Origin of the sequence: Stenotrophomonas sp. RS-48 (assembly GCF_030053245.1) — a bacterium.
In the GTDB taxonomy this organism is placed as follows: domain Bacteria; phylum Pseudomonadota; class Gammaproteobacteria; order Xanthomonadales; family Xanthomonadaceae; genus Stenotrophomonas; species Stenotrophomonas maltophilia_P.
In genome coordinates, this window is sequence record NZ_JASGBV010000053.1 from 1 (window position 1) to 54,449 (window position 54,449).

Here is a 54,449-nt window from a genome sequence, read left to right on the forward strand (position 1 = left end):
CTGCCCAGACCGCGCCGGCCGCGGCCGCTGCCGCGCCGCGCGCTCCGGCGCAGCCGCTGGTCACCGGCCTGCCCGATTTCACCAACCTCGTCGAGCAGGTCGGCCCGGGCGTGGTCAACGTCGACACCACCATCGTCCGCAGCAACCGCCAGGCGCGTGGGCCGATGGGGGACGACGACATGCCGGAGTTCTTCCGTCGCTTCTTCGGCCCGGACTTCCCGATGCCGGGGCAGGGGCCGGGCGGCCCCGACGGCGGTCCCAGCATCAAGGGCCGCGGCATGGGGTCGGGCTTCATCATTTCGCCCGACGGCTACGTGCTGACCAACTACCACGTGGTTGCCGACGCCAGCGAGGTGAAGGTCAAGCTGGGCGATCGCCGTGAGTTCACCGCCAAGGTGGTGGGTAGCGACCAGCAGTACGACGTCGCCCTGCTGAAGATCGAAGGCAGGAACCTGCCGACCGTCCGTGTCGGCGATTCCAACAGCCTGAAGCCGGGCCAGTGGGTTGTCGCGATCGGCTCGCCGTTCGGCCTCGACCACTCGGTCACCGCCGGCGTGGTCAGCGCCCTCGGCCGCAGCACCGGCGGCCCGGACCAGCGCTACGTGCCGTTCATCCAGACCGACGTGGCGATCAACCAGGGCAACTCCGGCGGTCCGCTGCTGAACACCCGGGGCGAAGTGGTCGGCATCAACTCGCAGATCTTCTCTGCGTCCGGTGGCTACATGGGCATCAGCTTCGCGATTCCGATCGACCTGGCGATGAGCGCGGTCGAACAGATCAAGAAGACCGGCCGGGTCACCCGCGGCCAGCTGGGCGCGGTGGTGCAGGAGATCGACGGCCTGAAGGCGCAGGCCATGGGCCTGCCGGACAGCCGGGGTGCGCTGGTCAACCAGATCGTGCCGGATTCGGCGGCCGCCCGCGCCGGTGTGAAGGTGGGGGATGTGATCCGCACCGTGAACGGCGCACCGGTCAACAGCTGGTCCGATCTGCCGCCGCTGATCGGCGCCATGGCCCCGGGCAGCCGGGTCACCCTGGGCGTGATCCGTGACGGCAAGCCGCGCGACCTGAGCGCCACCCTGACCGCGCTGGCCGAGGATGACCAGGCCAGCGCCCGCAGCCCCGCCACCGCCAGGGCCGATGCCGCTCCGCAGAGTGGGGCCAATGCCCTGCTGGGCCTGGACGTCAGCGATCTGACCGCGCCGCAGCGCAAGCAGCTGGGCCTGGAATCGGGCGAGGGCGTGCGCATCACCGGCGTCAAGGGGCAGGGCGCCCGGGATGCCGGCCTGTCCCCGGGCATGGTGATCCTGCAGGTGGCCAGCACCCAGGTGAGCGGCGTGGAGTCGCTGAACCGCGCGCTGTCCAGCTACAAGAAGGGCGATGTGGTGATGCTGCTGGTCCGCACCGGCAACGGCAACAGCGCCTTCGTGGCGGTCAAGGCCGGCGAGTAAGGCCGGACCGGGGCTGCTCCGGCAGCCGCTACCCCCCGAAGCCCCGCTCAGGCGGGGCTTCGGTCGTTCCGGCCCTGGCCCGGCGAGGCGCCTTTCGCGGGCGGGCCCCGGGCGTGCGATAATCCACCGTTACCCTGACGACGCCGCGCGCCGCCGCCACCTATGTCATCTGATTCGATGCGGAACATCCGCAACTTCTCCATCATCGCCCACGTCGACCACGGCAAGTCCACGCTGGCCGACCGCATCATCCAGCTTTGTGGTGGCCTGCAGGCCCGCGAGATGGAAGCGCAGGTCCTCGACTCCAACCCGATCGAGCGCGAGCGTGGCATCACCATCAAGGCGCAGTCGGTATCGCTGCCGTACCTGGCCAAGGACGGGCAGACCTATCATCTGAACTTCATCGACACCCCGGGCCACGTCGATTTCTCGTATGAAGTCAGCCGCTCGCTGGCCGCCTGTGAAGGTGCGCTGCTGGTGGTCGATGCTGCCCAGGGCGTGGAAGCGCAGTCGGTGGCGAACTGCTACACCGCGGTGGAGCAGGGTTTGGAAGTGGTGCCGGTGATCAACAAGATCGACCTGCCTACGGCCGACATCGAGCGCGCCAAGGCCGAGATCGAGGCCGTGATCGGCATCGACGCCAGCGACGCCGTGCCGGTCAGCGCCAAGACCGGCCTGAACGTGCAGGACGTGCTGGAGGCCATCGTCCATCGCATTCCGCCGCCGCAGCCACGCGATACCGACAAGCTGCAGGCGCTGATCATCGACTCCTGGTTCGACAACTACCTCGGCGTGGTCTCGCTGGTGCGCGTCATGCAGGGCGAGATCAAGGCCGGCGACAAGCTGCAGGTGATGTCCACCGGCCGCAACCACCAGGTCGACAACGTCGGCGTGTTCACCCCCAAGCGCAAGGTGTTGCCGGCGCTGCGCGCGGGTGAGGTGGGTTGGGTCACGGCCAGCATCAAGGACGTGCATGGTGCGCCGGTGGGCGACACCCTGACCCTGGCCGGTGATCCGGCACCGAAGCCGCTGCCGGGCTTCCAGGAAATGCAGCCGCGCGTGTTCGCCGGCCTGTTCCCGGTCGACGCCGAGGACTATCCGGACCTGCGCGAGGCACTGGACAAGCTGCGCCTGAACGATGCCGCGCTGCGCTTCGAGCCGGAAAGCTCGGAGGCGATGGGCTTCGGTTTCCGCTGCGGCTTCCTCGGCATGCTGCACATGGAGATCGTGCAGGAACGGCTGGAGCGCGAATACAACCTGGACCTGATCAGCACCGCGCCGACGGTGGTGTACGAGGTCCTGAAGACCGATGGCTCGATCATCAACATGGACAACCCGGCCAAGCTGCCGGCGGTGAACCAGGTCCAGGAGATCCGCGAGCCGATCATCCGTGCCAACGTACTCACCCCCGAGGAGTACATCGGCAACATCATCAAGCTGTGCGAGGAAAAGCGCGGCAGCCAGATCGGCATCAACTACCTGGGCAGCCAGGTGCAGATCAGCTACGAGCTGCCGATGGCCGAAGTGGTGCTGGACTTCTTCGACAAGCTGAAGTCGGTCAGCCGCGGCTACGCGTCGCTGGACTATCACTTCGTGCGCTTCGATGCCGGTCCGTTCGTGCGCGTGGACGTGCTGATCAATGGCGACAAGGTCGATGCGCTGTCGCTGATCGTCCACCGCAGCCATGCCGACCGCCGCGGCCGCGAGCTGTGCGAGAAGATGAAGGACCTGATCCCGCGGCAGATGTTCGACGTGGCGATCCAGGCGGCTGTCGGCTCGCAGATCATCGCCCGTACCACGGTCAAGGCCATGCGCAAGAACGTGCTGGCCAAGTGCTATGGTGGCGACGTTTCGCGCAAGAAGAAGCTTCTGGAAAAGCAGAAGGAAGGCAAGAAGCGCATGAAGCAGGTCGGCCGCGTGGAAATCCCGCAGGAAGCGTTCCTGGCCGTGCTGCAGATGGACAACAAGTAAGCGCGCACCGGCCCTCCGGGGCCGGTCGTCCGGTGACGTTGCAAAGGACCCTGAATGAAACTGTTTGAGATCCTCCTGGTCGTGCTGACCCTGGCCTCGGGCCTGATCCTGCTTGCGGACAAGCTGTACTTCGCCAGGCGCCGCGCCCAGCGTGCAGGCCTGCTCGACACCGAGCCGGTGCTGGTGGATTACTCGCGTGCATTCTTCCCGGTGCTGGCGATCGTGCTGGTCGTGCGCAGCTTCATCGCCGAGCCGTACAAGATCCCGTCCAGCTCGATGATGCCGAACCTGCTGATCGGTGATTTCATCCTGGTCAACAAGTTCGCCTATGGCCTGCGCCTGCCGATCACCAATACCCGCTTCGTGCCGGTGGGTGATCCCGCGCGCGGCGATGTGGTGGTGTTCCACTTCCCGGGCCACGGCGACAACGACCCGGCCAAGGGCGAGAACTTCATCAAGCGCGTGATCGGCGTGCCGGGTGACACCGTGGTGTTCGAGGGCGACAGCCTGGTGCTGAACGGCGAGCCGGTGAAGTACGACAACAAGGGCATCTACGCCGGCCACAAAGGCCAGGGCGAGGGCGCCAACCTGCTGGTCGAGCATCTCCCGGGCCGCACCCATACCGTGCTGGAGACCGACTATCCGCGTGGCCAGGGCCAGTGGACCGTGCCGGCCGGCAAGTACCTGGTGATGGGCGACAACCGTGACAACAGCGATGATGGACGCTTCTGGGGGCTGCTGCCGGAAGAGAACCTGCGGGGCAAGGCATTCCTGATCTGGCTGAACTGCCAGGGCTGGTTCTGCAAGGACGGTTTCGAGCCGTCGCGGATCGGCTCGGGCATCAACTGAGTATTTTCACATCCAACGCGTATCTGGGGAGAACGCAATGAAGACGATGAACACGCAGCGCGGCATCACCCTGACCTCGTTTCTGGTGGTCCTGGTCGTGGTTGGCTTCTTCATCTACATCGGCATGAAGCTGTTCCCGATGTACCAGGAGTATTACGCGGTACGCTCGGCGATGAAGAGCCTGGCCAGCCAGCCGGGCGTGGCCAGCATGGAGCCGGCGCGGATCCAGGATCTGTTCTTCAAGCGGCTGTACATCAACTACTCGGACAACGTGAAGCCGGGCAACGTCAAGTTCGATCGCCGCGACAATGGCTGGACCCTCAAGGTCAACTACGAAGTGCGTCGCCCGTTGATCGGCAACCTCGATGTGGTTGGCAAATTCGATTCTTCCCAGGACCTGACCCGAAGCGGTGCCCAGTAAATTCATCCAACGTGGCGACCTGATCGGCCATGCCTTCCGCGACCCGGCGCTGCTCAAGCAGGCGCTGACCCATCGCAGTGCCGGCGTGCCGCATAACGAGCGCCTGGAATTCCTCGGCGACAGCATCGTCAACATGATGGTCGCCGAGGCGCTGTACCAGCGCTGGCCCAAGGCCGACGAGGGCGCACTGACCCGCGCCCGCGCCGAGCTGGTGCGTGAAGGGGCGCTGGCAGTGATCGCCCGTACCCTGCAGCTGGGCGAACGGCTGATCCTGGGCGCGGGCGAGATGAAGTCGGGCGGGCACCGCCGCGACTCGATCCTGGCCGATGCACTGGAGGCGGTGGTGGCCGCGATCTACCTGGACGCCGGTTTTGACGCGTGCCGGGAGACCGTGCTGCCCTGGTTCACGGCCTCGATGGAGGCGCTGCCGGCCACCGGCCGCCCCGAGAAGGACCCCAAGACCCGCCTGCAGGAATGGCTGCAGGCCCGGCAGAAGGCGTTGCCCCAGTACGAACTGGTGTCAGAATCCGGTGACGACCACGCCAAACATTTCCGGGTACGCTGCAACGTGGCCGACCCGGCCGCCAGCACCGAGGGCGAAGGCGCCTCGCGGCGGCTTGCCGAACAACAGGCGGCTGCAGCCGTCCTAGAACAACTGGATTCCAAGTGAGCGAACAAACTTCCCATCATTGCGGCAGCGTGGCCGTCATCGGCCGCCCGAACGTCGGCAAGTCGACCCTGACCAATGCCCTGGTCGGGGCCAAGGTCAGCATCGTCTCCAACCGGCCGCAGACCACCCGCCACCGCCTGCTCGGCATCGCCACCTATCCGGAAGGCCAGCTGGTGCTGGTCGATACCCCGGGCCTGCACAAGGTGCAGAAGCGGGCGATGAACCGGGTGATGAACCGCGCCGCGCGCGGCTCGCTGGAAGGCGTGGATGCAGGCCTGCTGGTGATCGAGGCCGGGCGCTGGGATGACGAAGACAGCCTGGCCTTCAACGTGCTGCGCGATGCCGGCATCCCGGTGGTGCTGGTGGTCAACAAGATCGATCGCCTGAAGGACAAGGGCGCGCTGCTGCCGTTCCTGCAGGAGGTGACCGCCGGCCGTGATTTCGCCGCCGTGCATCCGATCTCGGCGCAGAAGCGCAACGGCCTGGACGCCCTGGTGCGTGACGTGCTGGAGCTGCTGCCGGAAGCCCCGCCGATGTTCGGCGAGGACGAGATCACCGACCGCAGCCAACGTTTCCTTGCCGGTGAACTGGTACGTGAGCAGCTGATGCGCCAGCTTGGCGAGGAGCTGCCCTATGCCACCACCGTGGAGATCGAGCGCTTCACCGAGGATGGCAATCTTCTGCGCATCGGCGCGGTGATCTGGGTCGAGCGGGAAGGCCAGAAGGCCATCGTGATCGGCAAGGGGGGCGCGCGCCTGAAGGAGATCGGGGCCAAGTCGCGCCTGCAGATGGAGCGTCTGTTCGGTGCCAAGGTGTTCCTGGAAACCTGGGTGCGCGTACGTGAAGGCTGGTCCGACGACGAGGCCGCGCTGAAGGCCTTCGGTTACGAGTAAGCCACGGCGATCGCTTCGGTGATCATCGAGGACGACACGGGGTTCGTGCTGCATGCACGGGCCTATCGCGAAACCAGCCTGCTGGTGGAGGTGCTGAGCGCGGAACATGGCCGGATCGGCCTGCTTGCGCGCGGCGTGTCCACGGCCAAGGGCCAGGTGTTGCGCGCGGCCCTGCAGCCGCTGCAGTGGATCCGCTTCAGCGCACAGCAGCGCGGCGAACTGGCGCAGCTGCGTGCCGCCGAAGCGCTGGACGCGGCGCCGCGGCTGGTCGGCCAGGCCATGCTGGCCGGCTTCTACCTGAGTGAACTGACGCTGCGGCTGGCGCCACGCCAGGATCCGTTGCCGGAGGTGTACCTGGCGTACGGCGAGGCACGCGCGCGGCTGGCAGTGGGCGCCGGACTGGCCTGGACGCTGCGCCGCTTCGAGCGCGAGCTGCTTGCCGCACTGGGGCTCGGTTTCGATCTGGAAAGCGCCAGCGATGGTCAGCCGATCGATCCGGCAGCGCGTTATGCGCTGGATCCGCAGGAAGGGCCGCAACGGCTGCTCAGCGAGCGCGGTGGAGAGCGCAGTGCGGCCGCCACCGGTTCGGCGCTGTTGGCGCTGGCGGCCGACGAGGAGCCGGGGCCTGCTGATCTGGCGAGCCTGCGGCTGCCCATGCGGCGGGTGCTGGCGCACCACCTGGGGCCACGGGGGCTGAAGTCCTGGGAGCTGCTGGAGCAGTTGGCCCCCCGGCGGTAGGCGGGCGGGGGGCAGATCCGTCTTCCGCAGGGAAAGGGATCTGACCCCGGATTGATTTCGATATCCGACGGGGCAGGGCGCATCCGTGCCGGGCAACCCTCAGTGCAGCAGTGCCGCTACCGCGGCGCGGAAGCCCGCTTGTGCCAGGTCCGACTCCGGCATGTGGTGCAGCTGGCGCACCGCGCGGCCCAGCCGTGCGGCACCGACGAAGCCGCAGCTTGCCTGCAGCCGGTGCAGCTGGCTGCGCAGCTGGCGTTCATCATGCTGGTCCACGGCCTGCTCGACCGCATCGCGGACGCCCGGCAGTTCCGCAAGGAACAGCTCGCGCAGGGCGATCAAATGATTGCGCTGGCCATTGAGAGCGGCCAGAGCGGCGGTCTCGTCCCAGTCCTGCCCGTTCAGCTCGATCGCAGCGGGGGCCGGAGCGACGGCGATGCCGGCCGGCGAGTTGACCAGGGCGCGGCGGACCGCCTTCAGCAACTGGTCGCGGCCGAGCGGTTTGACCAGGGTGTCGCTGAAACCGGCCTCACGCAGGCGCGCATGGATGGACGTGTCGCCGTCGGCGGTATGCGCCAGGGCAGGCGTGTCCGGATGCGAACGGCGCAGTTCGCGCAGCAGCTGCGCGCCATTGCCGTCGGGCAGGTTGACGTCGATCAGCCACAGGTCGTGAGCCCCGGGCTCGGCGCTTGCCAGGGCACTGGCAAGGGAGTCCGCGGTATCGACGTCCGCCGGCAGGGTTTCCAACGCCGCCTTGAAAAACCCGCGGCTGATGATGTCGTCCTCGACAAGCAGGAAGCGGGGCCGACCGGCCCTCGGGGTCATCTGCATCAGGGGCTGCCTCCATGTCAGCTGGTTGACATCATCAAGCACGGCGGCGGCTGGCGCAAGCGGCGGCAGGCCCCGCCGGTCAGGATCTGCGACAATACGCGCCCATTTTCGCCCGCAGCCTGTTGCCACGTGGCCCGATCCCGCTCCCGCATCGACCGTACCCCGTTCCAGACCGAGATCCTCGACCTCAGCCATGATGGTCGCGGCGTCGCCCGCCGTGAAGGCGAAGGTGGCAAGGTCACCTTCATCAGCGGCGCTCTGCCGGGCGAGGTGGTCATGGCTGAACAGACCGCCCGCAGCCGCCATTTCGACGAAGCACGCACCGTGGAAGTGCTGCAGGCCTCGCCACAGCGGGTGACGCCGAAGTGCCCGCATTTCGGCACCTGCGCCGGCTGCGTGCTGCAGCACCTGGATGAAGACCAGCAGATCGTTGCCAAGCAGCGCGTGCTGATGGACAACCTGGAACGCATCGGTCACGTGAAGCCGGGCCGCGTGCTGCCACCGCTGGTCGGCGACAGCTGGGGTTACCGCCGCAAGGGGCGCTTCTCGGTGCGCCGCGTCGAGAAGAAGGACAAGACCCTGGTCGGCTTCCGTGAACAGGACCCGCGCTTCGTCGCCGATCTCAGCCAGTGCCTGACCGTGATCCCCGAAGTGGGCACCAAGGTGCAGGCGCTGTCGACCTTCATCGAGTCGCTCGACGGCAAGCGCGACATCCCGCAGATCGAGTTCATCGGCGGTGACCAGGCCATCGCGCTGACCGTGCGTCATCTGCAGCCGCTCAGTGATGCCGACCGCGCCGCATGGACCAGCTTCGGCCAGCAGCACGGATTCGCCATCTACCTGCAACCCGGTGGCGTGGACACCGTCCATCCGCTGGACGGGCAGGGCGTGCCGCTGTCGTTCCGGCTGGCGCCGTGGGATGTCGAACTGGCATTCCGGCCACTGGATTTCATCCAGGTCAATGCCAAGCTCAACGAGAAGATGATCGCTCACACCCTGGATCTGCTGGAGCCGGGTGAGGACGAGCGCGTGCTGGACCTGTTCTGCGGGCTGGGCAACTTCACCCTGCCGCTGGCGCGCCGAGTGCGCGAGGTGGTGGGCGTGGAAGGCGACGCGGGCCTCGTTGCCCGCGCACGTGAGAACGCCGAGCGCAACGGGCTGGGCAACGCCCAGTTCTACAGCGCCGACCTGACTCAGGACCAGCGCGCCACGCCGTGGATGCGCCAGGGCTTCGACAAGCTGTTGCTGGACCCGCCGCGCTCGGGCGCGATCGAGGTGCTGCAGCAGCTGCCGTTGAAGCAGTTCAAGCGCATCGTGTACGTCAGCTGCCATCCGGGATCGCTGGCCCGGGACGCGGGCTACCTGGTGAACGAGCAGGGCTTCACCCTGGTCAGTGCCGGCGCCATGGACATGTTCCCGCACACCGCGCACGTGGAAAGCATCGCGGTGTTCGAAAAGCGCTGACCCGCTGTCATGCCCATCGCGCATAATGGCGCGATGGGCATCGAGATCGAACGCAAATTCCTCGTCAGCAGCGACGGCTGGCGTGCGGCCGCACACCGGGTGATTCCGATGGCGCAGGGCTACATCAACGATCTGGGCGCGCTCGACAGCGGTCGCCAGAACGCGTCCGTGCGGGTGCGCATCGAAGGTGAGCACGCCGCGCTGAACCTGAAGTCGCGCACGATCGGCCATACCCGCCAGGAGTTTGATTACCCGATTCCGGTGGAGGATGCGCGCGCGCTGCTGGCGCTGTGCGTGGGGGGCCTGATCGACAAGCGTCGCCACCTGGTCGAGCATGCCGGCCTGACCTGGGAAGTGGATGAGTTCCTGGGTGACAACGCCGGCCTGGTGGTGGCCGAAGTCGAGGTGGAAAGCGCCGGGCAGGCCATCGTCCTGCCGGACTGGGCCGGCGCGGAGGTCACCGACGACCCGCGCTACTACAACGTCGCACTGGCCAGTCATCCCTATTCACGCTGGTGAAAGGGGCGTTCCCCCTTTTTTCGGGGCGCCCGGACCCCATGTCGGTGGGATGAGAATCGACATCTACTCCGACGTGGTCTGTCCCTGGTGCTGGATCGGCAAGCACCGTTTCCAGCAGGGGGTGCAGTTGCTGGGGGCCGATGCCCCAGTACTCGACATCCACTGGCAGCCGTTCCAGCTGGACCCGGATGCGGGCACCACGCCGGTGCCGCTGCGCGAGGCGTATGCGCGCAAGTTCGGCGGTGTCGAGCGCACAGAGCAGATTCTCGGCCAGACCCAGGCCACCGCCCGTGGCGAAGGCCTGCCCATGGACTTCAGCCAGGGCCAGGTGCGGGTGACCACTCTGCCAGCGCACCGGCTGCTGTGGCTGGCCGGCCAGCACGGTGTGCAGGACGCGGTCGGAGAGGCGCTGTTCCGCGCTCATTTCGAGCACGGCCAGAATCTGGCGGACACAGAGGTGCTGACCCGGGCCGGTGTGGCAGGCGGACTGGATGCGGCAGAGATCGCCCAGATGCTGGCCTCCTCACGCGGCCTGGCCGAGGTCGAAGCGGGACTGGACCAGGCCCGTGCGCTGGGTGTTTCCTCGGTGCCGACCTTCGTCATCGACGGCCGCTGGGCGATCTCCGGCGCCCAGCCTCCGGAAGCCTTCGCCCAGGCGCTGCGGCAGATCGCGGCGGAGCAGGGCACGGCAACCGGACGCAGTGGCGACGACGCCTGTGGCGCGGACGGCTGCAGGGTCTGATCCTTCGAGGGGGCGCGCGATGGACGCCCCCACCTGCGTCCAACGGCCGGTTCTGCGACAATGCGGCACTGCGCCATGCGGGCGCCCGTTGTGGAGAACGACCATGCTGCTGATCGGCGTTGCCGGCACTGAACTGACCCCCCAGGAACGCGACTGGCTGCAGCACGATGCCGTTGCCGGGGTGGTGCTGTTCACGCGCAACTTCGCCTCCCGCCAGCAGGTGAGCGAGCTCAGCGCCGCGATCCGCGAGGCTGCGCCGCGCCCGCAGCTGATCTGCGTCGACCAGGAAGGCGGTCGCGTGCAGCGTTTCCGCAAGGGCTACAGCGATCTGCCGCCGCTGCAGGAGATCGGTGCCGGCTATGCGAAGGATCCCGGCGCCGCGTTGGCGCTGGCCGAGCAGCACGCCTGGCTGATGGCCAGCGAAGTGCGCGCCAGTGGCGTGGACCTGAGCTTTGCCCCGGTGGTCGACCTGGGCCGTGGCAACCTTGCGATCGGCAACCGCGCTTTCAGTGAAGACCCGCAGGTCGTGGCTGCGTTCACCGAGGCCTACGTACGCGGCATGCACGCGGCCGGCATGGCGGCCACCCTCAAGCATTTTCCCGGCCATGGCACCGTGCTGGAAGACACCCATGTCGATACCGCGGTCGATCCGCGGACGCTGGACGAACTGCGCGCGCAGGACCTGGTGCCGTTCCGGGCCGGTGTTGCCGCCGGTGCCGACGCCGTGATGATGGCGCACGTGATCTACCCGCAGGTGGCGCCGGAACCGGCCGGCTATTCGCCGCGCTGGATCCAGGAGGTGCTGCGTGGCGAGCTGGGCTTCCGCGGCGTGGTGTTCTCCGACGACATCGGCATGGCCGCTTCGCACCATGCCGGTGGCGTTGCGGCACGCGTGCACGCGCACCTGGATGCGGGCTGCGACGTCGTGCTGGTCTGCCATCCGGAGCTGGTCGATGAAGCCCTGCACGCGGTGCAGGGACGCTCCCTCAATACCGCTGCGCTGCTTGGCCTGCTCGGCCGCGGCGCGCTTGGCTGGGATGGCCTGCTGGCCGATGCCCGCCATGGCGACACTCAATCCCGTCTGCTTGAAACCCTTGGAAGAACCGTCTGATGCCGAACCTCACCATTTCCCAGGCCCTGGTCCAGGCCGACCTGCTGGTTGACCGCCCCACCATCGACAAGGCCATCGCCGGTATCGCCGACGCCATCGCGCGCGATTACAAGGGCGAGGTGCCACTGTTCCTGTCGATCATGCACGGTGCGCTGCCGTTCGCCGGCCAGCTGGCGCTGGAGCTGGGTGCACGCGGCCAGGACGTGCAGTTCGATTACCTGCACGCCACCCGCTATCGCGGTGAAACCACCGGCGGCGACCTGGTGTGGAAGCACAAGCCGGCCACCGCGCTGTTCGGCCGCCGTGTGCTGCTGGTCGATGACATCCTCGATGAGGGCTACACCCTGCAGGGCGTGCGCACCTGGTGCCTGGAACAGGGCGCGACCGACGTGCGCATCGCGGCGATGACGGTGAAGAAGCACGATCGCGGGCTGCCGGATGTGACGGCTGACTACGCCGGCATCGAACTGCCCGACCGCTACGTGTTCGGTTTCGGCATGGACGTCAACGAGACCCTGCGCTGCGTGCCGGCCATCTACGCGATGAAGGAATAACAGGCACGGCCGTCCGCGGCCGTCCTTTGCCGCCGCCGGCATCCTCGGGTGCCGGCGTTCGTCTTTCTCTGGAGTGCTTTCGATGCAACAGATCGCCCTGGCCGTGATCGGCGGTACCGGTGTCTACAACCTGGCCAAGCTCGACGATGTGCAGACCCACGAGGTCGAGACCCGCTTCGGCCGTCCCTCCGGCCCGGTGCGCGTGGGCACGCTGCTGGGCAACCGCGTGGCGTTCCTTGCGCGCCATGGCGAGGGCCACTCGCTGCCGCCGCACAAGATCAACTACCGCGCCAATCTGGCTGCGCTGCAGCAGATCGGCGCCCAGCGCGTGCTGGCGCTGAACACCGTCGGGGGCATCACCGAGCAGGTCGGGCCGCGCGTGCTGGCCTGCCCGGACCAGATCATCGACTACACCTGGGGCCGGATCAGCACGATCTGTGAAGAAGAGGGTACCGAAGTGCTGCATGTGGACTTCGGCCACCCGTACACGCCGATGCTGCGGAGCAAGATTCTGGCCGCGGCCAAAGTGACGGGTGTCACGGTCCATGACGGTGGCTGCTACGGTGCGACGCAGGGGCCGAGGCTGGAAACCATCGCGGAAATCGCCCGCATGCGGCGCGATGGCTGCGATCTGGTGGGCATGACCGGAATGCCCGAAGCCGCGCTGGCGCGGGAGTTGGGACTGGATTACGCGTGCCTGGCGATCGTGGCGAACTGGGCCGCGGGCTGTGGTGATGGCGAGGAGATCACGATGGCCGAAGTGCTGGCCAATGTGCAGGCGGCGAGCAATGGACTTCCGGAACTGATCGGCGAATTGGCACGGGGGTGATTGTCTTCGCCGAGCAAGCTTTGCATACTCAGCCGGTACGCGGGTTCAGCGTACACCACCCATTCATTGCATAAGGTCTCGCATCACCATGCCGAACGGTACCGTCAAGTGGTTCAACGACGCCAAGGGATTTGGCTTCATCTCGCCGGAGGATGGCAGCGCCGACGTGTTCGCGCACTTCTCCGCCATCAACTCCAAGGGCTTCCGCAGCCTGCAGGAAGGCCAGCGTGTCACCTATGACGTGACCCAGGGCCCGAAGGGTGCCCAGGCTTCGAACATCACGCCGGCCGAGTGATCCACTCGACAGTGCGTTGAGAACCCCGCTCCGGCGGGGTTTTTTTTTTGCGCCCATCGCATGGGACCGAACCCAAGCCGCGCGCGGGCGGCCGGCCCGTGCGCGGCTTGGAGAACGATCCGGATCCGGCTGGGGCACAATGTGCGGATGACGGAACGACTTCGCATTGCCGTGATTGGATACGGCACCGCTGGCCAGGCGATGGCCATCCTGCTGACCCGCGACGGGCACGACGTTGAGATCTTCGAGCGCGTGCCGACCCCTGGGCCGGTCGGCGCCGGTTTCCTGTTGCAGCCCAGCGGCCTGCAGGTGCTGTGGCAGATGGGACTGCTGGAGGCCGTGCGCGCGCATGCCGCGCCGGTGCATCGGCTTTATGGCGACACGCCGTGCGGACGTGCGGTGATGGACATGGGCTATGGCGGCCTCGATGTCCGCCTGCACGGTCTGGGCATGCAGCGCGGCGCCCTGTTCTCGCTGCTGGACCAGGCCCGCGATGGCGCCGGCCAACTGCATGCGGGGACCACCATCGACGCGGTCGATACCGCGCGGGGGCAACTGCGCGACAACGAAGGCCGCACCCATGGCCCGTTTGACCTGGTGGTGGCGGCCGACGGCGCAGCGTCGTCCCTGCGCGCGACCATTGCCGGCGGCGCTGGCCTCGACCGCGTCTATCCGTGGGGCGCATTGTGGTGCCTGCTGCCGGCCGGAGAGTGGCCGCACGTGCAGCAGCTGCGCCAACGCTACGTCGCCGCACGCAAGATGATCGGCCTGTTGCCGGTGGGCACGCGTCCGGGTGATGACACCCCGCGCCTGAGTTTTTTCTGGAGCCTGCCACGCGCCGACTTCGCGCGTTGGGAAGATGAAGGCATGCAACCGTGGCTGCAGGAACTGCATGCGCTCTGGCCCGAGGCCAGCGCACGCTTCGATCACCTGCACGATGCCGGACAGCTGTCCCGGGCGGTTTACCGCGATGCGGTGATGACCCGTTGGCATCAGGGGCGCATGGTCCTGGTCGGCGATGCAGCGCACGCGATGAGCCCGCAGCTGGGGCAGGGGGTGAACATGGCGCTGCTCGATGCGCTGGCGCTGCGAGACGCGCTGCGTGTGCATGGCGCTGGTGAGACGGCACTGCAGGCTTACCAGGCGCAGCGACGTGCGCATGTGGCGGTGTACCAGCGCTGGAGCCGCTGGCTGACGCCGCTGTTCCAGTCCGATCGCGATGCGTGGGCCAAGGCGCGCGACGCGCTGCTTGGCCCGATGGGGCGGCTGCCGGGGGGACGCGGGCACATGCTGCGGGTGCTCAGTGGAACCCAGCACGGCTGGTTCGGTTCGCTTGCTCTGGATCCAGCCTTCCTCGAAGCCCTGGCCCGGCCACCCGTTGCGCTTGCCACGCAGGCTGCCACGGCGGCTGCGTGAATCGCATCATCACGTGAATTAACGGTTACCTCACCGCGTCTGTGCGACAAGAGTGAAGCACGCCACAGCTGCGTCGCCCGTTTTCCTCTCCGTGATTCGAACATCGCGTGGCCCGGGTGGCGCCGCCGTCGCGGCCTGCTGCGGCCCGGATGTGCTGCGAGTTCACGAGGAGGACGCCATGTTGTTCGCGGTCGAAGAGCTGGAATCGGAAATCTGCAAGCTGCGGGGATTGCTGCAGATGCTGCACGAGGACCAGCCCGACGTTCTGGAGGATGTGTTCGAGTTCCATGTGGGCAGCCTGATCAGTCATGCGCTGCCGGAACACCACACGCACATCCGCGCCTGCGCGCAGGAAATGCTGTCGGCCGTCCAGGCACTGCCGCGCCGGCAGAGCAACGACACGCCCGATTTCCATCTGATGCCGGCGCTGGCGGGCGTCCGGCCGGCCTGACTGTCGCGCCCGCTGGCCTTACCGGCTAGGCATCGCCACCAGACCCTGTTCGACACAGGCGATGCGCCGTTCACCCTGCGCCGGTGCGATGACCCAGCCGCCGGTGAAGGCGGAGAATGCCGGCAGCACCGTCAATCCTTCGCGGAGCCAGAACGCCGGAAAGCGGCGACGCAGCGCCGGCAGTGCGATCTGTGGATGGATATGCCCGGCAATGACGTGCGCCGCGGGCACGTGCCGTGGTTCATGGCACAGCAGGAACGCGCCCAGCTGCACCTCGTCATGCAGCTCCACCTGCAGCGCCGCGTGCGGCAGGTGCCGATCATGATTGCCGCGTATCACATGCACCGCCAGCGCGGGGTGCTGCTCTCGCCATCCCAGCCATTGCCGGTACCAGGCCGCACGATGCGCCGGCCCATGCAGCACATCGCCCAGTATCCACAGCTCGCGGCAGGCCCTGGCCTGCACCAGCCTCTGCAGGCGTTGCAGGTCGTCGCGGGTACCGCCGGACGGCAGCGCGATGCCGGCGCGGCGGAACAGGTCGGCCTTGCCCAGGTGCAGGTCGGCGATCAGCAAGGCCTGCCGGGCCGGCCACCACAGTGCGCGCGCACCGAGCAGCAGCATGGGTTCACCGCCCAGCGTCACGGCCAGCTCATCGGCCATGGCGTCGCTCCAGTTGCTGTGCGGCACGCAGCACGCGGGTGCGCCAGTCTTCATTGCTGAACTGTCCTCGCAGGCGCTCGGCCCACAGCGGGAAGCCCAGCGGTGTCAGCGAGGCGGGATGCTGCAGTGACAGTGACTGCGTGCCGATGCGTTCGAGCACCTGCTGCAGGCCCGGCAGATCCAGGCTGTCCTGCAGCACTTCATGCTCGGCCAATGCCAGCAGCAGATGCTCGGGGTCGTGCTCGCGCAGCACGTCGTACAGCAGTCCGGCCGAGGCCTGCAGCTGGCGCAGCGAGCGCGGCGCGCCACCGGGCAGGCTGGGTACCAGCAGGCCAGCGACGCGTGCGATTCCGCGGAACTGGCGTCGCGCGAGCTCGCCCAGATTGACGGCGGCACGCAGGTCCTCAAGCAGCTGATCGGCCGCGAACAGTTCCTTCCATTGCTCCGCCTGCAGCTCGATCGGCTGCGTCGGTGCCAGCACCAGCCCGTGGTCATTGACGGCATAGCCGATGCTGTTGCGCTGCCGGCGCGTGCAGCGCAGCGCCAGCAACGCCGCCAGTGCCTCGTGGATGTGGCGTCCGGCAAAGGGATAGACGAACACGAACTGGCCTTCGCGGCGGCGCACGTCTTCCAGCAGCAGGTGCGCAGGCGATGGCCGGGCAGACAGGCGCGACTGCAGTGCCATCAGGGGGGCCAGCCAGCGCGACTCGGCGCTGTCGTCCGCGCCGGACAGCACCGCTTCCAGTTCGCGCCCGAGCGGCATCGACAGGGGCAGCTGGCCACCCTGCCAGCGCGGGACGGTGCCTTCACCGCCCTTGCGGGCCAGGCGCACATAGGCGGTCATGTCGCGCAGCTGCACCAGCTCCAGCATGCGCCCGGCGAACTGGAATCGATCGCCTCTGCGCAGGCGGCTGGCGAACTGTTCTTCCACCGAGCCGAGGCCACCGCCGCGCAGGAACTGCACACGCACGGCGCCATCGCTGCTGATGGTGCCGATCGACAAGCGATGGCGCAGGGCCTGGCGGCGGTCGTGCACGCGATGGTAGCCGTCCGCGTCGAGCACCACCTTGTGGAAGTCCGGGTACTGCGCCAGTGCCCGTCCCCCCTGCACGATGAAGTCCAGGACAGCCTGCCATTGCGCGTCGCCCAGCTGCGCGAATGCGTGCGTGCGCCTCACCTGCGCCAGCAGCGAGCGGCTGGTGAATCCCCCCGCCAACGCGCGGCTGACCGCATGCTGGGCGAGCACGTCCAGCGACAGGGTTGGCGGTCGCCTGGCTTCAACCACGCCGTCGCGCAGCGCGCGGCGGACGGCGGCGTACTCGGCCAGTTCCAGCGCATGGCTGGGCACGCACAGGATTCTGCCGCTGGCGCCGGGGCGATGCCTGGCACGGCCGGCGCGCTGGCGCAGCCGCGCCACGCCCTTCGGACTGCCAAGCTGCAGTACCTGGCCCACTTCGGGAAAATCGACGCCCAGATCCAGGCTGGAGGTGGCAACCACGCAGCGCATCGCACCGGCGCGCAGGCCGTCTTCCACCTGCTGACGCAGTGCGGGGTCCAGCGAACCGTGGTGCAACGCCAGCGTGGCGGCATCCTCCGGCCACACCGCCGCCAGCGCCTGGTGCCACAGTTCGGCCTGCGCCCGCGTGTTGGTGAACAGCAGACTGCTGCGCGCGGCCATCAGCGCTTCCAGCACGCGCGGAAGCTGCGCCAGGCCAAGATGTCCGGCCCAGGGAAAGCGCTCGCCCGGTGCCGGCAGCAGGCTGCTTACGGTGACCGGACGCTGGCGCGCGCCTTCGACGATGGGTGCATCCGGCCTGTCCGGCAGCAGCACGTCGCGCGCCTGCGGCAGATTGCCCAGCGTGGCCGACAATCCCCACAGCTGCAACGCAGGCGTGGTGTCGCGCAGCAGTGCAAGATTCAGCTGCAGCAGCACGCCGCGCTTGTTGCCCAGCAGTTCATGCCATTCGTCGACCACCACGCAGCGCAGCTGATGCATGCGTGGCAGGGTATCGGGGTAGGTGAGCAGCAGTGCCAGTGATTCGGGCGTGGTCACCAGCACGTCGATGCGCCCTTCGCGCGCCAGGCGCCGCTCGCGCTGGCTGGCGTCGCCGCTGCGCAGGCCCACGCGCCACCCCAGGCCGAGGCCATCGACGACCGATTGCAGTGCGCGTGCGGTGTCGCTGGCCAGGGCACGCAGCGGGGTTACCCACAGCACCTGCAATGGGCGCATCGCGCTGGGGCGGGCGGGTGCGGGCGCGGGCGCGATCATCGCCTGCAGCAGCGGTCCGCCGAACATCGCCAGCGTCTTGCCGCTGCCGGTGGGGGTATGCAGCAGGCCCGATTCGCCTGCCAGGTAGTGACGCCACATGGCGCGCTGGAAGGGCAGGGGTTTCCAGCCGCGGCTGGCAAACCAGCCGTTGAGCCGCTGCAGGGCCTCGCTCCGCGTCATCGTGCCAGGGCCTGCAGCGTCGCCAGCTGATCGGCCTCGCTGGCCGGCTTGTCGTGGCGCCAGCGCAGGATGCGCGGAAAACGCACGGCGATTCCTGATTTGTGCCGTGCACTGCGGTTGACCGCCTCGAAGCCGAGTTCGAACACCTGCTCGGCGCGGACGCTGCGTACCGGCCCGAAGCGCTCGCGGGTGTTGGCGCGGATCCAGCGATCGAGGGCGAGGATTTCCTGGTCGTCCAGGCCCGAGTAGGCCTTGGCCACCGGAACCAGCGCATCGCCGTCCCATACGCCGAAGGTGTAATCGGTGTAAAGCGTGCTGCGCCGGCCATGGCCGGCCTGTGCGTACAGCAGCACGGCATCGATGGTGAGTGGATCGACCTTCCACTTCCACCAGTCACCACGGCGCCGGCCGGACTGATACGCCGAGTTGCGGCGCTTCAGCATCAGGCCCTCCACGCCGCGCTCGCGCGCCGCGTCGCGCAGCGCGGCCGCCCGTGCCCAGTCCGCAGCGGGCACCTCCGGCGACAGCTGGATGCGCGCATCGCCGAGCGTGCCGAGCAGTTCCGCCAGCTGCACGCGCCTCTGCTGAAGCGGCAATGCGCGCAGGTCGTTGCCGTCGCGTTCGAGCAGGTCGTAGGCCAGCATCCGCACCGGTGTCGTACGCAGCGTGGTGGCGCCCGGCTTGCGGCGCTGGATGCGGGTCTGCAGGGCGGTGAAGGCTTTCGGAAGATCGGCCGGCTCATCCCAGGCCAGCAGTTCGCCATCCAGCACCGATCCCTCCGGCAGCAGTGCGGCGGCCTGCTCGATCTCGGGGAACCGGCCGTCCAGGCGCTCTTCGCCACGCGACCACAGCGCCACCTCGCCGCGACGACGCAGCAGCTGCAGGCGGATGCCGTCCCATTTCCATTCCAGCAGCCAGTCGTCGATGCTGCCCAGGCGATCACCGGGCTCACCTTCCAGCGGCGAAGCGAGGAAGAACGGATATGGCTGCTGGCGGTCCAGCGGCAGTTCTTCCGGCGACAGCAGCTGTGCGAGCAGGGTGGGCGAGGGCACCCAGGTGCCCAGCATGCGCTGCGCGATGCGCGCGATGTCCAGTCCGGACAGTTCGGCCAGTGCCTGCTGGACCAGCCGCTGCGACACGCCGACGCGCAGTGCCCCGGTCAGCAGCTTGTTGAACACCAGGCGTTCGTTCGCGGGCAGCTGGCGCCAGCCCTCGACCACGGCTGCACGTCGCTCGGGCTCGGGCTGATTGGCCACGGCCAGCAGATGCTGTTCGATCCAGTCGGCCAGAGGGCGGTCCGGCGCCATTGCCGTTGGGTCGTCCAGCAGCAGGGTCAGTGTCTCCGCCAGATCGCCGACCTGCGCATAGCTGTCCTCGACCAGCCACGCAGGCAGTCCGGCTTCCTCGCCGATCCAGCGGCGCAGCTCGCCGCTGGCAGCGATCTTCCGGCGCGCACCCCCGACCTTGCCACCACTGAGCAGGAACAGGGCCCAGGCCGCATCGTGCGGTCGCGCGTGACGGAAGTAATCGACCAGCGCCGCGCGCTTGTCCAGCGTGGCGGTGCTGCGATCGAGGCGTTGGTACAGCGCGGCGAAGGCCTTCATTCCTCGCTCCCGAAATCGGTGCGGAAAGCCTCCGCGGCGACACCGCGTTCGCGCAGGAACGGAATCAGCGCATCGGTGTTGCCATGCGTCGCGATGACGCGGCGTGCGCCGGTCTGCTCGATGGTACGCAGCAACGCGGGCCAGTCGGCGTGGTCGGAAATCACGAAGCCACGATCGACGTTGCGGCGCCGGCGGTTTCCGCGCAGCTGCATCCAACCGGAGGCGAAACCCAGCTGGTGGCGCCCGAAGCGGCGCAGCCAGGGCGTGCCGGCGGCCGAGGGCGGGGCGAGGATCAGTCGTCCGGCCGCATCGGCCTGGCGCCCCTGTTCGGCGACGGCGATCGTGCCCAGCATCGGGATGCCCGCAGCGCGATAGACGGCCACGCCATTGGCGATGGCACCGTGCAGCCATGCCGGCGGTTCGCCCCGTGCCAGCAGCTCGGCCAGCACGCGCTGGGCCTTGCCCAATGCATAGCAGAGCAGGACGGCGGCTTCACCGCGCTGCGCGCATTCCTGGCGCCAGGACGCGATCTCGGCAGCCACGGCTGCGGTGTCCGGCCAGCGGTAGATGGGCAGGGCGAAGGTCGCCTCGGTGATGAAGGTATCGCAGGGCACCACTTCGAACGGCGTACAGGTGGGGTCGGGCTGGCGCTTGTAGTCACCGGAGGCGACCCACACCTGCCGGCCATCATCGATGCGCACCTGCGAGGAGCCGAGCACATGACCGGCCGGATGCAGCGACACCTGCACCCGGCCCAGCGCAAAGGGTGCGCCCTCGGCATGCGCGTGCAGCGGCACGTCGCCCAGCCGCCAGCGCAGGATCGGCGCGCTGCCCGTGCTGCAGTGGTATTCGCCCATGCCCGGGCGCGCGTGGTCACCATGGCCATGGGTGATGACCGCGCGCGGCACCGGCCGCCAGGGATCGATGTGGAAATCGCCAGCAGCGCAGTACAGCCCTTCCGGGCGCAGCACCACAAGATCGTCGTTGCCTGCCATGGCTGCACTGTGGCGCGCGGCTCGTGCACGGGGTGAGAACCGGCCTGAACGCGGGCTTGGCGCAGCATGCGGCACAATCGGATCGCATACCTCTTGCCGCCGGATGGATCGCATGAGTGGACCGGGTTTCAGCAGCACTGCCCCCTTCGAGACCCATGTGGTGCTCAATCAGCCGCCACCGTTCGCCGGGCGCCAGCTGTGGACCGATGACGCAGCGTTGATGGAGGCGGTGCATCGCGAAGGCGCCGCAGCCTTCGTCCCGCGCCTGGCGCAGTACGGTGCGCTGGCCGGTGACGAGCTGTACCGGCTCGGATTCGATGCCAACCGCGACCGCCCGCGCCTGCGCACCCACGACGCGCAGGGGCATCGCATCGATACGGTGGAGTTCCATCCGGCCTACCACCAGCTGATGACCGCCGCGAAGGCGCATGGCGTGGCCGGCCTGTCCTGGCATGAGCCGCAGCCGGGTGCGCATGTTGCACGTGCGGCGCTGAGCTATCTGCACCACCAGGCCGAGGCCGGTACCAGTTGCCCGTTGACGATGACCCATGCGGCGGTAGCGGTGCTGCGGTCGCAGCCGAACCTGGCCGAATGGGCGCGCAAGGCCGCCGCACCGGTGTACGACCCGCGCGACGTACCGGTGGCCGACAAGGCCGGCATCACCCTGGGCATGGGCATGACCGAGAAGCAGGGGGGCTCGGATGTGCGCGCCAACACCACGCGAGCAGAGCCCATCGACGGCGAGCGCTATCGGCTGGTCGGCCACAAGTGGTTCTTCTCGGCCCCCATGTGCGATGGCTTCCTCGTGCTGGCGCAGGCACCGGGCGGACTGACCTGTCTGCTGATGCCGCGCCGGCTTGCCGATGGCGACCGCAATGCATTCCGCCTGGTGCGGCTGAAGGACAAACTGGGCGATTGGGCCAACGCGTCCAGCGAGGTCGAGTTCTGCGGTGCGCAGGCGTGGCGGGTGGGCGAAGAGGGGCGTGGCGTGGCCACCATCATCGGCATGGTGATGATGACCCGCCTGGACTGCATGCTGGGTGCCGCAGCGGAAATGCGCATGGCGCTGGCGCAGGCGCTGCACCATGCCCGCTACCGCCGCACCTTCGGCCGGTTGCTGGTGGAGCATCCGTTGATGGCCAACGTGCTGGCCGACCTCGCACTGGAATCAGAAGCGGCGACGGTGCTGTCGATGCGCATCGCGCGTGCGGTGGAACGTGCGTCCTTCGATGCCGGCGAGGCGGCGCTGGCCAGGCTGGGCACGGCGCTGGGCAAATACTGGGTGTGCAAGCGGGCGGCGGCCTTCGTCAACGAGGCGCAGGAATGTCTGGGCGGCGCGGGCTATGTGGAGGAATCAATGCTGCCGCGCCTGTACCGGCAGGCGCCGCTGAACTCGATCTGGGAAGGCAGCGGCAACATCCAGTGCCTGGATGTGCTGCGGGCACTGGCCCGCGAACCGGAGACGCTGGCCGCACTGCAGGCCGAGCTGTCGGCGGTGGCTGATCGCGATGCGCGCTATGCCGCTGCGCTGCAGCGCTGGGTAACGACCCCGGCTCCGGAAGAGTCGCAGGCGCGGATGTTCTGCGAGCGCACCGCATTGCTGCTGCAGGCGGCGCTGCTGCTGCGTGCACGCAGTCCGGTGGCGGATGCGTTCATCCGCAGCCGGCTCGGCGGTGAACATGGATGGGTGTTGGGCACCCTGCCGGCCGGGTTGGACCTGTCGGAAATCCTGGCGCGCGCGCTGCCGTAGCGTGGAATTCTGTAGAGCGCCGCAGCGTGGCTGCGGCGCTCTGCAGTACCGGACGCGGCTCAGTGCTTGGCTTCTTCCTTGGCCGCGTTCGCCTTCGCGTCATTTGCGACATCACGCGCCTTGTCGGCGACCTTCTGTGCGGCGTCCGCGGTCGCATCGCTGGCGTGTGCAGCGGCGTCGGTGGCGGCGACCTTGGCCTGGTCAGCAGCATTGGCGGTAGCGTCGGCCGCCTTGTCCAGCGCCTGCTGGGTATCGGCCGCCGCCTGCTCGGATGCAGCTGCCGTCTTGTCGGCGGCCTCGCGGGTAGCTGCGGCGGCCTGGTCGACTGCGTCACGGGCGGCGGCGCCTGCGCTGTCGGCAGCCTGCCGCGCATCCTGGCGGGCCTGTTCGGCTTCCGGGCCCTTGCAGGCGGCCAGGCCGATCAGCAGCGAAGCGGCCAGCAGGGACAGGGTCAGCGAGCGGATCTTCATGGCGGTCTCCGGTAGTGCACTGCGGCAATGGATGGGGACGCCAGCCTATTCACGCCCTTGTGAAGGCGGGGTCGCGGAACGCGATGCAAAGAAAAAGCCGCTGGCGAACCAGCGGCTTTTCCAGAACAGCGTGAAGAAAGAAGTTATTACTTCTTGGCTTCTTCAGCAGCGTCCTTGGCCTGCTCGGCGGTGCCTTCGGCAGCCTTGGCAGCGTCCTTGGCCTGTTCAGCAGCAGCGTCGGTAGCGGCGCCAGCAGCCTGGGCAGCGGCGTCAGCCGAAGCGTCAGCAGCGGTGGCGGCGGTGTCGGCGGCCTGCTGGGCAGCGTCGGCGGTCTGGGCGCCAGCAGCGGCGGCCTGATCGGCAGCAGCCTGGGCTTCGGTGGCGGCTTCGTTGGCCGAAGCAGCGGCGTCCTGGGCAGCTTCCTGCTTCGAGCAGGCGGCCAGGGCCAGAGCCAGGGACATCGCGACCAGCAGCTTGTTGATGCTCATTGTGTGAATCCTCGTCGTTAGATTAGGCAACGCGCAACTGCGCGCCGACAACATGATGACAAGCCACGTTTGGCTGTCAAGCGATCCCGCATTCATTTTTGCGAAATCGCAGTTAAACCTTTTTAAATCAATTCGATGGCAATTGCGGTCGCCTCGCCACCACCGATGCACAGGGTGGCAATGCCGCGCTTGCCACCGCGCGTGCGCAGGGCGTTGACCAGGGTCACCACCAGGCGTGCCCCGGATGCGCCGATCGGATGGCCCAATGCGCAGGCCCCACCATTCACGTTGAGCTTGTCGTGGGGAATGCCCAGTTCGCGCATCGGGGCCATCGCCACCACGGCGAAGGCTTCGTTGATTTCGAACAGATCCACCTGGTCCAGCGACCAGCCGGTCTTCTGCAGCAATGCGTGGATGGCGCCGATCGGTGCGGTGGTGAACCACTCCGGCTCCTGCGAATGCGTGGCGTGGCCGACGATGCGTGCCAGCGGGGTGATGCCGCGGGCCTTGGCGTCTTCCTCGGTCAGCAGCACCACGGCGGCGGCGCCGTCGGAAATGCTGGACGAGCTGGCAGCGGTCACGCTGCCGTCCTTCTTGAATGCCGGGCGCAGGGTCGGAATCTTGGCGATGTCCGAGCGGCCGGGCTGTTCATCGGTGTCGACCTCGACCTCACCCTTGCGGGTGGCCACCTTCACCGCGACGATCTCGTCGGCGAACGCACCGTTGGTCTGCGCCGCCTGCGCGCGCTTGACCGATTCGATGGCGTAGGCGTCCTGCTCCTCGCGGCTGAACTGGTACTTGTCCACGGCGCACTCGGCGAATTCACCCATGGCCTTGCCGTCGTAGGCGTTGACCAGGCCATCGTGGGCCATGTGGTCCACCGCCTGGAAGTTGCCGAAGCGGTTGCCGGTGCGCGAGTTGGGCAGCAGGTGCGGCGCATTGGACATCGACTCCATGCCGCCGGCAACCACGACCTTGGCCGAACCGGCTTTGATCAGGTCATGCCCGAGCATGATGGTCTTCATGCCCGAGCCGCACACCTTGTTGAGGGTGCTGGCACCGACGGACAGCGGGATGCCGGCGGCGATCGCGGCCTGGCGGGCGGGCGCCTGGCCAAGGTTGGCCGGCAGCACGCAGCCCATCAGGACTTCGGAAACGTCGCTGGCCGGGACACCGGACTGCTCCAGCGCTGCGGCGATGGCGGCCGCGCCGAGGGTCGGGGTCGGCACACCGTTGAACTGGCCGAGGAAGGAGCCGATGGCGGTGCGTTTGGCGGCGGCGATGACGATGTTGGACATGGCAATCTCGTTGATGCGTAAGCAATGTTCGGAAAGGAGACCGGGGGCGTTGGATGCGCTCCGGTTTCCCGGCAGACTGCGTGGGGGTCGGCCCAAGTATAGAGGGTCGGGGGTGGCTGCCGCTGGATGGCGCCGCATGCCCGCCGGGATGAAGGCGGGCCAACGTTCATGGGATGGAATCGATGGAACGCACGACGATGGCACGGTCGGTCCTGGCAGCGGCGCTGGCGATGGCGCTGACGGCGTGTGGGGGCGGAGGTGGCGGTGGCAACGTGCGCGTTGACCCGCCGCCCACCACGCCGCCGCCTGCACCGCCGCCGCCGACCACGCCGCCCCCGCCCAAACCGCTGGAGCCGGCCTTCGATGCGCACCTGTCGGTCACCCATGCGGGTGCCGCGCAGGCCACCGGTGCCACCGGCAGGGGCGTGCGCATCGGCATCGTCGATTCGGGCGTGCAGCGCGCGGCCGCCGCGTTGAACGGGCGGGTAGTGGCCAACCTCACCTACATCGACCCTGCCCGCAACAATCTGGGCGTGGACGATGTGGTCGGCCATGGCACTGCCGTCGCCAGCCTGGCCGCGGGCGCAGCGGTCGGGCGCTGGCCCGGCGGCATCGCGCCCGGTGCGCAGATCGTGTCGGCGCGGATCATCTCCGACAAGCCGCCGGCAGACGACGGCAGCGGCCAGGGCAATTCCTTCAGCGGCACCCTCGGAGTGGCCCAGGTGCACCGCGACCTGATCAGCTACAACGTCAAGGTGATGAACAATTCCTGGGGCGGTCTGTACTGGACCGACCTGCCCACCACCGCCCAGGTCGCCGGCGAGTACCGGCCTTTCGTCATCAATCACGGCGGGCTGGTGGTGTTCGCCGCGGGCAACGATGCGCGCAGCGAGCCCAGCAGCCTGGCGGCGTTGCCGGGCCAGGCGGGCGTGGCAGGCTCGCGACCGGCTGCGGATCTGGAGCGCGGCTGGCTGGTGGCCACGGCCGTCGATCCCTACGCGCCGGACACGCTGGCCGGTTACGCCAATGCCTGCGGCCAGGCGGCGCGCTACTGTCTGGCGGCGCCGGGCAGCGCGGTCTATCCGGATGACGCGGGCACCAGCTACTTCTGGAACTACGGCACGTCCTTCGCCGCACCTCTGGTGTCGGGCGCAGCCGCGCTGGTGTGGGAGCGGTATCCGTACTTCGACAACAACCTGGTACGGCAGACCCTGCTCGGCACGGCCAAGGACATCGGCGCCGCCGGCGTGGACCCGGTGTTCGGCTACGGCCTGCTCGACATCGGCAGGGCCATCAACGGGCCGGGACGTTTCGACTGGGGCGACGTGATTGCCAATGTCGACGCAGCATCCACCGGTTCGGTCTGGAGCAACGACATCGTCGGCAGTGGCGGCCTGGTCAAGCAGGGCGCTGGCGTGCTGGCGTTGACCGGCAACAGCAGCTACAGCGGTGCCACCCGCATCGAAGGCGGTGTGCTGTCGCTGCGCGACGGCGGCGTGATCCGTTCCAGCGTGAGCATCCTGCCGCAGGCCGATCCATCATCCAGCGGCCTGCAGTTCAATGGCGGCACGCCCCGCGTGGTCGGCAACGTGACCAACGGCAGCAGCGTGTTCCTGACCACCGCCAATACCACGGCGACCATCGAAGGCAACTACGTGCAGCAGGCCGGCGCACAGCTGATGATCGCGCTGGGGGCCAACGCGCTGCAGGTCACCGGCAGCGCCCGTCTGGACGGTGGCGTGCACGTCCACGGATTCGTCGATGGCTACGTGCCGCAGGACGGTACCCGGCAGGATCTGATCCATGCTGCAGCCGGCCTGACCGGCACCTTCAGCACCGCGGTCACATCCAGTGGCCTGCAGGGGCTGGCCCTGCTGCAGACCAGCTATGGCTATGACAGCAACAACGCATGGTTGAACCTGACCCGGATCAGTGTCACCGCCGCTGCGCGTGGGCTCGATGCCGGTGTGCAGACAACTGCGGCGCGGCTGGAAGGCGCGTTCGTCGAACTGGACGGCAACCACGCGTTGCAGGATTCGCCATTCGGTGGCGCAGCGGCCGGCCTGCAGCGCAGCACGGGCCTGGCGGCCACGCTGGAGAGCCTGTCCGGCAAGGCCCACGCACGGGCCGAGGCGGCAACCTTCGACAGCATCGACATGTCGCGACGCGCGGTGGCCGCCCGTTTTGATCGCGTGCAGGCTCTGCCTGCGCTGCGCGGTGCCTGGCAGAGCACGTTGGGTGAGGCAGGGCAGGGCAGTTTCGCCGGCAGCGCGACCGACAGCCGGGGCTGGATGGCCGGTCAGGACGTGCCGCTGGGCAGCCATGGCCTGTTGGGCATGGCGTTCGGTGAAACACGCAGCAACGGTGGCAGTGCCTTCAACGGTGATCGCGGGCAGGACCGCCAGGCGCAGGCGCAGCTGTATGCCGGCTGGAGCGTTGGGCGCGGTTATGCACTGGCGCAGTTCGGCACAGGGCGGTTCACCCGCGAACTGGACCGGCAGCTGCTGCTGGGTGCAGGTGCCTACGGCGTTTCCGCGCGCTACGGCGGTCGGTTCAGCAGCGCCAGTGTCGAAAGCGGCTATCGCTTCGGCACCGTCGGCGCGTCGTTGACACCGTATGTCGGTGCCAGTGGCACGCGGGTGGATACCGCGGCGTTCAACGAGCGCGGCGGCTTCGGTTTCGGCCTGCGGGGTGAAGCCAATCGTACGCAGCGCAGCCAACTGCTGGCGGGGCTGCGCGGCGAGCGCGGCTGGGGACGCTGGACGCTGCGCGGGCACGCCGAATGGCAGCAGCGCCTTCAGGGCGGCGCCGGGGAGTGGCAGGCCAGCTTCGTCGGTGTCGACGCGTGGGCACCGTTGCCAGGTGCCGACTCACCGCGTGGCAGCGCCCTGCTCGGGCTTGCGCTGGAGTCGTGGTGGGGGCGGAGTGGCCGTCTGAGCCTGGGCATCGATCAGCGTGTCGGCGGTGATGACGCACGGCAAGCGGCGCTGCGTTACAGCGCCGGGTTCTGATCGATCATGGGGTTGCCGGCGCCCGGAGGGGCGCCGTGCCGAGGCCCGGCAGGGGCGGTCAACCGCCGCGCAGATTGCCCAGGCGCGGGGTGCTGCGGCCCAGCGGCATCTTCAGCTTGCCGATCGACAGGATGCGGCTCTCGGCGATTCGGTCGGCCGCACGTTGCGGCGCGATGTTCTCGCGCTGCGACAGTTCAAAGATGCGTGTCAGGTTGTGGTAGATGCTGCGGATCAGGCGCATCGCGCGCTCGCGGTTGTAGCCATCGATCTCCAGCGACACGTTCATCACGCCACCGGCATTGACCGCGTAATCGGGTGCGTACAGGATGCCGCGCGCGTGCAGTTCATCGCCGATTTCCAGGCTGGACAGCTGGTTGTTGGCGGTGCCACAGATGATCTTGGCCTTGATCCGCGGCAGGGTGTCGGCATTGATCGAGCCTTCCAGCGCGCACGGCGCGAAGACGTCGGCATTCACTTCGTGGATCTCGTCCGGCTTCACTGCTTCGGCGCCGAAATCGCTGACTGCGCGATCGACCAAGGCCGCGTCCAGGTCGGTGACATACAGCTTCGCGCCGCGGTCGCGCAGCAGCTTGACCAGTTCCATACCGATGTGGCCCAGGCCCTGCACCGCGATGCTGGTCTTGCCCACTTCCTCGTGGCCGAACTTGAAACGCATCGACGCCATCAACGCCTGCAGCGCGCCGTAGGCGGTGAACGGTGCGGGATCTCCGGAGCCGCCATGCACCTGGTGGACGCCGGTCACGAACTGGCTTTCCAGGTAGATGTTCTCCATGTCGTTGACGTCGGTACCGACGTCTTCGGCGGTGATGTAGCGGCCACCCAGCGAATCGACATAGCGACCGAAGGCGCGGAACAGGACTTCGGTCTTGTCCGCTTTCGGATCGCCGATGATCACCGCCTTGCCGCCACCGACATTGAGGCCGGCCAGCGCATTCTTGTAGGTCATCGTCCGGCTCAGCCGCAGCACGTCGGCCAGCGCTTCGTCGGTGCTGGCATAGGGACGCATGCGCACGCCGCCCAGGGCCGGGCCCAGGGTGGTGTTGTGGATGGCGATGATCGCCTTCAGGCCGGCGTCATGGCTGTGGCAGAACACCACCTGTTCGTGGCCGGTGGTGGCGAGGGTTTCGAATAGCATGGCGTCTCCGATGGTGCGAACGGCGGCGAACTGCAGCGAACGACCAGTGAACGGTAGGGTCCCAAAACAAAAAAAGCGACGTCGTCGGTGCAGGGGGACGGGTCGCGCGGCGCCATTCTAGTCCATTCCCCGAGTGTCTGCCGTCGACGTCGACGGGCACTGCGGGTTAAAGAAGATGAAAGCGCGGCCGATGCTGCGTCGATGGCCAGTGGCCGGATCGTGTGAAGAGACAGAGACGGGCCATGGCGAGCGCAGTACGACATCGACAGGATCACGGCCGGTGACGCTGGCCTGGGCACGCAGGGTACGCGGCTGGCTTGCGTCGCTGACCGGCGCGGCGCCGTCGCGTCTGTCGGCGGGGCCGCGTCAGGCGGTGGCCGCTGCGGCTGCCCGCCTGCAGGGAGACCCAGTGCCCCCGGGAGAGATCGCCGCGCAGCTGCAGCGTGGCCTGCACGCGCTGGCGCTGTACCCGCGACTGGCGGGCGAGCCCGGCCCTGTCGATGCCGCCAGCGCCGGACTGGCACAGGCGGTGGCGGACGCGCTGCAGGATCGCGACTGGGCGACGCGGCAGCTGCCGCGCCGGCCGCAGCTGCTGCCGCAGCTGATCCAGACCGTCAACGATGATGCCGCCTCGGCACGGGTGATGGCGGCGATCATCGGCCAGGATCCGGTACTCACGGGCAACCTGCTGCGCATCGCCAACAGTCCCGCGTACAAGGTCCACGAACGCCCGGTCGAGAGCCTGCAGCGGGCGGTGACCCTGGTCGGCACGGAAGGCGTGCGGCAGATCATCAGTGCGGTGCTGGTGCAGCCGGTGATGCAGGTTCAGTGCGAGCGGTTCCCGCAGTTCAGCACGATCACCTGGGAGCACGCCCTGCTGGCATCGCGTGCTGCTGCCGACCACGCACGCAGCGTGAACTCCGGCGATGCCTTCGCCGCGCAGTGGCTGGGCCTGGTGCAGGGACTCGGTGCGGCGCTGGTGATGCGCCAGCTGCTGCAGGAAGCCCAGGCGCGCGGCGAGGACGTGCAGCCGGCCCTGGCCCTGCAGCTGCTGCAGCAGTGGTCGTTGCCGCTGGCACAGCGGGTGGCCGCCGCCTGGGAGCTGCCCGACCCGGTACACCAGACCCTGGCGACCGACGCCTCGGGCCCTCTGTCCGACAGCCTGCGGCTGGGCAGCGCAGCGGCGGCGGCGAGCCTGCTGTGCCGGCATGGCCACTCCACCCAGGGCCGCATGCTGGCCCTGCTGGAGCAGCTGCCGTCGGCTCCGCCCCATGCGCTTCGCTGGATCTGGCGGCGCCTGCATGGTCGCAGCGTGGAAACACTGGACGACGCCCCGCATGAAGGCGAGGCCAGGGCACACTGAGCGCTACAGCTGCGATTCCACCGGCAGCCAGCTGATGATCCGCGACAGCCAGCGCTGGCGCCGCGTAGCACCTGGCTCGTCCTCCACCCAGCGCGGCGGAGGCTCACGCTCCAGCCAGCGCAGCCGATCGCGGTTGTCCACTGCCAGCCACCAGCTGTGCCTGGCGTCGGCCAGGCGCAGGTACTCGTCGCGCAGCTGCGCGCCCAGCACGGGATCGTCGAACAGCACCCCCATTTCGGTGTTGAGATAGGCCGAGCGCGGGTCGAGGTTGAAGGAACCGACGAAGCCACGGTGGTCGTCCACCAGGAAGGCCTTGGTGTGCAGGCTGGCCCCGCTGCTGCCGAACAGGCCTGCATCGCCCGCCTGGCCCTGTGCCTTCAGCTCATACAGGTGCACGCCGGCGTTCAGCAGGGGCACGCGGTAGCCCATGTAGCCGCCGTGCACGGCCGCAACGTCGTTGGCGGCAAGGGAGTTGGTCACTATGCCCACGTGCACGCCGCGCGACGCCATTGCCGAGAGCCCGTCCAGGCCCTCGTTGCCCGGCACGAAGTAGGGCGAAATCAACAAGGCCTTGCTGCGCGCAGACTCCAGTTCACCGATCAGCCCGGTAACGAGCCAGCTGCCGCGGTCGTCGTTGCGGTGTTTCATCGGCGGATCCGAGACGATGCGCACGGTGCTGCTCCAGTGCAGCGGCTCGGGGCTGGGACGCTGCCGATGGCGTGATTCGGCCACGCGCGCAAGATAGGGCCGGGCAGCATCGCGCTGCGCTTCATGGTCGGACTCACGCACCAGAAGGCGAAGCTGCGCGTCGGTATGGAAGGCCAGCGCGGAGACCGGAATCGCCGCCGGGCTGTTCCAGTAGTCGTCGAATATCCGGTTCGCCTGTGCAACGGCAGGGCCGGCGACCAGCAGGTCCAGGTCCTGGAAGTTCACATCCGTGCGCGCGCTGAAATACTCCTCGCCGATGTTGCGGCCACCGACGATGGCAACACGGCCATCGGCGATCCAGCTCTTGTTGTGCATGCGGTGGTTCACGCTGAAGAAGCGCTGCACCATCTCCACCATGCGCAGGATGCCGCTGCGGTTGCGGAACGGATTGTAGAGCCGGATCTCGATGTTCGGATGCCGGTCCAGCGCCATCATCAGCGCGTCCTTGTGCTTGGCATTCATGTCGTCCAGCAGGATGCGCACGCGCACCCCGCGCTCGGCGGCGTCATGCAGCGCTCTGGCCATCAGGTGACCGATCAGGTCGTCGTGCCAGATGTAGTACTGCAGGTCCAGACTGCGCCCGGCCTGCGCGGTGATCATCGCGCGCGCCGCGAATGCATCCATGCCATCGCCGAGGAAGGCCACGCCGGATTGCCCGGGGTGCGCCTCCTGCAGCGGCACGACCTGCTGGTCGATGCGGGTCTGCGCCGGTTGCAGCGGCAGTACGTGCGACGGCTCACCGTGCGCCTGTGGCGTCAGGTGGTCGGCCAGCAGCAGTCCGGACAGGACCAGCAGCAGAAGGATGGCGAAGATGATCGCAACGACGCGCAACAGGCGTCGCCACACAGGCGCAGGCGGGCTCATGGCCCCATGCTAGTGGATCGGCGTGCCGCGCGGCGGCGCGCGTCAGAACCGTTCGTCGCTGCCCACGTAGCGCCACTGTCCCGGCGGCAGCGGGCCCAGTGCCACCCGGCCGATGCGCAGGCGGCGCAGGGCGGTGACCTGCAGGCCAGCGGCAGCCACCGCGGTCTTCAGGCCCTTGGCCGTCAGCCCCTTGCCGGCGAAGCGCAGCCGCTGCTCGCTCTGCCAGCTCACCTTCGCTCCGCCCGACTCCTGCTGCAGCCGGGCCAGCAGCCAGGGGCCCCGTTCCGGCCCGCCTTCTGCCACTTCGACCAGATACTCCTGTTCGGTGCGGCCGAGATTGCGCTGCAGGTGGGCCAGCGTGGCCGGGTCCTGGCTGACCACGACCAGGCCGCTGTCTGCCGCGGGCAGGGACGCAGCCAGCTGCAACCCGTGGAAATGGCGCTGCAGTGGCCGGATGCCGCTGGCGTACAGAGCGCTGTGGCTGTTGCTGCTGACCAGCGCACACAGGGTTTCGGCGGCAGCACCAGCCGGCTTGTGCAGCAGCATGCCCACGCGCTCGGCCTTGCTGTCATTGGCCTGTTCATCGACCACGATCACCGCAGTGTCATCGACCGGGCGCTGTGGCTGTTCAACCACCTCACCATCGACCGTGACCCAGCCACCTTCAATGTAGCGCCGCGCTTCGCCGCGCGGGATGCCGAGCAGGGCGGACAAGCGTTTGTCGAGGCGTATCGGTTCCATGGGCGGGCAGGTCGGGCGGGGGCCGCGCAGTGTAGCCCCTGCGCGCGGTCAGCGCTGGCTGCGGTTGGCCAGCTCGGTCAGGTACAGGCGGGTGTCGAATTCCAGCTGCAGGTAATCGGGCTCCATGTGCTGGCAGAGCTGGTAGAAGGCCTTGTTGTGGTCGGCTTCCTTCAGATGCGCCAGCTCGTGCACCACGATCATGCGCAGGAAGGCGGCCGGCGCCTGCCGGAACACCGTGGCGATGCGGATCTCACGGCTGGCCTTGAGGCGGCTGCCATGCACGCGGGAAACGGCGGTATGCGTGCCCAATGCATGCTTGATCACTTCCAGCGTGTTGTCGTAGCAGACCTTGTTGAGCGGTACCGACTTGCGCAGGTAGCGGTCTTTCAGCTCCTGGGTGTAGTCGTAGAGCTGGCGGTCGCTGCGCACCTCATGGGGCTCGGGATAGCGCTGCTGCAGCCACGGGCCGAGCCGGCCCTGCGCCAGCAGTTCGCTGACCTGGGCGACCAGGGGTTCGGGATAACCGGTGAGGTACTTCAGGACTGCCATGCAGGGGCGGCGGGGCGTCGGTAGAATGGGGGCATCCAAGATTACACGCGGTACGCACCGACCATGGCAAAGCCCAACGCGCTGCAGGAACAATTGCTCAAGGCCGGCCTGGCCAAGAAGTCGCAGGCCAGCGCCGCCGCACGCGAACAGGCCAAGGCGCGCCAGGGCAAGGCTGAATCGACGTCGGCCGAGGTCCAGCGTGAGGCTGAACGCGCCCGCGCCGAGAAGATCGAGCGTGATCGTGCCCTGGCCGCCGAGCGCAACGCACAGGCCAGGCTGGCCGAGCAGAAGGCGCAGGCAAAGCAGATCATCGCTGCCCATGCCGTGCCGCATAAGGGCGAGGACGAGTATCGCTTCAGCGATGGCAGCACGATCCGCACCCTGCTGATCGACCCCAAGCTGCGCAAGGCGCTGTCGGTGGGCGTGCTGGTCATCGTCGCCCAGGGCGAGGGTTACGCGTTGCTGCCCCGTGCTGCGGCGGAAAAGGTGCGCGAGCGCGCGCCGGAAGCCATCGTGGTCGACCACGGGCAGCCGGGCTCGACGGAGGAGATCTCCACCGGCAACGCCGAAGATGATGCCTACTACGCGCAGTTCCAGATTCCTGACGATCTGGTCTGGTAAGCCGCTGCCGCAGGCGTCCCCACGGGCAGACAGGTAGCTGAAGCACGGGCCGGGCGGGGCACTGCCCGGCCTTTTCCGTGGGTGTATCGTCCCCATATCAGGCCACACACCTGCGGAGGACGGACATGGCTACCGGTTGGGCGGGAGATGGCGCGGTCCAGGACCAGATCGACGCGACGGTAGACGATGCGATTGCCCGCGCGCGGCGCCAGCTGCGCCAGGGCCCGGGTCTGGAGCACTGCGAGGAATGCGACGCACCGATTCCGTTGGCGCGGCGCAACGCCGTGCCCGGCGTACGGCTGTGCGTGGCCTGCCAGCAGGCGCACGATGAGGAAGAGCAGGCGCACAGCAGCTACAACCGTCGCGGCAGCAAAGACAGCCAGCTGCGTTGATGTGGGCGGCTCAGCCGTCGCCCTGGATGCCGCCCGGCGCCTGTGCCGGATCGCGCCAGCGGCGTACGGTGCGCTGGAAGAACAGGTTGTTCGGCAGCTGCAGCACCGTGCCTTCGTGGCCTTCGCCGGTCTCCTGCAACGTGGTGTAGATCAGGTTCACATCGATCACCCGGCCCTTCAGTCCGGGCTTCTCGCCGTTCTCCAGCACCTCGATGTAGTCATGCAGGCGGAACGGGCGGGTAGTGAAGATCAGCAGCGTGCAGAAGATGTTGGAGAGCACGCTCCAGGCCGCGAAGAAGGCCACCGCACCGACGGCTGCAAAGCCCGTGAATGCCGTCCACAGCACTGCCGGTGAGGCCCCCAGCAGGCTCAGGATGTACAGCAGTGCACTGAAATAGACCACGAAACTGGTGATGCGGCGCGCGCCCATCACCATTTCCGGCGGCAGGGTGTAGTGGTCGGCGAATCGGCGGATCAGGCGGCGCGCCAGCAGCCGCAGCAGCCAGGCGGCCAGCAGGACGAGCGCGATCTGCAGGGCGATGCCCATGTTGTGCAGCCAGGGATGGGTCCAGGCCGGCAGGTGATCCTTCAGCGACAACATCATGGGGCGACAGCAGGTAGCGGTGGTGGTCGCCGATGTTACCCGGCACGTGCCGGCGATTCGACCATCGGCCTCCACGCCAGGCACACCAGCTCCTGGCGCTGCTGCTGCAGGCAGGCCCGGCCGCGCTCGGGGTGGAGCTGCAGCGACAGGCCAAGCACCTGCAGCGCGACGCAGGCAGCGACGGCCAGCAGGGCGGCACACGATGGGCTGGACATGGCGGGCTCCCGGACGGTATTTCACGAAGGACCCTCCATGGATGCAGCGGCCGCCGAAAAGGTTGCATCGTGCCTGGCAGGAATCGGATCTAAACCTTCTGCGGGACTGGCGCATCCAAGGACTATGCTCGACACCACCATGCCCGCACCGCCTGCTGCCTCCGACGCCGTCGACGAACCCGCCCTGGTACGGGCGGCAGCCGGTGGCGATACAGCGGCCTACGAACTGCTGTATCGACGCCATGCGCCACGGGTGTTCGCCGTGCTGTGGAGGCTGTGTGGCGGCCAGCAGGCACGTGCGGAGGATGCGCTGCAGGAAGCGTTCCTGCAGGCGTGGAAGGCACTGCCCGGGTTCCGCTTCGAAAGCAGCCTGTCGACCTGGCTGCATCGTCTCGGGGTCAATGCCGCGCTGATGGAACTGCGCGGCCGGGCGGGAGGACACGATCACGACAGCCTGGATGACGTGGACGGTGGTGTACCGGAGCTGGCCGTGCATGACCGCTGCGCCGGCACGGAGCGCGACCTGGAACGTGCGCTGGCGACGCTGCCCCCACGGGCGCGGGCGGTGCTGGTGCTGCACGACATCGAAGGCTGGAAACACCAGGAAATCGCCGAGCAGCTGCAGATGGCTGTCGGCAGTTCCAAGGCACAGTTGCATCGTGCGCGTGGCTTGCTGCGTGCACGGCTGGGAGACATGACATGACGATGAACGACCCCGACTACGACCACGATCTGCTCGCGCGCCTGCGCGCCTTGCCCCGCGAGCGCAGCGTTCCGGAGGACGGCTGGGCGCGGCTGTCGGCCAGCCTGCCACCGCGCGGGTCCGCCCCCGGACCGCTCCCGGCAGCAGGCAATGTGGTGGCGATGACGCCGCGTCCGCGACGGCGCTGGTGGCTGCCGGTGGGCGCGGCGCTGGCCGCCAGCCTGGCGGTCTACGCGGTGGCACCGTGGTGGCAGCCGCCGCAGGCCACGCCGGCGCCTTCCGGGCTGCAGCTGCAGGCCGCAGCGATGACCGAGCAGTACCAGCAGGCGGTGGCCTCCCTGCCGCAGGGCGGGGCAGCGGAGTGGCAACCGGCCCTGCACGAACTCGACCGCAGCGCGGAGCAGATCCGCGCGGCGATGGCGCAGGATCCACGTGCGCCGCACCTGCTTGGACAGCTCAAGCGCACCTATGCGCTGCGGCTGGAACTGACCCGGCAGGCGGCGCAGGCCGCCGCCGGACTGACAACCTGAGGAGACCCATGATGCGACCCCTTCTTTTCTGCTGCGCCGCGCTGCTGCTGGTACCGGCTGTGGCACTGGCCGACACGCGCGTCGACGAACGCCATGCACTCGCCACCGGTGGCCGGATTGAACTGAGCAACGTGGCCGGCAAGGTCACCGTGCGCGGCTGGGACCGCAACGAGGTCCAGCTCACCGGCAGCCTCAGCGACGGCCTGCAGCTGCGTCAGGAGAAGAGTGCCAACCGCGTGCGGTGGGAGGTGGAATATCCACGCCGCAGCAACAATGGCGGGGCCACCCTGGTGTTGAACGTGCCGCGCTCGGCGGAACTGCTGCTCAGCACCGTCAGTGCGAGCCAGGACATCAGTGGCATCGATGTGCGTCGGCTGCAGGCCGATACGGTCAGCGGCAGCCTGTCCGCGGCAGGCCGTAGCGGCGACACCAAGCTCAACACGGTCAGCGGCAGCGTCACTGCCCGCCTGCAGACGCCGCGGCTGGACGTGAACACCGTCAGCGGCCGCATTGACGCGGGGGGAGGCGTGTCCGGCGACATCGGTGCGCAGACCGTGTCCGGACGCGTGGATGTCGATGCGGGGCGCATCCAGCGCCTGGCGGTGGAGACGGTGTCAGGCAGCATCGAACTGGCCGCTGCCGGTCTGGCGCCGGGGGGGCGCATCAACGTCGAATCGGTGAGCGCATCGGTCAATCTGCGGTTGCCGCGGACCGTATCGGCGCAGCTGTCGGTGAACAGCTTCAGCGGCTCGATCAACAGTGATGCCGGCACGGTGGAGCGGCCGCGTTATGGGCCGGGCAGCAATCTCGACACGCGGCTGGGGGGCGGTGACGGCGATATCCGCATCCAGTCGCATTCGGGCAGCGTGCGGGTCCGACTGGACCGCTGAGCATCGACCGGCAGGCCGCGGCGGCAGCGCCGCCGCGGTCAGGGAGGGTCAGCTGGCTTTCTTCAGCGCCCAGGTCGTACCCAGCACTTCGATCTTGCCACCGGCCTTGCGGAACGCGGCCAGGTCAGACGCGATCGAGTCGCTGCTGACCACAGTACTGGCGGCTGCACCCTTGCGTTCGCTACGGATGCTGTTGTTAGCCTTCGCGGGGGTCTTTGCCTTGCGGGGCATGGTTGCTCCTGTCAGGTGGAAGGGGAGGAAAGCGCACAAGCATCGGCCTGGCGCAGGTAATCCTGCCGCTCGCGGCGGCAGTCATCGCCGCCCATCGAAAACTGGCGGCAGATCGCCGGGCGCTGCGAATAGATCGTGCAGCGCAGGTGATAGGGATCGATCGCCGCGCACCAGCCTTCCTCGTTGCGCGCCATCACGGCCCGGCCGTGGGCGTCGCGCGCGAGGAACTGGCCGGGCACGTGGTCGCCGGGCTGCAGCAGTACCGGCAGCCGGCAACAGACCGCGTCACAACGGCGGCAGTCGATGGGTGCAGGTGCGGCGTCAGGTTGTAAGGCCACAGGGGCCTGGCGGGTGCCCAAAGCGGGTCTCGATGGCGGCTCGGGTGATGCGCGGCCATGAACGAGCCAGGAAGGCACGGCCGCAAGACCCGCGTGGCGGGCCGCGCTGCACCCGGAGCACACATCGGCAGGGCCGATGGAAGGTACAGCTGTGGATCAAGCCTACGGAGGGTAGCAAACCCTGCGTAACGTTTTGTTAATCCCGGCTGGCTGCGGCCAGCGCCAGGCCTTGTACCACCCCGAGTGAAGGCTCCCCGTGGACCATCCGGGCACCCGGAAACGCCTCCGCCACGGCCTGGCGCAGGTAGCCCGCACGGGACATGCCACCGGTCAGGAACACCGCGTCCGGGTCGCCGCCGATGTCGCTGCGCACCTGGGCGAGCAGCGTGCGGATCTGTTCCAGGTAGCCATGGGCCGCACTGGCCAGGCCCTCGGCACTGCTGTCGGCGTGCAGGTCGCGGCCGATGTAGTCCAGCGTGCTGCGGTGCGTGGCAGAACTGCTCAGGGCGATCTTGGCGCGCTCGACATCACGGTACAGGCGCGCGGTGTTGCCGGTGTCCTGCAGTGCCTGCAGGCGCGGGCCCCAGGGTGCGTCGACCGCATCGTAGTTGTGCTGGCGGAAGTCGCGCTGGCGGGTCATGTCCTGCACGGTGGCGGCTTCTACGTAGTGGTGGGCGGGCACGCGGGTGATGCCACGACCGAACAGCGGCATGTAGCTGGACAGGCTCAGGGCCAGGTCGATGTCGGTGCCGCCACGGGCAATGCCCCAGGCACGGTGGATATGCGGGGGCACCGGTCCCCCCACTTCGGCATGGGCGATGTCGGTCGTGCCACCGCCGATGTCGACGATCACGGCCCGGTGCCGTGTCGCGCTTCCGGCGTGATAGTGCATCGCCGCTGCGGCAGGTTCTTCCAGGAAATCGATGTGGTCGAAGCCGGCCTGCGCCGCCGCCTCGCGCAGGATGTCCAGCGCCTGCGCGTTGCCGGCCTCGCCGATCGAGCTGCGGAACTGCACGGGGCGGCCGAGCAGGGCGGTGCGCAGCGGCTGGCCGAGCTGCGCGCTGGCGGTCAGGCGGATGTGCTCAAGGATATGCGCGGCAATGCCGGTGATGGTCTGCTTCGCGCGCGGGTGCAGGTTGTAGCCGAGCATCGACTTGGGGCTCTGCACGAGGTTGCCTTCATGCTCCTCGAAATAGGCTTCCAGCGCGTCATCGCCGTAGATCGCGTTCTGCAGCAGGTCGCTGGCGCTGCGCGCTTCGCGGGCACGGGCTTCCATCCATTCGCGGCGCAGTGCGCGCAATGCTTCGCGGCGCAGTGCCTGCGGCGGGCGCTCCTGGCCGGCAGCGCGGGCGGCACGCGCCGCGCTGTCGATCATCTGCTCCAGCGCATGCTGTTGGCTGGCATCGGGCTGGAAGTCGTCCGGATCGGGTACCACGCCTGGGAAGTAGACGCTGGTGCGGAACTGTTCGGCATCGCCGAAGCGGATCGGCAACAGGCGGCCCTCGTGCACGATGGCGGCGGCAGAATTGCTGGTACCGAAGTCGATGCCGAGGCGCATGCGGAATTCCAGGGACGGACAAGGGCCGCGCACTCTGCTGCAGTTTGCGGTCCGCTGCAAGCGCCTGCCGGCCATCTCGGGCGGGCAGGGGGAGCGGCCGCGGGAGAACGGGTGAAAAGAGCGGGCGGTTACAATGGCGGCCGTTGATTCATTTTGAGGTACTTGCAATGTCGTCCGTTCCCGCTTGTCCGCAGTGCACCCTGGAAAACACCTATGCCGATGGCGCGCTGTGGATCTGCGCCGATTGCGGCTTCGAATGGACCGCCGAGGAGGGCGCGGGGCAGGCGCTGGTCGTGCGTGACAGCAACGGCAACACCCTGCAGGCCGGCGACACCGTGACCGTGATCAAGGACCTGAAGGTCAAGGGCTCCTCGATTCCGCTCAAGCAGGGCACGGTGATCCGCAACATCCGGCTGGTCGAGGACGATGCGGAGCACATCGAAGGCAACTCGGACAAGATCAAGGGGCTGGTGCTGAAAACCTGCTTCCTCAAGAAGGCCTGACGGGCCCTCAGCGCCTGGCCTGCTGCTGCGCCCGCCAGCGGGCCAGGCTGTCCAGCTTGGCCTGGTAGCGGGCCTGCTGCGGCGCCCCGCCGAGTTCCTGGGCCCGTGTCAGTTCCTTGTCGGCGCGGGCCAGCTGGCCGGCGAGGAAGTACACCCTCGCCAGGCCGAAATGGAACTGGTGTGCGGCATCGTACAGGCGCACCGCCCGGCGGTAGCAGCGGATGGCCTCCGCCAGGTCGCCCGCGCGTTCGGCGCGGGCCCCGAGCATGTACTGGGCAAACGGATCCTCGCGCTGTACGGCGCGCAGGCGGCGCTCCAGCTGCTGCGCTGCTGCCACCAGGCCCAACCGCCGGTAGAGCGCACTGGCGTTGTTCAGTGCCGCATCCTGACGGCCGTCCAGGCGCAGTGCCATTTCCAGCGCACGACGTGCGCCGGCGGTGTCTCCCTTCCGGTTGTCCAGCACGCCCAGGTTGTTCCAGGCCGGTGCGAATCGCGCGTCCTGCGCCACCGCTGCATCGAAGAACACCCGGGCACCGTCCAGATCGTCGCTGGCCATGCGTTCGGCGCCACGATTGTTGTAGAAGTGCGCCAAAGCACGGGCACGGTCGATCGGCTGCGGGCCGTGGCGGTCGTACAGCACGTTGCGGTCCAGATCGACCGTGCCGAAGCGGCCGCCGACGTCGACCCCGGCATTGACGTGGCCGACGCTGTAGACCACGCCCTGGTCCTGCTCCTGATACCAGGACACCACGCTGCCGACTTCCTGCACCCGGGCCTGGATGCCGGCCTCGCGTGCCAGCGACACGAACAGCAGCGTGAATGCCAGGCAGTTGGCGCGGCGGTACTGCCAGACTTCGCCGACGGTATAGGTCGCGTCGGCGTCGTACTGCAGATCCAGTCCCTGCCGATCGAAGATCATCTCCACCAGGGCCTGCAGGCGCTGGTCGCGCGAGTGGCTGCGCGCGATCACCTGTCGGGTCAGCATCGCGCGCAGCGCCGGCGGAATCGCCAGCACTTCGTCTGCGGTCGGCACGCTCGCTGGGGCGGGGCGGTACTGAGCGGCCGGTGCGGCGGCAGGACCGTCCAGGGCAACGGCGGCCGGCGCCGCCAGCGCGAGCAGGGCGAGCAGCAGGAATCGGGTGGCAGGACGTTGCATGGCAATTCCCGGCAGCGGCGGGCGCATCCGCCTGCCGCCGAGTGTAGTCCTGCCCGTGCGCCGGTGCATCGACCGCCGGTCGGCGGCGCGGTCATCCACAGGCGATGTGGACCAGCGCTCGGCAAAGCTGTGGACAACTGTGCTCCGCCCTTGCCGGACGGCGGCTGTGAGTGCGTGGTGAATTATTGTCCAGCTTGCTGGCCGGGGCGTCTGGCAGGATCATGCCGGCATGGACTTCGCCCCGATCCCGCTCGATCCGGCGCAGTGGCAGGCGTTGCAGGACCGATATGCCACGCCGCCACGCGCGTACCATCACTTCGGCCACGTGCGCGCGGTGCTGCAGCACTGCCAGGACGTCGCCGATGGACCGGGTTGGCGGCAGCCCGCCGAGGTCTTTCTGGCCGCGCTTTACCACGATGCGGTCTACGAGGCGGGACGCAAGGACAACGAGGCACGCTCGGCGGCACTGGCCGTGCAGGCCATCGCGCAGGAGCCTGCGCTGGCGGGCATCGACGCCGCCCGCGTCGAGCAGCTGATCCTGCTGACTGCCCGTCATGGCGAACTCGGTCCTGCGGATGTCGACGCCGAAGCGGCGCTGTTCCTGGATTGCGACATGGCGATCCTGGGCGCGCCTGCACCGGTGTTCGATGCCTACGATCGTGGTGTGGCCGAGGAGTACCAGGGGGTGGTCCCGGGTTTCCTGTACCGCGCCGGCCGCCGCCGCTTCCTGCAGGGATTGCTGCGCGCACCGCGGATCTTCCTCAGCGACTTCTTCCACCAGCGCCTGGATGCCGCGGCACGCGCGAATCTGCGCCGCCGGCTGGACACCTGAGCGGGGCAGTTACACTGGCGGCCTGCATCTGCAAGGTAGCGCCGCCCACCGTGTCCGTTCCCGATCCTGATCCCCGGCCGACCGCACCGGAAGAACCTGGTCCCAACGAGTGCTGCGGCAGCGGCTGCCCGCTGTGCGTACTCGATCTGTATGCCGAAGAGCTGCAGCGTTACCGCAAGGCGTTGGCCGAATGGAAGGCGCGCCACCCGGAGGCCACGCCATGAACGGAGCGCGTCCGGCTGCGCTGCTGGCCCTGGTGGCGCTCCTGTTGTTCGTGGCGACGGCCCTGTGGACGCAGTTCGCGCGCGCTGATCTGGATTGGATGCGCGCGACCTTGAGCCTGTACCTGCACGGTCCCTGGGGTCTGGCGCTGCGCGCCGCCTACTGCCTGCTGGCGGTGGCGATCGCCGCGCTCGGCATCGCGCTCTATCGTCACAGCGTGGGGCCCCGCCGCAGCGCGGCCGCGCCGCTGCTGTTCACCGTGTCCGCCCTGGGCCTGGCGACGGTCGCCATCGGCGACAGCTGGCTGCCGCAGGCGACGCCGCTGCTGGCGCCGCTGGTGCATGGCGTGGCTGCCAACACGGCCTTCCTGTGTGCCAGCGTCGGCATGCTGCTGCAGGCGTGGTACCTGCGTCGCGAGCCGGGCTGGCAGCGCAGTGCTGCCCTGCTGTGGGGCTGGGCCTGGCTGGCCTTCGCGTTGCTGTGGCTGCATGTGCTCTGGCGTGACGGGCCGCCGCGCGGGCTGGGGCAGAAGCTGGTGATCGCCGTGATCGTCGGCTGGCTGCTCTGGCTGGCCGTCACCCTGTACCGGCGCGGTCTGGCGCGCACGCGCGCCTGAACCCTGGCCGCGGGCCCGGCGAACGGCCGTGACCGGTACGTGTCGTGCACGCGGTGGCGGCGTATCGTGTGCGCATTCCACTGGGGTTGCGACATGACGCGTGCAGGGTTGGGCAGGGCGATGGGACTGGTGATGGCACTGGCGGCGTTGCCGGCGGTGGCCGCGGCATCCGTGCAGCAGGTCAGCCATGGCCGATTCGAGCAGGTGCCGGTGCATCTGCCGGCGGGAGTGCCGCAGCGGGTGGTGATCTGGTTCCACGAAGGTCCCTATGGCGCTGCCAGCCTGGCGCCGATCGAAGCACTGCGTGCCGACGGTGCGCTGGTGGCGGCGGTGGATGTGGCGCACCTGCGGGGCGTGCTTGAACGCGAAGGCGACAGCACCTGTTCGTTCGGTGCTGGCGACGTCGAGAATTTCTCGCGCTGGGTGCAGGCGTTCCTGCACCTGCCGGGATATCACCTGCCGCTGGTCGGCGGCGATGGTGAGGGTGCCGAGCTGGCCTACAGCCTGGCCGCACAGGCCGACACCCAGGTGTTCGCCGGCCTGCTGACCTCCGGCTTCTGTCCCGACCATGCCCACGAACGCATGGTCTGCGGAGACGGCGTCAAGGAGGGGCGGCTGCAACCGGCCGAACTGAACTTTCCCTGGTTGAATGCCATCGGCGATGTGGGCTGCAGGGGCCAGGGCGCGGGTCCGTTCGTGCAGCAGGTCGCGATGGCGCGCGGATTCAAGCGCAGCGCCCGCGGCGATGCCACGCCGGGACTGGTGGCTGCCGCGCGGGTGATCGGTGCGCAGGCCGGCATCAGCCTGGCACCGCCGCCGGCGGCGTTGAAGGGCCTGCCCGTGGTGGAAGTCCCCGCGCACGGTGACGGCGATACGCTGGCGATCTTCGTCTCCGGTGATGGCGGCTGGGCGGGACTGGACAAGGACGTGGCCTCGTCGTTGGCCGAACACGGCGTGGCCGTGGTGGGCATCGATTCGCTGCGTTATTTCTGGAGCGAACGCACGCCGGAGGGGTTTGCCGCTGACCTGCAGAAGATCATCGACCACTACCGCCAGCAATGGCGGCGCGACAAGGTGATGCTGATCGGCTTCTCGCAGGGCGCCGACGTGCTGCCGGCCACCATCAACCGGCTCGATGCCGGCAGCCGCGAAGCACTCGAGCGCATCGTGCTGCTCTCCGTGGGGCGGAAGGCCGATTTCGAGTTCCATGTCAGCAACTGGCTGGGCGGTGGCGGCGATGGCCTGCCGATCGCGCCGGAAGTGGCCAGGCTGCCGGCGGCCAAGACCCTGTGCGTCTATGGCGACAAGGATGAGGACGCGCTGTGTCCGGACCTGCCTGCGAACGAGGGCGTGCGCAGGATCCGGTTGCCTGGCGACCACCATTTCGGTGGCGACTACGATCGTCTGGCCGAGGTCATCCTCAAGGGCGGCGCGTAATCAGCACACGCCTGCAGGAGCAGCGCCGGGCCATGCCCGGCGGTCGGGTGGCTCAGCCGCGGCGTGGATCCAGCGAAATCAGGCGGGTGGCGTCCAGCAGGGCTGCCGGCAGGTGCATGCCACCGGGCGCCGCCAGGTAGCGCGGGCGCCACTGCGGATCGAACTTCGACTTGAAGCGGCGCAGGCCACTGAAGCCATAGAAGCGCTCACCATGCCGTGCCAGCAGGCCGGCAAGACGATTCCAGCGGCCCGCCAGGCGATGCTGGGCCAGCCCAGACAGGGGCGCCATGCCCAGCGAGAAACGCGCATGGCCCTGCGCCCGGCCCCACAGGAACAGTTCGATGAACAGGAAATCCATCGTGCCTTTCGGCGCGTCGCTGACGTGCCGCATCAGGTCCACCGACAGCTCGGCACCGGCTGGCGCCTGCCACAGGTTGGCGAAGGCGACGATCCGACCTTCGGCCTCGACCAGCGCGACCGGGAACCGCACCAGGTAATCGGGATCGAAGCTGCCCAGCGAGAATCCTTTCTCGTCACCGGACTTGTCTTCCAGCCAGGCATTGGAGATCGCATGCAGGCGCGGCAGCAGGCTGGGGACCTCTTCCACCGGCGCCACCCGGAACGACAGGCCACTGCGCTTGCCCCGGTTCCATGCCTGGCGCAGGTCGGCGCGTTCGCGGCCTTCCAGACCGAAGTCGTGCAGCGGCACGATCGCTTCCTCGCCCAGCTTGACCAGGCCCAGGCCGAGATCCAGATAGGTCTGCCAGTAGGCTTCGCCCACCTGGTAGAACACCGGGCGCAGGCCGAGGCGGTCGGCTTCCTCACGGAAACGCCAGATCAACGCACGTGCGACCTCCGGCGGGCCGACCGGATCACCCATCGCGATCAACGAGCCGCCGTAGCGCTGCATCATCACGAAGCCCTGCCGGGCATCGTCGCGCAGCACTGCCTTGTCGGCGGTCAGCACCAGGCAGGCCTGGGTGTCGGTGGCGCTGGCCAGCACCGGTGCCAACGCCTGCAGCGTGGCTTCGTCAGCGGCCGGCAGCGGGCTGCGCGTGCTGTGCAGCAGGCGGGCGAGGCCGAACATCACCAGGGCGATGGCTACCACCAGCAGCGCACGCAGCGCACGCGGTGCGTTGCCGGACAGTGCGAACTGCCACCAGAGTTCGTTCTGGTACTCGACATGGCTGTACGTGAAGAACAGCAGCCAGGTGACCGCGACCAGGACCAGCCCCAGGTTGCGCAACCATGGCCACGACCACGCCTCATCCAGCAGCGCACCCTGGCGGTAGAACTCACGGCGTGCGGCCCACAGTGCCATCGCGACCAGTACGGCCGATACCGCGATCAACGGTTGGCCGCCGCGCAGCCACAGCGGCAGCGGCGTGATCACGCAGACCGCCATCGCCAGCATCCACGCGGCGTGGCTACGCCGGGCCAGGCCCTGGCCGATCAGCAGCAGGGCGACACCGCCAAGACTGCCGATCAGGTGCGATGTTTCCAGGATCGGCAGCGATGCATTGAGCAGATGGCGACGCGGGGTCGGCAAGGTGCCATCGATGACCAGGGCGGCGCCGATGCTGAAAGCCGCCAGCGCGATGATCTGCGGCAGCCAGGGGCGCAGCGCGTTCCAGCCGGCGCGGGTGGCGCCGGCGCTGGCCCGCAGCGGTCGCCGCAGTGCAGGCGCAAGCGCGAGCACGGTGGCCAGCAGCAGCGGCAGGACGTAGTAGGTGACGCGGTAGATCAGCGCGGCCGCCAGCACCGCCGCCGGTGCCACCTGCGGCAGCAGCTTGAGCAGGCTCCACTCGAACACGCCCAGGCCGGCCGGAACGGTCGAGACCAGGCCTGCCAGCACCGCCACCAGGTACAGGCCGACGAAGCCGGGAAGCCCGGTGGGCGTGGAGTCCGGAAGCAGCACGTAAAACGCTGCGCTGGCCAGCACCAGTTCGATCACGCTGAGCGCGGTGACGCCGAGCATGGTCAGCCGGTCGGGCAGCCACAGGGCGTGGCCGAACACACGGAACTGGCGTCCGCTGCGGCCGACCAGCAGCACCGTGGCCAGATAGGCGAGCAGGGCGGCAATGCCGACCGCGCGCACGGCGCCGGAATCCAACGGCAGCGCCAGCGCCGCCGCTGAGGGTTCCAGGCATAACGCCAGGCCGATCAACAGCCATGCACCGAACATGAAACCGAGCGTGCTCATCAGCACGACCTGGCCGATCTGGGCCAGATCCAGCCCGGCACCGCGATAGCCCCGCAGGCGCACCGCGCCGCCGGTCAAGGCCGCAAAGCCGACGGTCTGGCCCAGGGTGTGGGCGAGAAACGCGGTGATGCCGATGCGCGCGGGATGCACGCGGATGCCGCTGCGTCGCAGGCCGATGGCATCGAAGCCGATCAGGCAGGCATAACTGGCCAGGCCCAGCGTCACGGTCAGTGCGATCTGCGTTGCGCTGAGTGCATGGAACGCCTGGCGGATGGCGCGATAGCCATGTTCGTCGAACTCGCCGGCCAGGCCATGCAGGGCCAGGGCCAGGATCAGCAGGGGAACGAAGATGGTAAGCAGCCGCTTCCAGACCGGGATGGACGGAGCGGTTGCGGGATCGGAAGGGACGGTCATCGGCGCAAGGGTGCGGCAGGGAGGGCGAGGGCGGTGTCAACGCGGGCGTGGCGCATCGTGCGCCTCTCGAAGGCATTTGAACAGCGGTGGTGCAGGAGCCCCACCCGCCGCCGGTTTGGAGGACAATGCAGGCCTGATCACCCGCAGGAGCCACGCCCATGATGGAGCGTTACGACGTCGGACCGCGCATGTCCGAAATGACCGTGTACAACAAGGTTGCCTACCTCTCCGGCCAGATTCCGGAGGACACCAGCCAGGACATCACCGGACAGACCCGGCAGGTGCTGGCCGAGATCGACAAGCTGCTGGCACTGGTGGCCAGTGATCGCCAGCATGTGCTGCGCGCGGAAGTGTTCCTGGCCGACATGGCCGACTTCGACGGCATGAACAAGGCATGGGACGAATGGGTGGTCGAGGGTGCGACCCCGGCCCGTGCCACGGTCGAAGCCAAGCTGGCACACGCCGAGTGGAAGGTCGAGATCGTGGTGACGGCGGCCGTGCCGTAACGGCGGGCGGGTGTCAGCTCCCTTTCCTGCCGGAAGGGAGCTGGCACCGCTACCGTTCCCGCAGCACGATGCAGTCCACCGGACACGGTGGAATGCACAACTCGCAGCCCGTGCACAGGTCGGCGATCACGGTATGCATGTACTTCGCGCCGCCGACGATCGCGTCCACCGGGCAGGCCTGGATGCACTTGGTGCAGCCGATGCAGTCGGCCTCGACGATCACCGCAACCTGCGGCGCCTTGTGTTCGCCGCGCGTACGATCAAACGGCAGTGCCGGCACACCCAGTACCTGGGCCAGTGCACGCGCGCCCGCATCGCCGCCCGGCGGGCAGCGGTCCACGCCCGCCTCGCCGCGCGCCATCGCCTGCGCATAGGGGCGGCAACCGTCATAGCCGCATTGTCCGCATTGCGTCTGCGGCAACAGTCGGTCCAGGCGTTCGGTCAGCGGCGGAATCAGGCTCATGCGTGGCGAAGGCTGCGCGTATGGATCATTTCAGGGGTTTGCCACGGAACCAACGTTCGTGGGCGAGGGCCAGCATCGGCCGGTCCTCTGCGCTGTCGCCATAAGCGTGGATGCGCGTGTAACGCGACAGATCGAAACGGCGACGGATCTGCTCGACCTTGCGAGGACCGCAATCGCCGCCGTGGTACCGGCCGGTCAGGCGTCCGTCCCGGCTTTCAAGGCGGTTGCAGATCAGTTCAAGACCCAGCGTTTCGCACCAGGGACGCAGGTACAGATCCAGCGAACCGGACACGACCACCACGGTGTGCTGCTGTTCCTTGTGCCAGCGGATCTGTTCCAGCATTTCCGGGCGCACCACCTCGGGCAGGAATTCGCGCGAGAAGCCGGTGGCCAGCGCTGCGATGTCGTCGGCGTGGCGCTCGCTGAAGGTGAGGCGGGTGACGCGGGCGCGGATGCGTTCGGCCGAGATCAGTTTCAGCCGGTACGCCGCCAGCCACGGACCCACCTTCCACCATGCCTGCGCAAGCTGCTCGGCGGTGGCCACGCGGCGCAGGAAGCGGCCATAGGTATCGCAGGTGGTGACGGTATGGTCGAAGTCGAACAGCGCCAGTTCCATTCCGATGCCTCCCGTGGTGCGTCCCGTCGTTGCCGTGACCGGCGGGAGCGGCCGTGGCCGCACCCGCGCAGTGCATCAGCGGACCGGCATACCCGGCTGCGCGCCGCTGTCGGCGTCCAGCAGCGCCAGCGCGCCACCATCGAAACCTGCCGACAGGATCATGCCTTCACTCAGGCCGAAGCGCATCTTGCGCGGGGCCAGGTTGGCGATGAACACGACGCTGCGGCCGACCAGCGCTTCCGGCTCGCCGTAGCTGGCACGGATGCCGGAGAAGATCTGCCGTTTGCCCAGTTCGCCGGCATCCAGCTCGAAGCGCAGCAGCTTGTCCGAACCCTCCACGAACTCGCACACCAGCACCTTGCCGATGCGCAGGTCGAGCTTGGCGAAGTCGTCGATGCCGATGTAGGCCGGTGCCTCGGCGCTGGCCGTTGCGGCACTGGCCGGCACGGCAGCCGCCGGCTTGGCAGCGTCGGCCTTGGCGGCGGGGGCAGCGGCGGTCGGCTGCAGGGTGTCCTTGGAGGCGTCGATCATGGCGTCAATCTTCTTCGGGTCGATACGGGTGAACAGTGGGGTGTAGTCAGCGATTCGATGGGCCAGCAGCGGCTGCGCCAGGTCGGTCCAGTCGGCCACTGGCGCGGCCAGGAACGCCTCGGCCTGGGCGGCGGTGGAAGGCAGTACCGGCTTCAGTGCGGTGACCAGTACACGGAACAGGTTCAGGCCCTGGCTGCACACGGCCTGCAGCTGCGCGTCGGCTCCTTCCTGCTTGGCGATCACCCACGGCTTGACGTCGTCGATGTAGCGGTTGGCTTCGTCGGCCAGGGTCATGGTCAGGCGGATCGCCGCCGCCGGATCGTTGCGCTCGTAGGCTTCGCGGATCGGCGCCAGGCTGTCGATGAAGCGCTGGTACTGGGCGGCATCGGGCAGCTGCGCGGCGAGCAGGCCATCGAAACGCTTGCTGATGAAGCCGGCGCAGCGGCTGGCCAGGTTGACGAACTTGCCGACCAGATCAGCGTTGACGCGGGCAACGAAGTCACCCAGGTTCAGGTCGAGGTCGTCGACGCCACCGCCGGACTTGGCCGCGTAGTAGTAGCGCAGCGCTTCCGGTTCCAGTCCTGCATCGAGGAAGGTGCGCGCCATCACGAAGGTGCCGCGCGACTTGCTCATCTTGGCGCCGTCAACGGTCAGATAGCCGTTGACGTGCAGGCGGGTCGGCGCGCGGTGGCCGGTGCCGTGCAGCACCGCCGGCCAGAACAGGCCATGGAAATTGACGATGTCCTTGCCGATGAAGTGGTGCAGCTCGGTGGCGGTGCCGGCGCGCAGGTGGGCTTGGAAATGCTCGCCGAGCGTGCCGCACAGGGTCTGGAAGCTGGACAGGTAGCCGATCGGCGCGTCCAGCCAGACGTAGAAGTACTTGCCCGGATGGCCCGGGATCTGGAAGCCGAAGTACGGCGCGTCACGCGAGATGTCCCACGCGCGCAGGCCGCCCTCCGCGTCCAGCCACTCCATCAGCTTGGCTTTCACCCCGGGCAGCGCGACGTCGCCGGCCAGCCATTCGCGCAGGAAGCCCTCGAAGCGGCCGACCTCGAAGAAGAAGTGCTCCGAATCCCGGATCTCGGGCGTAGCGCCGGAGATCACCGATTTCGGCTCCTTCAGATCGGTGGGGCTGTAGGTCGCGCCACAGACTTCGCAGTTGTCGCCGTACTGGTCGGCGCTGCCGCAGTTCGGGCAGATGCCCTTGATGTAGCGGTCCGGCAGGAACATGCCCTTGGCCGGGTCGTAGAACTGGGCCACCGAACGGCGGCTGATGTGGCCGGCCGCTTCCAGCTTCAGGTAGAACGCCTCGGTCAGCGCCTGGTTGGCTGCCGAATTGGTCGAATCGTAGTGATCGAAGGCCACGCCGAATTCGGCGAAATCACGTTCATGGCTGGCCTGGATGCTGGCGATGAAGGCCTCCGGGGTTACCCCGGCCTTCTCGGCTGCGAGCATGATCGGCGTGCCATGGGTGTCATCGGCGCAGACGAACCAGGTCCTGCCGCCGCTCATTCGCCGTGCACGCACCCAGATGTCGGCCTGGATGTAGCCGACCAGATGGCCCAGATGCAGCGGGCCGTTGGCGTAGGGCAGGGCGGTGGTGACGAGCGCGGTACGGGTCATGGTCGCGGGGTGAAGCCGAGGGGAACCGCAGATTATCGCATGCCCGCAACGAGGTGACCCGGCCGGGGCCGGGTCACGGGAATGCACGGACGGGCCGGTGGCTTACTCGCGTACCCAGGTCTGCGCCCGGCAGATGAAGGCGATGCAGCCGGAGACGTCCAGCTTGTTGCCACCCGGCTGCAGTTCCATCTTCGACTTGTAGGTCTTGCCGTTGGCGGGGTCGAGGATGGTGCCGCCGGACCACTTGCTGGCGCCGTCGGCCTTCAGGTTCCAGAGGATGGTCATGCCCTTCACCGGTTTGTTCCTGTTGGCACCCTCACAGCCATCGCAGACCGGGTTCGGACCCTTGTCCGAGTGCAGAATGTCCACCACCTTGCCGGACAGCGTGCCGTTGGCGGCCTGGCTGATCTCGACGATGGACTTCACCTGGCCGGTCTTGTCGTCGATGGTCTTCCAGCGGCCGGCCGCGCCATCGGCGGCCTGCGCCGAGAGCGCCGCCAGGCACAGCGGCAGCGCCAGCAGCAGGGTCTTGAAGGTCTTGCGCATGGTCCCCTCCCAGGGTTCATTCCGGCACGGTGCCGGTACACGCCGACTGTATACCCATTCGGCGGGGTATGGGGAAGGGGGTGCCGGGTCGAGCAGGTGAGTGGGGCCAGATCCTTTCCCGATGGAAAAGGGATCTGACCCCGAGCCATCAGCCGACTTCGTAGAGTTCCAGCGGCAGGCCGTCCGGGTCGGCGAAGAAGGTGAAGCGGCGGCCGGTGTATTCGTCCACGCGGACCGGTTCGCAGTCCACGCCGCAGCTGGCCAGGCGCTGGATGAATGGCTCCAGCGCGGCCACGCGGAAGGCCAGGTGACGCAGGCCCTGTGCCTCCGGGCGGCTGGGCCGGGGGGGGGGTGACGGGAACGAGAACAGTTCCAGCTGGCCGCCATCGGGCAGTGCCAGGTCCAGCTTCCACGAATCGCGCGCGGCACGGTGGTTCTCGGCCAGTACGCGCAGGCCGAGGATGCGCACGTAGAAATCCTTCGAGCGCGCATAGTCGCTGCAGATCAGCGCGGCATGATGGATGCCCAGCAGGGCGGTCGGAGCGTCGGTCATTGCAGGATGTCCAGCCAGCGCTGGGCGATCTTCAGCGCCAGCGGATAGGGTTCGGGGTCGTTGCGGTTGCTCAGCACGATCACTGTCAGATGCCGGTCCGGATAGCGCAGGATGACGTTGCGGAAGCCGATGCTCTCGCCGCTGTGCCACTGCATGCGGCCGTTGAGGCGCCAGCCGAAGCCGTAATGCGGTACGTCCGGTTCGGTGGTTGCGGTGGCCGGGCTGAACATGGCCCGCCGCGATGCGGCTGACAGCAGGCGGTCGTCGTACAGTGCGGCATCCCAGCGGGCGAGGTCGTCCAGCGAGGAATAGATGCCACCATCACCCAGCACGGCACTGGTGGTGCTCTGGTCGGTGCGCTGCCAGCGACCGTCGAGCCAGCTGTAGCCGTAGGCCCGCGCAGTGACCGTATCGACGCCGTCCTGGTGGGCGACGGTGTGGGTCATGTGCAGCGGGCCGAAGATCCGCTGCTGCAGGAAGGTGGCGAAATCCTGGCCCGACGCGCGCCCGACGATCAGCGCCAGCAGCGCATATCCGCTGTTGCTGTAGCGGTACGCAGTGCCCGGTGTGAAATCCAGCCGGTCCTCGCGTGCGAGCAGCGCCAGCACGTCCGCATCGTGCACCTGGCGGCTGTCGGCGGGGTCCATCAGGCCCTCATAGTCGGGCAGACCGCTGGTATGCGACAGCAGGTGACGGAGGGTGACGGAGGACGCCGCAGTGGGAAGTTCCGGCAGCCAGCGTCGCACTGGCTGGTCCAGGCCCAGGCGGCCCTCTTCCACCAGCAGCAGCACGGCGGCGGCGGTGAACTGCTTGCTCACCGAGGCCAGCCGGAAATTGCTGGCCGCGGTCACCGCGGTGCCATCTTCCACCACCGCCAAGCCGTACCCGCGGCGGAACACCGCCTGCCCGTCGTGCAGCACCAGTACCGCTGCTCCCGGCACCTGGCCATCGTAGGCCTGCATCAGGCCATCGATGCCCGCATCCGGCGGCATCACCGCCGGTGCGGCAGGCGCGGCCTGCGGCAGCAGGGCCAGTACGGCAGCGAACACGACGGTGGCGGGACGCATGAGGGCTCCGTGGCGATCAGGGGGTGGGCGCGGACCCCGGCGGTTGTGACAGCCATCGTTCCATCTTCCGCTCCAGCACGTCCAGCGGCATCGAGCCGTCCTTCAGCAGTTCGGCATGGAAACGGCGCAGGTCGAATGCTGCACCCTGGCGTGCCTTGGCCTTGTCGCGCAGTGCCAGCAGGGTGGTCAGGCCGGCGACGTTGGACAGCGCCTGCGCCGGCTGGGCCATGATCCGCTCCACTTCGGCATTGGCATCATCGCTGCTCATGTCCACGGTCTTCTGCAGGTAGGCGACGGCCTGCTGCTTGCTCCAGCCCTGGGCATGCACGCCGGTGTCGGCGACCACGCGCGCTGCGCGCAGCAGGCGCGAGGAGAGATAGCCGATGCGATCGTAGGGATCGGTGTAGACGCCCAGCGTTTCCCCCAGCGTTTCCGAGTACAGGCCCCAGCCTTCGATGAAGGCCAGGTCGCCGCCGGCACGCCGGAAGCGCGGCTGCTTGGCCAGCTCCTGCTGCAGACCCAACTGCACGTGGTGGCCGGGAATGCCTTCATGCAGGTACTGCACCGGCACGTTCCAGCGCTTGCGGCTAGGCAGGTCGCGGGTGTTCACGTACAGCACCCCGGCCTCGCCGGGCTGTGTCGGCTGGTAGGAGGCCGCGGCCGCGGTGAGCGCACGCTCGGGCTCCACTGCACGGATGTCCAGGGCAGCCTTCGGCAGCGTGTCGAGCACCTGCGGCAGGCGCGTGGCGACCTGCTGCTGCACCTGGCGGTAGCGGCCGAGCAGCGCGTTGGCGTCGCCATACTGGAACTGGCGATCACTGCGCATGCTGCGCAGAAGCTTGGTCGGCGTGCCGCGCAGCTTCGCATCCTTCATCACTGCGGCGATCTGCGCCTGCAGCTCCTGCACGCGCTGTTCGCCGAGCGCATGCCATTGCGCGGGTGTCTGTTCGCTGGCCGTGGTCTGCACGATCAGGTTGGCGTACCACGCCTGGCCATTGGGCAGGGCGCCCAGACCGCTGCTGGTCCGCGTGGCCGGCAGGTACTCGGTGGCGATGAAGCCGCGCAGGGCGCGGTAGGACGGCATGATGCGCAGTTCGATCATGCGCTTGTACTCGGCACTGATGCGCGCCTTGTCCTCGGCGGAAATCGACTCCGGCATGGTCCGGATCGGCGACCAGAAGATGCTTTCCTCGGCGGTCGGCTTGATCACCGCATCCAGCTGCGGCAGCACTTTTTCCATCAGGTCGCGCGGCTGCACCACACCGGCCTTCATGCCCTGGCGCATGTTGTCGATGGCCTGGTCGAACAGCGCCGGAATGCCCAGCGAGCGGCGCGACCAGGTGTCGTAGTCCTGCACGGTATTGAACGGCTGCGCACCCGCGCCGGCACCGAGAATGGCCATGATGCTGCCGACGTTGTAGTACTGGCTGATCGGCATCATCCAGCTGGGATACGGCTCGGCGGCCAAGGTCGCGCGCGCGTCGCGCACGAAGATCTCGTAGCTCAGCAGGTCCTGGCCCTGCAGGCCGTCGCTGCCGATCTTCTCGACCTTGCCCAGCCACTCCACGGTGAAGTCATGCGACTGCTGGCGCCACGCCGCGGACAGGATGTTCGGCAGCTGGTCGTTGTAGCGGGTTTCGCCCTGGAAGGTCGCCTGCAGCGGGTTCAACCGCATCGACGCATCCCAGTATTCGTCATAGAGGCGCTCCAGCTGGACCGTTTTGGGCACAGTGCGGGCGGCGGCGACCGGGCGCGCGGGGGAGCGGGTGGCGCT

The 54,449-nt window shown here is 68.3% G+C and carries 56 protein-coding genes (1 of these 56 running past the window's edge); 30 read left to right on the forward strand and 26 right to left on the reverse strand.

The window, feature by feature from the left end:
- The 7 genes from QMZ25_RS10880 to recO all read left to right on the forward strand — a co-directional run.
- The coding region (locus QMZ25_RS10880) for a DegQ family serine endoprotease (RefSeq protein WP_283219632.1) at nt 1–1,448 on the forward strand (1,448 nt) is incomplete at its 5' end.
- 177 nt (nt 1,449–1,625) lie between these two features.
- A complete protein-coding gene (gene lepA / locus QMZ25_RS10885; RefSeq protein WP_065174904.1) occupies nt 1,626–3,419 on the forward strand; it encodes a translation elongation factor 4 in 1,794 nt (597 codons plus the stop codon).
- Nucleotides 3,420–3,473: 54 nt separating this feature from the next.
- A complete protein-coding gene (gene lepB, locus QMZ25_RS10890; protein ID WP_053520237.1) occupies nt 3,474–4,268 on the forward strand; it encodes a signal peptidase I in 795 nt (264 codons plus the stop codon).
- Between the two features lie 37 nt (nt 4,269–4,305).
- Nucleotides 4,306–4,689 (forward strand): DUF4845 domain-containing protein, encoded by a 384-nt coding sequence (locus QMZ25_RS10895; protein ID WP_053520236.1) that lies wholly within the window; start codon nt 4,306–4,308, stop codon nt 4,687–4,689.
- Entirely contained in the window at nt 4,679–5,359 is a 681-nt protein-coding gene (gene rnc, locus QMZ25_RS10900; RefSeq protein WP_053520235.1) for a ribonuclease III, read from the forward strand. Before QMZ25_RS10895 ends, rnc begins: the two co-directional genes overlap by 11 nt.
- Entirely contained in the window at nt 5,356–6,252 is an 897-nt protein-coding gene (gene era, locus QMZ25_RS10905) for a GTPase Era (protein ID WP_053520234.1), read from the forward strand. The genes rnc and era overlap by 4 nt, the downstream gene beginning before the upstream one ends.
- An 18-nt stretch (nt 6,253–6,270) precedes the next feature.
- Nucleotides 6,271–6,990: a DNA repair protein RecO gene (gene recO, locus QMZ25_RS10910; RefSeq protein ID WP_053520233.1), complete on the forward strand. Its 720-nt coding sequence runs from the start codon at nt 6,271–6,273 to the stop codon at nt 6,988–6,990.
- Between the two features lie 99 nt (nt 6,991–7,089).
- Here recO and QMZ25_RS10915 read toward each other — a convergent pair whose 3' ends face one another.
- Nucleotides 7,090–7,818, reverse strand: a complete 729-nt coding sequence (locus QMZ25_RS10915; protein ID WP_053520232.1) for a response regulator — start codon at nt 7,816–7,818, stop codon at nt 7,090–7,092.
- A 129-nt stretch (nt 7,819–7,947) separates the two neighbouring features.
- On the opposite strand from QMZ25_RS10915, the gene rlmD reads away from it, so the two are divergent.
- From rlmD to QMZ25_RS10960, 9 genes are all read left to right on the forward strand, one after another.
- Nucleotides 7,948–9,282, forward strand: coding sequence for a 23S rRNA (uracil(1939)-C(5))-methyltransferase RlmD (rlmD, locus tag QMZ25_RS10920; protein ID WP_283219633.1), 1,335 nt, complete (start codon nt 7,948–7,950; stop codon nt 9,280–9,282).
- Between the two features lie 33 nt (nt 9,283–9,315).
- Nucleotides 9,316–9,801 carry a CYTH domain-containing protein gene (locus QMZ25_RS10925; RefSeq protein ID WP_283219647.1) on the forward strand — a complete coding sequence of 162 codons (486 nt, stop codon included), beginning with the start codon at nt 9,316–9,318 and terminating at the stop codon, nt 9,799–9,801.
- A gap of 49 nt (nt 9,802–9,850) precedes the next feature.
- The gene (locus QMZ25_RS10930; protein WP_053520229.1) at nt 9,851–10,543 is read left to right on the forward strand and encodes a DsbA family oxidoreductase; all 693 of its coding nucleotides are present in this window, start codon (nt 9,851–9,853) and stop codon (nt 10,541–10,543) included.
- A gap of 103 nt (nt 10,544–10,646) precedes the next feature.
- Nucleotides 10,647–11,654: a beta-N-acetylhexosaminidase gene (gene nagZ / locus QMZ25_RS10935; RefSeq protein WP_111186713.1), complete on the forward strand. Its 1,008-nt coding sequence runs from the start codon at nt 10,647–10,649 to the stop codon at nt 11,652–11,654.
- Nucleotides 11,654–12,208, forward strand: a complete 555-nt coding sequence (locus tag QMZ25_RS10940; protein WP_283219634.1) for a hypoxanthine-guanine phosphoribosyltransferase — start codon at nt 11,654–11,656, stop codon at nt 12,206–12,208. The genes nagZ and QMZ25_RS10940 overlap by 1 nt, the downstream gene beginning before the upstream one ends.
- Nucleotides 12,209–12,290: 82 nt before the next feature.
- Nucleotides 12,291–13,037, forward strand: coding sequence for an S-methyl-5'-thioinosine phosphorylase (locus QMZ25_RS10945; protein WP_053520226.1), 747 nt, complete (start codon nt 12,291–12,293; stop codon nt 13,035–13,037).
- 88 nt (nt 13,038–13,125) lie between these two features.
- Entirely contained in the window at nt 13,126–13,332 is a 207-nt protein-coding gene (locus tag QMZ25_RS10950; RefSeq protein ID WP_005410590.1) for a cold-shock protein, read from the forward strand.
- 147 nt (nt 13,333–13,479) lie between these two features.
- Nucleotides 13,480–14,748, forward strand: coding sequence for an NAD(P)/FAD-dependent oxidoreductase (locus tag QMZ25_RS10955; protein WP_065174844.1), 1,269 nt, complete (start codon nt 13,480–13,482; stop codon nt 14,746–14,748).
- A 178-nt stretch (nt 14,749–14,926) separates the two neighbouring features.
- Nucleotides 14,927–15,199: a hypothetical protein gene (locus tag QMZ25_RS10960; RefSeq protein WP_053519542.1), complete on the forward strand. Its 273-nt coding sequence runs from the start codon at nt 14,927–14,929 to the stop codon at nt 15,197–15,199.
- 18 nt (nt 15,200–15,217) lie between these two features.
- Here QMZ25_RS10960 and pdeM read toward each other — a convergent pair whose 3' ends face one another.
- Genes pdeM through QMZ25_RS10980 form a run of 4 tightly spaced genes read right to left on the reverse strand, consistent with a single transcriptional unit; the run spans nt 15,218 to nt 20,907 of the window.
- Complete coding sequence (pdeM, locus tag QMZ25_RS10965) at nt 15,218–15,859, reverse strand: ligase-associated DNA damage response endonuclease PdeM (RefSeq protein ID WP_283219635.1); 642 nt, start codon at nt 15,857–15,859, stop codon at nt 15,218–15,220.
- Entirely contained in the window at nt 15,849–18,308 is a 2,460-nt protein-coding gene (locus tag QMZ25_RS10970; RefSeq protein ID WP_283219636.1) for a ligase-associated DNA damage response DEXH box helicase, read from the reverse strand. Before QMZ25_RS10970 ends, pdeM begins: the two co-directional genes overlap by 11 nt.
- Complete coding sequence (locus QMZ25_RS10975; RefSeq protein WP_065174847.1) at nt 18,305–19,912, reverse strand: ATP-dependent DNA ligase; 1,608 nt, start codon at nt 19,910–19,912, stop codon at nt 18,305–18,307. Before QMZ25_RS10975 ends, QMZ25_RS10970 begins: the two co-directional genes overlap by 4 nt.
- Nucleotides 19,909–20,907 (reverse strand): ligase-associated DNA damage response exonuclease, encoded by a 999-nt coding sequence (locus tag QMZ25_RS10980; RefSeq protein WP_283219637.1) that lies wholly within the window; start codon nt 20,905–20,907, stop codon nt 19,909–19,911. The genes QMZ25_RS10975 and QMZ25_RS10980 overlap by 4 nt, the downstream gene beginning before the upstream one ends.
- Before the next feature lie 112 nt (nt 20,908–21,019).
- On the opposite strand from QMZ25_RS10980, the gene QMZ25_RS10985 reads away from it, so the two are divergent.
- Nucleotides 21,020–22,657, forward strand: a complete 1,638-nt coding sequence (locus QMZ25_RS10985; protein WP_283219638.1) for an acyl-CoA dehydrogenase family protein — start codon at nt 21,020–21,022, stop codon at nt 22,655–22,657.
- Nucleotides 22,658–22,716: 59 nt separating this feature from the next.
- On the opposite strand, the gene QMZ25_RS10990 is transcribed toward QMZ25_RS10985, so the two are convergent.
- The 3 genes from QMZ25_RS10990 to QMZ25_RS11000 form a co-directional block, all read right to left on the reverse strand.
- Nucleotides 22,717–23,127, reverse strand: a complete 411-nt coding sequence (locus tag QMZ25_RS10990; protein ID WP_053519548.1) for a hypothetical protein — start codon at nt 23,125–23,127, stop codon at nt 22,717–22,719.
- A gap of 146 nt (nt 23,128–23,273) precedes the next feature.
- The gene (locus QMZ25_RS10995; RefSeq protein ID WP_053519549.1) at nt 23,274–23,615 is read right to left on the reverse strand and encodes a hypothetical protein; all 342 of its coding nucleotides are present in this window, start codon (nt 23,613–23,615) and stop codon (nt 23,274–23,276) included.
- Nucleotides 23,616–23,737: 122 nt separating this feature from the next.
- On the reverse strand, nt 23,738–24,913 hold the full coding sequence (locus tag QMZ25_RS11000) for a thiolase family protein (protein ID WP_180876121.1): 1,176 nt from the start codon (nt 24,911–24,913) through the stop codon (nt 23,738–23,740).
- A 182-nt stretch (nt 24,914–25,095) separates the two neighbouring features.
- Here QMZ25_RS11000 and QMZ25_RS11005 point away from each other — a divergent pair, with 182 nt between their 5' ends.
- On the forward strand, nt 25,096–27,924 hold the full coding sequence (locus tag QMZ25_RS11005; RefSeq protein ID WP_283219639.1) for an autotransporter serine protease: 2,829 nt from the start codon (nt 25,096–25,098) through the stop codon (nt 27,922–27,924).
- 58 nt (nt 27,925–27,982) lie between these two features.
- On the opposite strand, the gene QMZ25_RS11010 is transcribed toward QMZ25_RS11005, so the two are convergent.
- On the reverse strand, nt 27,983–29,080 hold the full coding sequence (locus QMZ25_RS11010; RefSeq protein ID WP_053519551.1) for a Glu/Leu/Phe/Val dehydrogenase dimerization domain-containing protein: 1,098 nt from the start codon (nt 29,078–29,080) through the stop codon (nt 27,983–27,985).
- Between the two features lie 280 nt (nt 29,081–29,360).
- Between QMZ25_RS11010 and QMZ25_RS11015 the strand changes: the two genes are divergently transcribed.
- Entirely contained in the window at nt 29,361–30,443 is a 1,083-nt protein-coding gene (locus QMZ25_RS11015) for an HDOD domain-containing protein (protein WP_283219640.1), read from the forward strand.
- A gap of 3 nt (nt 30,444–30,446) precedes the next feature.
- Here QMZ25_RS11015 and QMZ25_RS11020 read toward each other — a convergent pair whose 3' ends face one another.
- From QMZ25_RS11020 to QMZ25_RS11030, 3 genes are read right to left on the reverse strand one after another with little or no spacing between them, the layout of a single operon-like run.
- Entirely contained in the window at nt 30,447–32,015 is a 1,569-nt protein-coding gene (locus tag QMZ25_RS11020; protein WP_283219641.1) for a phospholipase D family protein, read from the reverse strand.
- A gap of 42 nt (nt 32,016–32,057) precedes the next feature.
- Nucleotides 32,058–32,756, reverse strand: a complete 699-nt coding sequence (locus tag QMZ25_RS11025; RefSeq protein WP_283219642.1) for an RNA pseudouridine synthase — start codon at nt 32,754–32,756, stop codon at nt 32,058–32,060.
- A gap of 48 nt (nt 32,757–32,804) precedes the next feature.
- Nucleotides 32,805–33,305: a M48 family metallopeptidase gene (locus QMZ25_RS11030; protein WP_283219643.1), complete on the reverse strand. Its 501-nt coding sequence runs from the start codon at nt 33,303–33,305 to the stop codon at nt 32,805–32,807.
- A 63-nt stretch (nt 33,306–33,368) separates the two neighbouring features.
- Here QMZ25_RS11030 and QMZ25_RS11035 point away from each other — a divergent pair, with 63 nt between their 5' ends.
- Together QMZ25_RS11035 and QMZ25_RS11040 are read left to right on the forward strand one after the other, a co-directional pair.
- Nucleotides 33,369–33,926, forward strand: a complete 558-nt coding sequence (locus QMZ25_RS11035) for a DUF2058 domain-containing protein (protein ID WP_053519556.1) — start codon at nt 33,369–33,371, stop codon at nt 33,924–33,926.
- 125 nt (nt 33,927–34,051) lie between these two features.
- On the forward strand, nt 34,052–34,318 hold the full coding sequence (locus QMZ25_RS11040) for a DksA/TraR family C4-type zinc finger protein (RefSeq protein WP_053519557.1): 267 nt from the start codon (nt 34,052–34,054) through the stop codon (nt 34,316–34,318).
- Between the two features lie 10 nt (nt 34,319–34,328).
- On the opposite strand, the gene QMZ25_RS11045 is transcribed toward QMZ25_RS11040, so the two are convergent.
- Both QMZ25_RS11045 and QMZ25_RS11050 read right to left on the reverse strand, forming a co-directional pair.
- On the reverse strand, nt 34,329–34,922 hold the full coding sequence (locus QMZ25_RS11045; protein ID WP_080375333.1) for a mechanosensitive ion channel family protein: 594 nt from the start codon (nt 34,920–34,922) through the stop codon (nt 34,329–34,331).
- A 35-nt stretch (nt 34,923–34,957) separates the two neighbouring features.
- Nucleotides 34,958–35,137: a hypothetical protein gene (locus tag QMZ25_RS11050; protein WP_053519558.1), complete on the reverse strand. Its 180-nt coding sequence runs from the start codon at nt 35,135–35,137 to the stop codon at nt 34,958–34,960.
- 124 nt (nt 35,138–35,261) lie between these two features.
- Between QMZ25_RS11050 and QMZ25_RS11055 the strand changes: the two genes are divergently transcribed.
- The 3 genes from QMZ25_RS11055 to QMZ25_RS11065 are packed head-to-tail and all read left to right on the forward strand — an operon-like array spanning nt 35,262 to nt 37,260.
- The gene (locus QMZ25_RS11055) at nt 35,262–35,840 is read left to right on the forward strand and encodes an RNA polymerase sigma factor (RefSeq protein WP_065174854.1); all 579 of its coding nucleotides are present in this window, start codon (nt 35,262–35,264) and stop codon (nt 35,838–35,840) included.
- Nucleotides 35,837–36,370 carry a hypothetical protein gene (locus QMZ25_RS11060; RefSeq protein ID WP_283219644.1) on the forward strand — a complete coding sequence of 178 codons (534 nt, stop codon included), beginning with the start codon at nt 35,837–35,839 and terminating at the stop codon, nt 36,368–36,370. The genes QMZ25_RS11055 and QMZ25_RS11060 overlap by 4 nt, the downstream gene beginning before the upstream one ends.
- Nucleotides 36,371–36,378: 8 nt before the next feature.
- Entirely contained in the window at nt 36,379–37,260 is an 882-nt protein-coding gene (locus QMZ25_RS11065) for a DUF4097 family beta strand repeat-containing protein (RefSeq protein WP_053519561.1), read from the forward strand.
- Nucleotides 37,261–37,308: 48 nt separating this feature from the next.
- Here the strand turns inward: QMZ25_RS11065 and QMZ25_RS11070 are convergent, their stop codons facing one another.
- From QMZ25_RS11070 to QMZ25_RS11080, 3 genes are all read right to left on the reverse strand, one after another.
- Nucleotides 37,309–37,491: a hypothetical protein gene (locus QMZ25_RS11070; protein WP_053519936.1), complete on the reverse strand. Its 183-nt coding sequence runs from the start codon at nt 37,489–37,491 to the stop codon at nt 37,309–37,311.
- Nucleotides 37,492–37,502: 11 nt separating this feature from the next.
- Entirely contained in the window at nt 37,503–37,796 is a 294-nt protein-coding gene (locus tag QMZ25_RS11075; RefSeq protein ID WP_080375345.1) for a YkgJ family cysteine cluster protein, read from the reverse strand.
- A gap of 229 nt (nt 37,797–38,025) precedes the next feature.
- Nucleotides 38,026–39,387 (reverse strand): Hsp70 family protein, encoded by a 1,362-nt coding sequence (locus tag QMZ25_RS11080; protein ID WP_065174856.1) that lies wholly within the window; start codon nt 39,385–39,387, stop codon nt 38,026–38,028.
- A 167-nt stretch (nt 39,388–39,554) separates the two neighbouring features.
- Between QMZ25_RS11080 and QMZ25_RS11085 the strand changes: the two genes are divergently transcribed.
- Complete coding sequence (locus QMZ25_RS11085; protein ID WP_053519938.1) at nt 39,555–39,890, forward strand: zinc ribbon domain-containing protein YjdM; 336 nt, start codon at nt 39,555–39,557, stop codon at nt 39,888–39,890.
- A 7-nt stretch (nt 39,891–39,897) separates the two neighbouring features.
- Here the strand turns inward: QMZ25_RS11085 and QMZ25_RS11090 are convergent, their stop codons facing one another.
- Nucleotides 39,898–41,046 (reverse strand): tetratricopeptide repeat protein, encoded by a 1,149-nt coding sequence (locus QMZ25_RS11090; protein WP_065181978.1) that lies wholly within the window; start codon nt 41,044–41,046, stop codon nt 39,898–39,900.
- A 229-nt stretch (nt 41,047–41,275) separates the two neighbouring features.
- On the opposite strand from QMZ25_RS11090, the gene QMZ25_RS11095 reads away from it, so the two are divergent.
- The 4 genes from QMZ25_RS11095 (at nt 41,276) to QMZ25_RS11110 (ending at nt 44,153) form a co-directional block, all read left to right on the forward strand.
- Nucleotides 41,276–41,878, forward strand: a complete 603-nt coding sequence (locus QMZ25_RS11095; RefSeq protein WP_053519939.1) for a hypothetical protein — start codon at nt 41,276–41,278, stop codon at nt 41,876–41,878.
- A gap of 50 nt (nt 41,879–41,928) precedes the next feature.
- On the forward strand, nt 41,929–42,102 hold the full coding sequence (locus QMZ25_RS11100) for an oxidoreductase-like domain-containing protein (RefSeq protein WP_065174857.1): 174 nt from the start codon (nt 41,929–41,931) through the stop codon (nt 42,100–42,102).
- Nucleotides 42,099–42,716, forward strand: a complete 618-nt coding sequence (locus tag QMZ25_RS11105; RefSeq protein WP_283219645.1) for a DUF998 domain-containing protein — start codon at nt 42,099–42,101, stop codon at nt 42,714–42,716. The genes QMZ25_RS11100 and QMZ25_RS11105 overlap by 4 nt, the downstream gene beginning before the upstream one ends.
- 93 nt (nt 42,717–42,809) lie before the next feature.
- A complete protein-coding gene (locus QMZ25_RS11110) occupies nt 42,810–44,153 on the forward strand; it encodes an AcvB/VirJ family lysyl-phosphatidylglycerol hydrolase (protein WP_258012825.1) in 1,344 nt (447 codons plus the stop codon).
- A gap of 52 nt (nt 44,154–44,205) precedes the next feature.
- Here the strand turns inward: QMZ25_RS11110 and mprF are convergent, their stop codons facing one another.
- Nucleotides 44,206–46,770 carry a bifunctional lysylphosphatidylglycerol flippase/synthetase MprF gene (mprF, locus tag QMZ25_RS11115; protein ID WP_065174859.1) on the reverse strand — a complete coding sequence of 855 codons (2,565 nt, stop codon included), beginning with the start codon at nt 46,768–46,770 and terminating at the stop codon, nt 44,206–44,208.
- A 158-nt stretch (nt 46,771–46,928) separates the two neighbouring features.
- Between mprF and QMZ25_RS11120 the strand changes: the two genes are divergently transcribed.
- Nucleotides 46,929–47,276 carry a RidA family protein gene (locus QMZ25_RS11120; protein ID WP_049426796.1) on the forward strand — a complete coding sequence of 116 codons (348 nt, stop codon included), beginning with the start codon at nt 46,929–46,931 and terminating at the stop codon, nt 47,274–47,276.
- A 49-nt stretch (nt 47,277–47,325) separates the two neighbouring features.
- Here QMZ25_RS11120 and rnfB read toward each other — a convergent pair whose 3' ends face one another.
- From rnfB to QMZ25_RS11155, 7 genes are all read right to left on the reverse strand, one after another.
- On the reverse strand, nt 47,326–47,739 hold the full coding sequence (gene rnfB, locus QMZ25_RS11125; RefSeq protein ID WP_080375344.1) for an Rnf electron transport complex subunit RnfB: 414 nt from the start codon (nt 47,737–47,739) through the stop codon (nt 47,326–47,328).
- 25 nt (nt 47,740–47,764) lie between these two features.
- Nucleotides 47,765–48,355: an HAD family hydrolase gene (locus QMZ25_RS11130; RefSeq protein ID WP_065174860.1), complete on the reverse strand. Its 591-nt coding sequence runs from the start codon at nt 48,353–48,355 to the stop codon at nt 47,765–47,767.
- Nucleotides 48,356–48,430: 75 nt separating this feature from the next.
- Nucleotides 48,431–50,509: a methionine--tRNA ligase gene (metG, locus tag QMZ25_RS11135; protein ID WP_283219646.1), complete on the reverse strand. Its 2,079-nt coding sequence runs from the start codon at nt 50,507–50,509 to the stop codon at nt 48,431–48,433.
- Nucleotides 50,510–50,611: 102 nt separating this feature from the next.
- Complete coding sequence (locus QMZ25_RS11140; protein WP_053519945.1) at nt 50,612–51,055, reverse strand: DUF2147 domain-containing protein; 444 nt, start codon at nt 51,053–51,055, stop codon at nt 50,612–50,614.
- Nucleotides 51,056–51,203: 148 nt separating this feature from the next.
- Entirely contained in the window at nt 51,204–51,608 is a 405-nt protein-coding gene (locus QMZ25_RS11145) for a VOC family protein (protein ID WP_074899472.1), read from the reverse strand.
- Nucleotides 51,605–52,675, reverse strand: a complete 1,071-nt coding sequence (locus tag QMZ25_RS11150) for a serine hydrolase domain-containing protein (RefSeq protein WP_180876106.1) — start codon at nt 52,673–52,675, stop codon at nt 51,605–51,607. The genes QMZ25_RS11145 and QMZ25_RS11150 overlap by 4 nt, the downstream gene beginning before the upstream one ends.
- A 16-nt stretch (nt 52,676–52,691) precedes the next feature.
- Nucleotides 52,692–54,449, reverse strand: the 3' portion of a protein-coding gene (locus QMZ25_RS11155; RefSeq protein WP_065181825.1) for a DUF885 family protein. Its footprint extends 174 nt past the window's final position; only the last 1,758 of its 1,932 coding nucleotides appear in the window; the start codon falls outside the window, past its right edge; the stop codon is at nt 52,692–52,694.

What these genes read in the sequence shown, in the direction of transcription:
- QMZ25_RS10930 (WP_053520229.1), top strand. Translation starts at nt 9,851, where the DNA reads ATGAGAATCGACATCTACTCCGACGTGGTCTGTCCCTGGTGCTGGATC.
- QMZ25_RS11035 (WP_053519556.1), top strand. Translation starts at nt 33,369, where the DNA reads ATGGCAAAGCCCAACGCGCTGCAGGAACAATTGCTCAAGGCCGGCCTG.
- QMZ25_RS11150 (WP_180876106.1), bottom strand. Translation starts at nt 52,675, where the DNA reads ATGCGTCCCGCCACCGTCGTGTTCGCTGCCGTACTGGCCCTGCTGCCG.
- QMZ25_RS11000 (WP_180876121.1), bottom strand. Translation starts at nt 24,913, where the DNA reads ATGTCCAACATCGTCATCGCCGCCGCCAAACGCACCGCCATCGGCTCC.
- QMZ25_RS11090 (WP_065181978.1), bottom strand. Translation starts at nt 41,046, where the DNA reads ATGCAACGTCCTGCCACCCGATTCCTGCTGCTCGCCCTGCTCGCGCTG.
- QMZ25_RS11110 (WP_258012825.1), top strand. Translation starts at nt 42,810, where the DNA reads ATGACGCGTGCAGGGTTGGGCAGGGCGATGGGACTGGTGATGGCACTG.
- QMZ25_RS10970 (WP_283219636.1), bottom strand. Translation starts at nt 18,308, where the DNA reads ATGACGCGGAGCGAGGCCCTGCAGCGGCTCAACGGCTGGTTTGCCAGC.
- QMZ25_RS10945 (WP_053520226.1), top strand. Translation starts at nt 12,291, where the DNA reads ATGCAACAGATCGCCCTGGCCGTGATCGGCGGTACCGGTGTCTACAAC.
- QMZ25_RS11140 (WP_053519945.1), bottom strand. Translation starts at nt 51,055, where the DNA reads ATGCGCAAGACCTTCAAGACCCTGCTGCTGGCGCTGCCGCTGTGCCTG.
- QMZ25_RS11120 (WP_049426796.1), top strand. Translation starts at nt 46,929, where the DNA reads ATGATGGAGCGTTACGACGTCGGACCGCGCATGTCCGAAATGACCGTG.
- QMZ25_RS10995 (WP_053519549.1), bottom strand. Translation starts at nt 23,615, where the DNA reads ATGAGCATCAACAAGCTGCTGGTCGCGATGTCCCTGGCTCTGGCCCTG.
- QMZ25_RS10975 (WP_065174847.1), bottom strand. Translation starts at nt 19,912, where the DNA reads ATGAAGGCCTTCGCCGCGCTGTACCAACGCCTCGATCGCAGCACCGCC.
- QMZ25_RS10985 (WP_283219638.1), top strand. Translation starts at nt 21,020, where the DNA reads ATGAGTGGACCGGGTTTCAGCAGCACTGCCCCCTTCGAGACCCATGTG.
- nagZ (WP_111186713.1), top strand. Translation starts at nt 10,647, where the DNA reads ATGCTGCTGATCGGCGTTGCCGGCACTGAACTGACCCCCCAGGAACGC.
- QMZ25_RS10940 (WP_283219634.1), top strand. Translation starts at nt 11,654, where the DNA reads ATGCCGAACCTCACCATTTCCCAGGCCCTGGTCCAGGCCGACCTGCTG.
- QMZ25_RS11105 (WP_283219645.1), top strand. Translation starts at nt 42,099, where the DNA reads ATGAACGGAGCGCGTCCGGCTGCGCTGCTGGCCCTGGTGGCGCTCCTG.
- QMZ25_RS11065 (WP_053519561.1), top strand. Translation starts at nt 36,379, where the DNA reads ATGATGCGACCCCTTCTTTTCTGCTGCGCCGCGCTGCTGCTGGTACCG.
- rnfB (WP_080375344.1), bottom strand. Translation starts at nt 47,739, where the DNA reads ATGAGCCTGATTCCGCCGCTGACCGAACGCCTGGACCGACTGTTGCCG.
- QMZ25_RS11060 (WP_283219644.1), top strand. Translation starts at nt 35,837, where the DNA reads ATGACGATGAACGACCCCGACTACGACCACGATCTGCTCGCGCGCCTG.
- QMZ25_RS11070 (WP_053519936.1), bottom strand. Translation starts at nt 37,491, where the DNA reads ATGCCCCGCAAGGCAAAGACCCCCGCGAAGGCTAACAACAGCATCCGT.
- QMZ25_RS10960 (WP_053519542.1), top strand. Translation starts at nt 14,927, where the DNA reads ATGTTGTTCGCGGTCGAAGAGCTGGAATCGGAAATCTGCAAGCTGCGG.
- QMZ25_RS11010 (WP_053519551.1), bottom strand. Translation starts at nt 29,080, where the DNA reads ATGCTATTCGAAACCCTCGCCACCACCGGCCACGAACAGGTGGTGTTC.
- mprF (WP_065174859.1), bottom strand. Translation starts at nt 46,770, where the DNA reads ATGACCGTCCCTTCCGATCCCGCAACCGCTCCGTCCATCCCGGTCTGG.
- QMZ25_RS11145 (WP_074899472.1), bottom strand. Translation starts at nt 51,608, where the DNA reads ATGACCGACGCTCCGACCGCCCTGCTGGGCATCCATCATGCCGCGCTG.
- QMZ25_RS11055 (WP_065174854.1), top strand. Translation starts at nt 35,262, where the DNA reads ATGCTCGACACCACCATGCCCGCACCGCCTGCTGCCTCCGACGCCGTC.
- QMZ25_RS10980 (WP_283219637.1), bottom strand. Translation starts at nt 20,907, where the DNA reads ATGGCAGGCAACGACGATCTTGTGGTGCTGCGCCCGGAAGGGCTGTAC.
- QMZ25_RS11030 (WP_283219643.1), bottom strand. Translation starts at nt 33,305, where the DNA reads ATGGCAGTCCTGAAGTACCTCACCGGTTATCCCGAACCCCTGGTCGCC.
- QMZ25_RS11040 (WP_053519557.1), top strand. Translation starts at nt 34,052, where the DNA reads ATGGCTACCGGTTGGGCGGGAGATGGCGCGGTCCAGGACCAGATCGAC.
- lepA (WP_065174904.1), top strand. Translation starts at nt 1,626, where the DNA reads ATGCGGAACATCCGCAACTTCTCCATCATCGCCCACGTCGACCACGGC.
- QMZ25_RS11025 (WP_283219642.1), bottom strand. Translation starts at nt 32,756, where the DNA reads ATGGAACCGATACGCCTCGACAAACGCTTGTCCGCCCTGCTCGGCATC.
- QMZ25_RS11130 (WP_065174860.1), bottom strand. Translation starts at nt 48,355, where the DNA reads ATGGAACTGGCGCTGTTCGACTTCGACCATACCGTCACCACCTGCGAT.
- QMZ25_RS10915 (WP_053520232.1), bottom strand. Translation starts at nt 7,818, where the DNA reads ATGCAGATGACCCCGAGGGCCGGTCGGCCCCGCTTCCTGCTTGTCGAG.
- lepB (WP_053520237.1), top strand. Translation starts at nt 3,474, where the DNA reads ATGAAACTGTTTGAGATCCTCCTGGTCGTGCTGACCCTGGCCTCGGGC.
- QMZ25_RS10990 (WP_053519548.1), bottom strand. Translation starts at nt 23,127, where the DNA reads ATGAAGATCCGCTCGCTGACCCTGTCCCTGCTGGCCGCTTCGCTGCTG.
- QMZ25_RS10950 (WP_005410590.1), top strand. Translation starts at nt 13,126, where the DNA reads ATGCCGAACGGTACCGTCAAGTGGTTCAACGACGCCAAGGGATTTGGC.
- QMZ25_RS11085 (WP_053519938.1), top strand. Translation starts at nt 39,555, where the DNA reads ATGTCGTCCGTTCCCGCTTGTCCGCAGTGCACCCTGGAAAACACCTAT.
- QMZ25_RS10895 (WP_053520236.1), top strand. Translation starts at nt 4,306, where the DNA reads ATGAAGACGATGAACACGCAGCGCGGCATCACCCTGACCTCGTTTCTG.
- QMZ25_RS11095 (WP_053519939.1), top strand. Translation starts at nt 41,276, where the DNA reads ATGGACTTCGCCCCGATCCCGCTCGATCCGGCGCAGTGGCAGGCGTTG.
- QMZ25_RS11005 (WP_283219639.1), top strand. Translation starts at nt 25,096, where the DNA reads ATGGAACGCACGACGATGGCACGGTCGGTCCTGGCAGCGGCGCTGGCG.
- QMZ25_RS11020 (WP_283219641.1), bottom strand. Translation starts at nt 32,015, where the DNA reads ATGAGCCCGCCTGCGCCTGTGTGGCGACGCCTGTTGCGCGTCGTTGCG.
- pdeM (WP_283219635.1), bottom strand. Translation starts at nt 15,859, where the DNA reads ATGGCCGATGAGCTGGCCGTGACGCTGGGCGGTGAACCCATGCTGCTG.
- QMZ25_RS10925 (WP_283219647.1), top strand. Translation starts at nt 9,316, where the DNA reads ATGGGCATCGAGATCGAACGCAAATTCCTCGTCAGCAGCGACGGCTGG.
- QMZ25_RS11045 (WP_080375333.1), bottom strand. Translation starts at nt 34,922, where the DNA reads ATGATGTTGTCGCTGAAGGATCACCTGCCGGCCTGGACCCATCCCTGG.
- QMZ25_RS10955 (WP_065174844.1), top strand. Translation starts at nt 13,480, where the DNA reads ATGACGGAACGACTTCGCATTGCCGTGATTGGATACGGCACCGCTGGC.
- QMZ25_RS11050 (WP_053519558.1), bottom strand. Translation starts at nt 35,137, where the DNA reads ATGTCCAGCCCATCGTGTGCCGCCCTGCTGGCCGTCGCTGCCTGCGTC.
- QMZ25_RS11080 (WP_065174856.1), bottom strand. Translation starts at nt 39,387, where the DNA reads ATGCGCCTCGGCATCGACTTCGGTACCAGCAATTCTGCCGCCGCCATC.
- metG (WP_283219646.1), bottom strand. Translation starts at nt 50,509, where the DNA reads ATGACCCGTACCGCGCTCGTCACCACCGCCCTGCCCTACGCCAACGGC.